Annotated in this window: 48 protein-coding genes and 1 tRNA gene (2 of these 49 running past the window's edge); 16 read left to right on the top strand and 33 right to left on the bottom strand. The window is 73.1% G+C overall.

Annotated elements, in window-relative coordinates; genetic code table 11:
- Window positions 1-590, top strand: the 3' portion of a protein-coding gene (locus ACWDYF_RS09280) for an SLATT domain-containing protein (RefSeq protein WP_381740935.1). 190 nt of this gene lie to the left of the window's left edge; the window shows 590 of its 780 coding nt (coding positions 191-780); its start codon lies off the left edge, out of view; the stop codon is at window positions 588-590.
- 161 nt (window positions 591-751) lie between these two features.
- On the opposite strand, the gene ACWDYF_RS09275 is transcribed toward ACWDYF_RS09280, so the two are convergent.
- Window positions 752-2,749, bottom strand: a complete 1,998-nt coding sequence (locus tag ACWDYF_RS09275) for a serine/threonine-protein kinase (RefSeq protein ID WP_389462639.1) — start codon at window positions 2,747-2,749, stop codon at window positions 752-754.
- A 273-nt stretch (window positions 2,750-3,022) separates the two neighbouring features.
- Between ACWDYF_RS09275 and ACWDYF_RS09270 the strand changes: the two genes are divergently transcribed.
- From ACWDYF_RS09270 to ACWDYF_RS09260, 3 genes are all read left to right on the top strand, one after another.
- The gene (locus ACWDYF_RS09270) at window positions 3,023-4,405 is read left to right on the top strand and encodes an aspartate aminotransferase family protein (protein WP_389462640.1); all 1,383 of its coding nucleotides are present in this window, start codon (window positions 3,023-3,025) and stop codon (window positions 4,403-4,405) included.
- 160 nt (window positions 4,406-4,565) lie between these two features.
- Complete coding sequence (locus ACWDYF_RS09265; RefSeq protein ID WP_389462641.1) at window positions 4,566-5,324, top strand: GntR family transcriptional regulator; 759 nt, start codon at window positions 4,566-4,568, stop codon at window positions 5,322-5,324.
- Between the two features lie 110 nt (window positions 5,325-5,434).
- On the top strand, window positions 5,435-6,085 hold the full coding sequence (locus tag ACWDYF_RS09260) for a phospholipase D-like domain-containing protein (protein ID WP_381740940.1): 651 nt from the start codon (window positions 5,435-5,437) through the stop codon (window positions 6,083-6,085).
- Window positions 6,086-6,217: 132 nt separating this feature from the next.
- Here ACWDYF_RS09260 and ACWDYF_RS09255 read toward each other — a convergent pair whose 3' ends face one another.
- Window positions 6,218-7,501: an adenylosuccinate synthase gene (locus tag ACWDYF_RS09255; RefSeq protein ID WP_026252719.1), complete on the bottom strand. Its 1,284-nt coding sequence runs from the start codon at window positions 7,499-7,501 to the stop codon at window positions 6,218-6,220.
- Between the two features lie 195 nt (window positions 7,502-7,696).
- Here ACWDYF_RS09255 and ACWDYF_RS09250 point away from each other — a divergent pair, with 195 nt between their 5' ends.
- Window positions 7,697-8,557 (top strand): diacylglycerol kinase family protein, encoded by an 861-nt coding sequence (locus ACWDYF_RS09250; RefSeq protein ID WP_389462642.1) that lies wholly within the window; start codon window positions 7,697-7,699, stop codon window positions 8,555-8,557.
- A 76-nt stretch (window positions 8,558-8,633) separates the two neighbouring features.
- Here ACWDYF_RS09250 and ACWDYF_RS09245 read toward each other — a convergent pair whose 3' ends face one another.
- The 10 genes from ACWDYF_RS09245 to ACWDYF_RS09200 all read right to left on the bottom strand — a co-directional run bounded on the left by ACWDYF_RS09245 (window position 8,634) and on the right by ACWDYF_RS09200 (window position 20,580).
- Window positions 8,634-9,872 (bottom strand): cytochrome P450, encoded by a 1,239-nt coding sequence (locus tag ACWDYF_RS09245; RefSeq protein WP_389462643.1) that lies wholly within the window; start codon window positions 9,870-9,872, stop codon window positions 8,634-8,636.
- A 79-nt stretch (window positions 9,873-9,951) separates the two neighbouring features.
- On the bottom strand, window positions 9,952-10,662 hold the full coding sequence (locus tag ACWDYF_RS09240; protein ID WP_389462644.1) for a response regulator: 711 nt from the start codon (window positions 10,660-10,662) through the stop codon (window positions 9,952-9,954).
- The gene (locus ACWDYF_RS09235) at window positions 10,659-12,035 is read right to left on the bottom strand and encodes a sensor histidine kinase (protein ID WP_389462645.1); all 1,377 of its coding nucleotides are present in this window, start codon (window positions 12,033-12,035) and stop codon (window positions 10,659-10,661) included. The genes ACWDYF_RS09240 and ACWDYF_RS09235 overlap by 4 nt, the downstream gene beginning before the upstream one ends.
- A 152-nt stretch (window positions 12,036-12,187) precedes the next feature.
- Complete coding sequence (locus tag ACWDYF_RS09230) at window positions 12,188-12,862, bottom strand: response regulator (RefSeq protein WP_381740947.1); 675 nt, start codon at window positions 12,860-12,862, stop codon at window positions 12,188-12,190.
- Window positions 12,859-14,346 carry a sensor histidine kinase gene (locus ACWDYF_RS09225; protein ID WP_389462646.1) on the bottom strand — a complete coding sequence of 496 codons (1,488 nt, stop codon included), beginning with the start codon at window positions 14,344-14,346 and terminating at the stop codon, window positions 12,859-12,861. The genes ACWDYF_RS09230 and ACWDYF_RS09225 overlap by 4 nt, the downstream gene beginning before the upstream one ends.
- 91 nt (window positions 14,347-14,437) lie before the next feature.
- Window positions 14,438-15,649, bottom strand: coding sequence for an acyltransferase family protein (locus ACWDYF_RS09220; protein ID WP_389462875.1), 1,212 nt, complete (start codon window positions 15,647-15,649; stop codon window positions 14,438-14,440).
- Window positions 15,650-15,696: 47 nt separating this feature from the next.
- Window positions 15,697-16,617: an alpha/beta hydrolase gene (locus ACWDYF_RS09215; protein WP_389462876.1), complete on the bottom strand. Its 921-nt coding sequence runs from the start codon at window positions 16,615-16,617 to the stop codon at window positions 15,697-15,699.
- A 550-nt stretch (window positions 16,618-17,167) separates the two neighbouring features.
- On the bottom strand, window positions 17,168-18,154 hold the full coding sequence (locus ACWDYF_RS09210) for an alpha/beta hydrolase (protein WP_389462647.1): 987 nt from the start codon (window positions 18,152-18,154) through the stop codon (window positions 17,168-17,170).
- A 232-nt stretch (window positions 18,155-18,386) separates the two neighbouring features.
- Window positions 18,387-19,730 carry a kynureninase gene (locus ACWDYF_RS09205; protein ID WP_389462648.1) on the bottom strand — a complete coding sequence of 448 codons (1,344 nt, stop codon included), beginning with the start codon at window positions 19,728-19,730 and terminating at the stop codon, window positions 18,387-18,389.
- Window positions 19,723-20,580: a tryptophan 2,3-dioxygenase family protein gene (locus ACWDYF_RS09200; protein WP_381741045.1), complete on the bottom strand. Its 858-nt coding sequence runs from the start codon at window positions 20,578-20,580 to the stop codon at window positions 19,723-19,725. Before ACWDYF_RS09200 ends, ACWDYF_RS09205 begins: the two co-directional genes overlap by 8 nt.
- A 360-nt stretch (window positions 20,581-20,940) precedes the next feature.
- On the opposite strand from ACWDYF_RS09200, the gene ACWDYF_RS09195 reads away from it, so the two are divergent.
- Complete coding sequence (locus ACWDYF_RS09195) at window positions 20,941-21,360, top strand: DUF3151 domain-containing protein (protein WP_018569005.1); 420 nt, start codon at window positions 20,941-20,943, stop codon at window positions 21,358-21,360.
- Between the two features lie 103 nt (window positions 21,361-21,463).
- Here ACWDYF_RS09195 and fbaA read toward each other — a convergent pair whose 3' ends face one another.
- From fbaA to ACWDYF_RS09155, 8 genes are all read right to left on the bottom strand, one after another.
- Window positions 21,464-22,495 (bottom strand): class II fructose-bisphosphate aldolase, encoded by a 1,032-nt coding sequence (gene fbaA / locus ACWDYF_RS09190; protein WP_018569006.1) that lies wholly within the window; start codon window positions 22,493-22,495, stop codon window positions 21,464-21,466.
- Between the two features lie 193 nt (window positions 22,496-22,688).
- A complete protein-coding gene (gene pyrE / locus ACWDYF_RS09185; protein ID WP_018569007.1) occupies window positions 22,689-23,237 on the bottom strand; it encodes an orotate phosphoribosyltransferase in 549 nt (182 codons plus the stop codon).
- Between the two features lie 10 nt (window positions 23,238-23,247).
- On the bottom strand, window positions 23,248-24,036 hold the full coding sequence (locus tag ACWDYF_RS09180; RefSeq protein ID WP_037894301.1) for an aldose epimerase family protein: 789 nt from the start codon (window positions 24,034-24,036) through the stop codon (window positions 23,248-23,250).
- A 102-nt stretch (window positions 24,037-24,138) separates the two neighbouring features.
- Window positions 24,139-25,245: an SRPBCC domain-containing protein gene (locus ACWDYF_RS09175; RefSeq protein WP_389462649.1), complete on the bottom strand. Its 1,107-nt coding sequence runs from the start codon at window positions 25,243-25,245 to the stop codon at window positions 24,139-24,141.
- Between the two features lie 45 nt (window positions 25,246-25,290).
- Window positions 25,291-25,968, bottom strand: a complete 678-nt coding sequence (locus ACWDYF_RS09170; protein WP_389462650.1) for a response regulator — start codon at window positions 25,966-25,968, stop codon at window positions 25,291-25,293.
- The gene (locus ACWDYF_RS09165; protein ID WP_389462651.1) at window positions 25,965-27,206 is read right to left on the bottom strand and encodes a sensor histidine kinase; all 1,242 of its coding nucleotides are present in this window, start codon (window positions 27,204-27,206) and stop codon (window positions 25,965-25,967) included. Before ACWDYF_RS09165 ends, ACWDYF_RS09170 begins: the two co-directional genes overlap by 4 nt.
- A gap of 445 nt (window positions 27,207-27,651) precedes the next feature.
- On the bottom strand, window positions 27,652-29,460 hold the full coding sequence (locus ACWDYF_RS09160; protein ID WP_451584271.1) for a polyamine aminopropyltransferase: 1,809 nt from the start codon (window positions 29,458-29,460) through the stop codon (window positions 27,652-27,654).
- Between the two features lie 93 nt (window positions 29,461-29,553).
- Window positions 29,554-30,081 (bottom strand): DUF2617 family protein, encoded by a 528-nt coding sequence (locus ACWDYF_RS09155; protein ID WP_018569013.1) that lies wholly within the window; start codon window positions 30,079-30,081, stop codon window positions 29,554-29,556.
- An 827-nt stretch (window positions 30,082-30,908) separates the two neighbouring features.
- On the opposite strand from ACWDYF_RS09155, the gene ACWDYF_RS09150 reads away from it, so the two are divergent.
- The gene (locus ACWDYF_RS09150) at window positions 30,909-32,099 is read left to right on the top strand and encodes a pyridoxal phosphate-dependent aminotransferase (protein WP_389462652.1); all 1,191 of its coding nucleotides are present in this window, start codon (window positions 30,909-30,911) and stop codon (window positions 32,097-32,099) included.
- A 169-nt stretch (window positions 32,100-32,268) separates the two neighbouring features.
- Here the strand turns inward: ACWDYF_RS09150 and ACWDYF_RS09145 are convergent, their stop codons facing one another.
- Window positions 32,269-32,805, bottom strand: coding sequence for a YbjN domain-containing protein (locus tag ACWDYF_RS09145; RefSeq protein ID WP_064534306.1), 537 nt, complete (start codon window positions 32,803-32,805; stop codon window positions 32,269-32,271).
- Window positions 32,806-32,943: 138 nt separating this feature from the next.
- Between ACWDYF_RS09145 and ACWDYF_RS09140 the strand changes: the two genes are divergently transcribed.
- Window positions 32,944-33,534 (top strand): hypothetical protein, encoded by a 591-nt coding sequence (locus ACWDYF_RS09140; protein WP_389462653.1) that lies wholly within the window; start codon window positions 32,944-32,946, stop codon window positions 33,532-33,534.
- Window positions 33,535-33,564: 30 nt separating this feature from the next.
- On the opposite strand, the gene clpB is transcribed toward ACWDYF_RS09140, so the two are convergent.
- Entirely contained in the window at window positions 33,565-36,177 is a 2,613-nt protein-coding gene (gene clpB / locus ACWDYF_RS09135) for an ATP-dependent chaperone ClpB (protein ID WP_389462654.1), read from the bottom strand.
- Window positions 36,178-36,292: 115 nt separating this feature from the next.
- On the opposite strand from clpB, the gene ACWDYF_RS09130 reads away from it, so the two are divergent.
- Window positions 36,293-36,712 carry a pyridoxamine 5'-phosphate oxidase family protein gene (locus ACWDYF_RS09130; RefSeq protein WP_381740966.1) on the top strand — a complete coding sequence of 140 codons (420 nt, stop codon included), beginning with the start codon at window positions 36,293-36,295 and terminating at the stop codon, window positions 36,710-36,712.
- Window positions 36,713-36,870: 158 nt separating this feature from the next.
- On the opposite strand, the gene ACWDYF_RS09125 is transcribed toward ACWDYF_RS09130, so the two are convergent.
- On the bottom strand, window positions 36,871-37,206 hold the full coding sequence (locus tag ACWDYF_RS09125) for a Rieske (2Fe-2S) protein (protein WP_026252727.1): 336 nt from the start codon (window positions 37,204-37,206) through the stop codon (window positions 36,871-36,873).
- 357 nt (window positions 37,207-37,563) lie between these two features.
- Between ACWDYF_RS09125 and ACWDYF_RS09120 the strand changes: the two genes are divergently transcribed.
- The gene (locus tag ACWDYF_RS09120; RefSeq protein WP_018569024.1) at window positions 37,564-38,508 is read left to right on the top strand and encodes a helix-turn-helix domain-containing protein; all 945 of its coding nucleotides are present in this window, start codon (window positions 37,564-37,566) and stop codon (window positions 38,506-38,508) included.
- 20 nt (window positions 38,509-38,528) lie between these two features.
- On the top strand, window positions 38,529-39,530 hold the full coding sequence (locus ACWDYF_RS09115; protein WP_389462655.1) for a helix-turn-helix transcriptional regulator: 1,002 nt from the start codon (window positions 38,529-38,531) through the stop codon (window positions 39,528-39,530).
- On the opposite strand, the gene ACWDYF_RS09110 is transcribed toward ACWDYF_RS09115, so the two are convergent.
- On the bottom strand, window positions 39,484-40,536 hold the full coding sequence (locus ACWDYF_RS09110; RefSeq protein WP_381740970.1) for a helix-turn-helix transcriptional regulator: 1,053 nt from the start codon (window positions 40,534-40,536) through the stop codon (window positions 39,484-39,486). The genes ACWDYF_RS09115 and ACWDYF_RS09110 overlap by 47 nt on opposite strands.
- Before the next feature lie 263 nt (window positions 40,537-40,799).
- Window positions 40,800-41,903 carry a sugar ABC transporter substrate-binding protein gene (locus tag ACWDYF_RS09105; protein ID WP_381741047.1) on the bottom strand — a complete coding sequence of 368 codons (1,104 nt, stop codon included), beginning with the start codon at window positions 41,901-41,903 and terminating at the stop codon, window positions 40,800-40,802.
- A gap of 588 nt (window positions 41,904-42,491) precedes the next feature.
- Between ACWDYF_RS09105 and ACWDYF_RS09100 the strand changes: the two genes are divergently transcribed.
- Complete coding sequence (locus tag ACWDYF_RS09100) at window positions 42,492-43,799, top strand: LPXTG cell wall anchor domain-containing protein (RefSeq protein ID WP_389462656.1); 1,308 nt, start codon at window positions 42,492-42,494, stop codon at window positions 43,797-43,799.
- 97 nt (window positions 43,800-43,896) lie between these two features.
- On the opposite strand, the gene ACWDYF_RS09095 is transcribed toward ACWDYF_RS09100, so the two are convergent.
- The 5 genes from ACWDYF_RS09095 to ACWDYF_RS09075 form a co-directional block, all read right to left on the bottom strand.
- A complete protein-coding gene (locus ACWDYF_RS09095; RefSeq protein ID WP_018569029.1) occupies window positions 43,897-44,349 on the bottom strand; it encodes a heat shock protein transcriptional repressor HspR in 453 nt (150 codons plus the stop codon).
- 5 nt (window positions 44,350-44,354) lie between these two features.
- A complete protein-coding gene (dnaJ, locus tag ACWDYF_RS09090; protein ID WP_064534301.1) occupies window positions 44,355-45,536 on the bottom strand; it encodes a molecular chaperone DnaJ in 1,182 nt (393 codons plus the stop codon).
- Window positions 45,537-45,578: 42 nt separating this feature from the next.
- Window positions 45,579-46,256, bottom strand: coding sequence for a nucleotide exchange factor GrpE (grpE, locus tag ACWDYF_RS09085; RefSeq protein ID WP_381740974.1), 678 nt, complete (start codon window positions 46,254-46,256; stop codon window positions 45,579-45,581).
- Window positions 46,253-48,103 (bottom strand): molecular chaperone DnaK, encoded by a 1,851-nt coding sequence (gene dnaK / locus ACWDYF_RS09080; protein WP_037894325.1) that lies wholly within the window; start codon window positions 48,101-48,103, stop codon window positions 46,253-46,255. Before dnaK ends, grpE begins: the two co-directional genes overlap by 4 nt.
- Before the next feature lie 94 nt (window positions 48,104-48,197).
- Entirely contained in the window at window positions 48,198-49,739 is a 1,542-nt protein-coding gene (locus ACWDYF_RS09075) for an MraY family glycosyltransferase (protein ID WP_389462658.1), read from the bottom strand.
- Window positions 49,740-50,120: 381 nt separating this feature from the next.
- On the opposite strand from ACWDYF_RS09075, the gene ACWDYF_RS09070 reads away from it, so the two are divergent.
- On the top strand, window positions 50,121-52,427 hold the full coding sequence (locus ACWDYF_RS09070) for a (Fe-S)-binding protein (RefSeq protein ID WP_389462659.1): 2,307 nt from the start codon (window positions 50,121-50,123) through the stop codon (window positions 52,425-52,427).
- A 152-nt stretch (window positions 52,428-52,579) separates the two neighbouring features.
- On the opposite strand, the gene ACWDYF_RS09065 is transcribed toward ACWDYF_RS09070, so the two are convergent.
- The gene (locus ACWDYF_RS09065) at window positions 52,580-52,918 is read right to left on the bottom strand and encodes an antibiotic biosynthesis monooxygenase family protein (protein ID WP_381740977.1); all 339 of its coding nucleotides are present in this window, start codon (window positions 52,916-52,918) and stop codon (window positions 52,580-52,582) included.
- Between the two features lie 163 nt (window positions 52,919-53,081).
- Here ACWDYF_RS09065 and ACWDYF_RS09060 point away from each other — a divergent pair, with 163 nt between their 5' ends.
- Window positions 53,082-54,188 carry a Yip1 family protein gene (locus ACWDYF_RS09060; protein WP_389462660.1) on the top strand — a complete coding sequence of 369 codons (1,107 nt, stop codon included), beginning with the start codon at window positions 53,082-53,084 and terminating at the stop codon, window positions 54,186-54,188.
- Between the two features lie 93 nt (window positions 54,189-54,281).
- Here the strand turns inward: ACWDYF_RS09060 and ACWDYF_RS09055 are convergent, their stop codons facing one another.
- Together ACWDYF_RS09055 and dcd are read right to left on the bottom strand one after the other, a co-directional pair.
- On the bottom strand, window positions 54,282-54,779 hold the full coding sequence (locus tag ACWDYF_RS09055; protein WP_018569037.1) for a phosphoribosyltransferase: 498 nt from the start codon (window positions 54,777-54,779) through the stop codon (window positions 54,282-54,284).
- 18 nt (window positions 54,780-54,797) lie between these two features.
- A complete protein-coding gene (gene dcd / locus ACWDYF_RS09050; RefSeq protein WP_018569038.1) occupies window positions 54,798-55,373 on the bottom strand; it encodes a dCTP deaminase in 576 nt (191 codons plus the stop codon).
- A 553-nt stretch (window positions 55,374-55,926) separates the two neighbouring features.
- Between dcd and ACWDYF_RS09045 the strand changes: the two genes are divergently transcribed.
- Window positions 55,927-56,000 (top strand) — tRNA-Gly (locus tag ACWDYF_RS09045).
- A gap of 157 nt (window positions 56,001-56,157) precedes the next feature.
- Window positions 56,158-57,201: the 5' portion of an SPFH domain-containing protein gene (locus ACWDYF_RS09040; RefSeq protein ID WP_381741008.1), read on the top strand. 111 nt of this gene lie beyond the right edge of the window; only the first 1,044 of its 1,155 coding nucleotides appear in the window; the start codon lies at window positions 56,158-56,160; its stop codon lies beyond the right edge, outside the window.

Below are 57,201 nucleotides of genomic sequence, written 5' to 3'. Positions count from 1 at the left end.
GCGGCGCGCTCCAGACCGCCGCCTGGTACCTCGCGGAGCGGGTGTGGAAGCGGCGCGGGGCGCGGGCGCTGCGGTGCGGGGCGGCGGCGGGGGCGCTGGCCGGGACGGGGCTGCCGCTGCTTGATCTGACCGGGCCGGCCCGCGGGGCGGCGCCCTGGGGATATCTGGCGCTGCTGCTGTCGGTGGCGTGTGTCGCGGCCGACCGGTACTTCGGCGTGACCTCGGGCTGGATGCGGGACGTGGCGACCGCGCAGGCCGTGCAGCGGCGGCTGCAACTGCTCCAGTTCGACTGGGCCACCGAGAGCGTGCGGGAGGTGCTCGGCCCGGCCGAGGGCACGGCGGGCGAGGCCGCCGAGCGGTGCCTGGCGGTGCTGCGGCGCTTCACGGAGGACGTGACCGAGCTGGTGCGGGCCGAGACGGCCGGCTGGATGGTGGAGTTCCGCGTCGGGGCGGCGCCGGCGGGGCTCCATTCAGCGGTGCAGGGCGGCGCGCGCCCGGAGCCCGGCGGCACCGGTCCGGGCCGCTTCCCGCTGCCGCCGGGCGGCACCCGGCCGAACATGCCCCGCCAGCGGCCCCCCGAGCCCCGGTAGAGCCTCCGGCCGGGACACCGGTCACCGGTGCGGGACCTGACACCGCTCCCCCGAGCTCTTCGGAGCTGGGGTGCCCCCGGCGGCGCAGCACCCGGCGCTCGTACCGGAGCGTCCCGGACGCGGCGACGCCGGACACCGCGGCGGCTTCTCCCGTCCCGCGCTCACTCCTTGATGTAGGTCAGCCGCTCGCCGCTGTCCTTGTTGACGCGCTGGAGGCCGCCCTGCGGGAGCAGCAGCACCTGGGTGGCCGCGCCCGGATTGCAGGCGCCGCCCGTGCCGTCCCTGACCGTCGAGGGCCCGAGCTCCAGCGGTCCGCCGGTGTCCGGCCGCCGGACCAGCCGGGCCTCGAACACGCAGTGGTAGGTGCCGCCGGTCGCGGTGGGGCCGTCCGCGACCAGGGTGAGCACCCGGTCCCCGACACCGCCCTGGACGATGGTGAGCCGCCGGGGATTCGAGCCCAGCTCGCTGTCGATCGCCGACCGCCAGGTGCCGAGGTAGCCGGTGGGGACCACACCGTCCGAGGGGCCGGGCGGTGCGCCCGTGCCGGTGGGGGACGGGTCCGGCCCGCCCGTGCCGGACGCGGTGGCGGTCGGCGAGGGGCCGGGGCCGCCGCGGTTGTCCTCGTGCCCGCCGCCCTGCATCAGCGCGTAGACCGAACCGCCCGCGCCGAGCGCGACGACCAGCGCCACCGCGAGGAGCGCCACCGTGGAGGGACCGCCGCGCCGCGGTCCGTCCGGCGCCGGGTCCGGGGCCGGGGCGTAGTACGGGGGGTCGGCGGATCGGTACGGGTGAGGCTGCGGGTGCTGGTGGGGGTGGGGGTGCTGGGGATGGCCGTACGCCTGCTGTGTGGGCACGGACGCGGGTGCGGGCGCCGGGCCGTCGGCCTGGGTGGGCGGGTGGTCCGGCGGTGCGTGGCCCTGTCCGGCGGGGTCGCCGGGGGCCGGGGGCCGGACGGCGGTGGCGTGCTCCGGGGAGGGCCATGGCGTGGTTTCCGGGGCGGGGCCGGGGGCGTGGCCCGGGGGGTCCGCGGGGGTGTGCCCAGGCGGCTGCTCCCGGGAGGAGGGAGGGGAGAACCGGGAGGACTGAGAGTAGGGGGAGAAGGGGGAGAAGGGGGAGGACTGGGAGAAGGGGGAGGCGGCGGAGTCGTGCTGCGGGAGTCCCTCGGGAGGGGCGGGCACGGTGGGACCCGTGAGCGCGGCGGGGCCGGTGGCTTCGCCGAGGGTGGCGGGTGGCGGCGCCTCGGGGTTCTCCGCGTCCAGCAGCCGTACCGCGTGCCGTCCGAGCTGGGCCACCAGGGCGCTCGGCAGCCACGGATCGCGGAGCCGGCCGTCGCACACCGTGTCCTCGGCGCCGGTGCGCTCCAGGATCTCCTCCAGCGCGGGCCGGGCCGCCGGGTCCTTGCGCAGACAGGCGCGGACCAGGTCGGCGATGCCCTCGGGCAGCGCGTCCAGGTCCGGTTCCTCCTGGGCGATCCGGTACATCAGCGCGTGCACGCCGCTGTCGGCGGTGCCGAAGGGCAGGGTGCCGGTCGCGGCGTAGGCGAGCACGGACCCCAGGCAGAAGATGTCGCAGGCGGGGGTGATCCGGTCGCCGCGCACCTGCTCGGGGGCCATGAAACCGGGCGAGCCGAGCAGCGCCCCGGTGCGGGTGAGGCCGCTGTCCGCGACGGTCTCCAGGGCGCGGGCGATGCCGAAGTCGATGACCCGGGGGCCGTCGATGGTGACGAGCACGTTCGACGGTTTGAGGTCGCGGTGGACGAGCCCGGCCGCGTGGATGTCCCGCAGCGCCTCGGCGAGACCGGCGGCGAGGACGCGCACCGACCGCTCGGGCAGCGGCCCGTGGTCGTGGCCGACGACCCGCTGGAGGCCGGGCCCGGCGACATAGCCGGTGGCGACCCACGGGACGGCGGCCTCGGTGTCCGCGTCCAGCACGGGCGCGGTCCAGTTCCCGCCGACCCGGCGCGCGGCCCGCACCTCCTGGCGGAACCGGGCCCGGAACTCCTCCTGCTGCGCCAGCTCCCGCCGCACCACCTTCACGGCGGCCGTACGGCCCCGGCCGGAGCGGGCCAGGTACACCTGCCCCATGCCGCCCGCGCCGAGCCGCGCCAGCAGCCGGTACGCCCCGATCTCCCGCGGATCGCCGGGCGCCAGCTTCTCCATGGCAGAACCGCCTCCCCCGATGTGCCCGGTACGCCCCTGCGCGTCAGCCCGAGGATAGTGCGGGGACCACGGGCGGACAGCGGCCCGCCGTCGACGGTTCCGTAACAGCGGGCCGCCCGGCCGTACGCGCTCTCCCGCGCCCCCGTGCTCCCCGTCGCGCCCTTGTGCTCCCCGTGCGTCCCGTGCTTCCCGCGACAAGGTGTCGTCAAATCGCCGTCACCGCAGACAGGGCGCCGATACCGGCTCCGCCGGGGCGGCCTCTACGCTCGCGGTATGACCCCTCAGCCCTCTTCCGCCCACCGGGCCCCGCAGCCGGACCCCGAGGCCGGCGCGGCCGTGAAGGCCGCCGACCGCGCGCACGTCTTCCACTCCTGGTCCGCGCAGGACCTGATCGACCCGCCGGCGGTGGCCGGTGCCGAAGGGTCGTACTTCTGGGACTACGACGGCAGGCGCTACCTGGACTTCTCCAGCGGCCTCGTCTTCACCAACATCGGCTACCAGCACCCCAAGGTCGTCGCCGCGATCCAGGAGCAGGCCGCGACGCTGGCCACCTTCGCTCCCGCGTTCGCCGTCGAGGCCCGCTCGGAGGCGGCCCGGCTGATCGCCGAGCGGACCCCCGGCGACCTGGACAAGATCTTCTTCACCAACGGCGGCGCCGACGCGGTCGAGCACGCGATCCGCATGGCCCGGCTGCACACCGGGCGGCCGAAGGTGCTGTCGGCGTACCGGTCGTACCACGGCGGCACCCAGCAGGCCGTGAACATCACCGGCGACCCGCGCCGCTGGGCCTCCGACGACGGCGCGGCGGGTGTCGTGCACTTCTGGGCGCCCTACCTCTACCGCTCCCGCTTCTACGCGCAGACCGAGGAGGAGGAGTGCGCGCGGGCGCTGGAGCACCTGGAGACGACGATCGCCTTCGAGGGGCCCGCGACGATCGCGGCGCTCATCCTGGAGACGGTCCCGGGCACGGCGGGCATCATGGTGCCGCCGCCGGGCTATCTTGCCGGGGTGCGCGCGCTGTGCGACAAGTACGGGATCGTGTTCGTGCTGGACGAGGTCATGGCCGGGTTCGGGCGGACCGGTGAGTGGTTCGCCGCGGACCTGTCCGGGGTCGTCCCCGACCTGATGACCTTCGCCAAGGGCGTGAACTCGGGGTATGTGCCGCTGGGCGGTGTGGCCATCTCCGGGGAGATCGCCGAGACGTTCGGCAAGCGGCCCTACCCGGGCGGACTGACGTACTCGGGGCACCCGCTGGCCTGCGCCGCGGCCGTCGCGACGATCAACGTGATGGCCGAGGAGAGGGTCGTCGAGAACGCGCGGCGGCTGGGTGCCGAGGTGGTCGGCCCCGGGCTGCGCGAGCTGGCCGAGCGGCACCCGAGCGTCGGCGAGGTGCGCGGCACCGGCATGTTCTGGGCGCTGGAGCTGGTGAAGAACCGCGAGACCCGCGAGCCGCTGGTGCCCTACAACGCGGCCGGTGCGGCGAACGGCCCGATGGCGGCCTTCGGCGCCGCCGCCAAGGCGCACGGCCTGTGGCCCTTCATCAACATGAACCGCACGCACGTCGTCCCGCCGTGCACGGTGACCGAGGCCGAGCTGAAGGAGGGGTTCGCGGCGCTGGACGCGGCCCTGTCCGTGGCCGACGAGCACACGGAGTAGGCCGGAAAGCACCGGTGAGCACCGGGGAGTCCCTCGAAACGCCCCGGAGTGCGTAAGGTGGCGTGCTCGTACACATACACCCGTACGAGTACATGATCAGACAGACGTACGAGCAGATGTACGCGTACGCCACCGCACGCGTGAGGGAGACGCCCCGACCATGCCCGGCTTCAGCGGAACCGGTGCCGTGACGCGCAGCACCCTGCGCCAGCAGATCGCGGACGCGCTGCGGGACGAGGTGCTGTCCGGGCGGCTCCAGCCGGGGCGCGAGTTCACGGTGAAGGAGATAGCCGAGCAGTACGGGGTGTCCGCGACGCCGGTGCGCGAGGCGCTGGTGGACCTGTCCGCGCAGGGGCTGCTGGACGCCGACCAGCACCGCGGCTTCCGGGTGCGCGTGTACTCGGCGGCCGCCTTCCGCGAGATGATCGAGGCCCGCGCCCTGGTCACCGAGGGCATGTTCCGCGTCCTGGCCGCCGCGGGCGAGGCACCGGGCGGCGCCGCGGAGACCGGGGGCGCCCGGGGGAGGTCCCGGACGCGGGCGATGCTGCGCGAGCCCCTGGATCCGCGCACGGCCGCCGTGCTCGCCGGGGTGCGCCGGCGCGGCGAGGAGGCCCAGCGGGCGGCGAGCGCCGGCGACCTGACCGTGCTGATCGGCTACGACCTGCGGTTCTGGCGCGAGCTGAGCGCCCTGTACGGCAACGCGCACCTCGCCGACTTCCTGCACCGGCTGCGCGTGCAGTCCTGGGTGTGCGCGGTGCAGCAGCTCCGCAGGCTCGGTGATCTGCGCGGTGTCCTGTGGTGCGGCCACACCGAACTCGTGGACGCCCTGGCGTCCCGCGATATCACCACCGCGCAGAGCCTCGTCTCCGCCTACAACGCGCACTCCCTGGCCCTCGTCGAGCGGCTCTGCGCCGCATGAGCGGGGCGGGCGGGGGAACTGCACGGGTGGGGCCGGTCCGCTCCGCACCGACTACCCTTCGTTGACCACTGTGCTTCGCGCGTGCCGAACGCTGAGTGAGGAGCCCTCCTTTGGCCTGTGACCTGTGGCTGGTACCGCTCGTCGACGTGTTGTGCCACACCCCCGACAACCCGTTCGCCGAGGAACTCGCGCAGTACAACAAGGCGCTCGCGGAGAACGGACTGCCGCCGGTGCCGGTGTACCAGTACATGCCGGGCCTGTCCGGCGACGTCGCGCCGGTGGCCGGCTTCGACTACGACGCCCTGCACTTCCTGCGCCGCGCCCACCTGCTCCAGCTCTGCGGCCTTCCGCTCACCCCGGTCGACGAACTGGGCGGCGACTACGAGCAGTTGCTGGAGATGTTCGAGACGACGGCACAGCAGTCCCACCTGGTCTGGCACTACGACCACGCGGGCGCCTACGTCCCCGTGGACTTCCCGCACCCGCTGTCCAACGACGAACTCCTCGCCGGCGGCGGCCCGCTCGGCTCCTCCCAGGCCCTGCTGCGCGAACTCCAGCAGGTCGCCCCGGCCCTGGGCATCGACCCGGCCGCCCCTCCGGCTCCGCCGGCCCCGCCGACGGGCCCCACCGAACTCGAACAGCCCGCCGCGCCCGCCCCCTACGACCCCAGCCCCTTCGCCCGCGAACGCCACGTCTGGCTCGGCCTGCACGCGGCGGCCACCCGCAGCCTGGCCCAGGGCTCGATGATCGTCTTCAGCTGACCGGGCACCGGCCCGCCCGGCGCGCGCCGAACGCCGCACCGGGAACCCGCCGGACCGGTGTGCGGCGGGCGGGAACGCCGACGGCGGCCGACGCGCTGGGCGACGGCCGCCGTCCGGGGGCGGGGGTGCGGGTCAGATGAACGAGTTGATCTCGATCGTCTCGTCGCGGCCGGGGCCGACGCCGATCGCGGAGATCGGGGCGCCGGACATCTCCTCCAGGGCCTTGACGTAGTCCTGGGCGTTCTTGGGCAGGTCGGCGAAGGTCTTGGCCTTCGTGATGTCCTCCTGCCAGCCCGGGAGGTACTCGTAGACCGGCTTGGCGTGGTGGAAGTCGGTCTGGGAGTAGGGCAGCTCCTCGACGCGGCGCCCGTCGATCTCGTAGGCGACGCAGACCGGGATCCGCTCCCAGCCGGTGAGGACGTCGAGCTTGGTGAGGAAGAAGTCGGTGAGGCCGTTGACGCGGGTGGCGTAGCGGGCGATCACCGCGTCGAACCAGCCGCAGCGGCGGTCGCGGCCGGTGGTCACACCGCGCTCGCCGCCGATGCGGCGCAGCGCCTCGCCGTCCTCGTCGAGCAGCTCGGTCGGGAACGGCCCCGAGCCCACGCGGGTGGTGTACGCCTTGAGGATGCCGATGACCCGGCTGATCTTCGTCGGGCCGACACCGGCGCCGGTGCAGGCACCGCCCGCGGTCGGGTTGGACGAGGTCACGAAGGGGTACGTGCCGTGGTCGATGTCGAGGAGGGTGCCCTGACCGCCCTCGAACAGCACGACCTTGTCCTCCTCCAGGGCCTGGTTGAGCACCAGGACCGTGTCGGCGACGTACGGCGCGAGCTGCTCCGCGTAGCCCAGCAGCTCCTCGACCACCTGGTCCACGGCGATGGCGCGCCGGTTGTAGAGCTTGGTGAGGATCTGGTTCTTGGCGTCGAGGGCCGCTTCGACCTTCTGGGTGAGGATCGACTCGTCGTACAGGTCCTGGACCCGGATGCCGACGCGGTTGATCTTGTCCGCGTAGGTCGGGCCGATGCCGCGGCCGGTGGTGCCGATCTTGCGCTTGCCGAGGAAGCGTTCCGTCACCTTGTCGACGGTCACGTTGTACGGCGTGATGATGTGCGCGTTTCCGCTGATCAGGAGCTTCGACGTGTCGACGCCGCGCTCGTTCAGACCGCTCAGCTCGGAGAGCAGGACCGACGGGTCGACGACGACGCCGTTTCCGATGACGGGCGTACAGCCGGGCGAGAGGATGCCGGAGGGGAGCAGATGCAGTGCGTACTTCTGGTCGCCCACGACGACCGTGTGGCCGGCATTGTTGCCGCCCTGGTAACGCACCACATAGTCCACGGAGCCACCGAGCAGGTCGGTGGCCTTCCCCTTGCCCTCGTCACCCCACTGAGCACCGAGCAGCACAAGTGCGGGCACGCGCGTACACCCCTTCCGGGCGGGGCATGTCCAAGGTCAGGGGCGTACGCGGGTTCACCGCCGCGTGCACCGCGCGACCCTCGTCGGTCGCGCAACCGTCGGACCGGATGCCCCGGAATAGACGAAGCCCCTGGCGCAATAGCGCAAGGGGCTCTTGCACAAAGATGCTACCCGAGGAAGCGAGGCAGGACCGAGGTGGCGACCTATCCGACGTCCGATCCGCTGCTCGTGATCATCGATCCGGCCGCCCGGCGGACCGACGGGGAGTCCGTACGGATCGCAAAAGACGTGCTCAGCGCGGGTGCCGCCACGAAGGTGTGCCTCCCGGAGGGGCCGGAGGAGTTCGCCCGCGCACTGGCGCGGCGCGGCTCTCGGCGGCCGGTGGTGGTCGGGGACGACCGGGCCCTGCTGCGGGCGGTGACCCTGCTGCACCGGCGGCGGGAACTGGCCGGATGCGTGCTGTCGGTCGTCCCGGTCGGCGGTGCCCTGGCCCTGGCCCGCTCGCTGGGCGTGCCGACCGGTCCGGTCGCCTCCGCGCGGGCGGTGCTCGACGGCTCCGTGCGCCGGCTCGACCTGCTCGTCGACGACAGCGACGGGGTGGTGCTGGGCGCGCTGCGGATCCCGCCGCTGGTCCCGCCCCCGGCGGATCCGGCGGTGCTCGGCGCGGGGGCGCACCGGGACTGGCTGCGCACCTGCCAGTCGCTCGTCCGCACCCTGGTGGCCCGCCCGCCCCGCACGGCGGCCGAGGCCCAGGCGGGGACCGGACCCGCGCGGCTGCGGGTGGAGGTCGACGGGGTGACGCTGGTGGACCTGGACCAGCCGGTGGAGGCGGTGTCCGTGGTGCCCGGTGCCCGGGGCGTGGCCGCGGTGGAGGTGCGGCCGCTGTCGGGGCCGGGCGCGGAGCTCTCCCCCCTGCTCGCCGAGGGCCGCGCGGTGACCGTCTCCGGCGCGCACTACCGCTACCGCGCGGACGCGGTGGTCTCGGGCCCGGTCCGCACCCGCACCTGGACGGTGCGCGAGGGGGCGTGGGGGCTGGTGGTGCCTGCCGCGGGCTGACGCTCCCGGGCCACGGCAGCCCCCTGCCCGGCTGCCCCCTGCGCGGCTGCCCCTGCCCGGCCGTCCGGCCGCCCCGTCATCCTTCCGCTTCCGTCCGCACCTCCAGCGCCTCCAGGCCGCGGATCACGAAGTTCGGCTTCTGCCGTGGCCGTGTCGCCGGGGCGAGGGCCGGGGCCCGGGTGAGGAGGGAGGCCATGGAGGCGGCCAGCTCGATACGGGCGAGGGGGGCGCCGATGCAGTAGTGGATACCGGCGCTGAAGGAGATGTGGGGGTTGTCGCGGCGTGCCAGGTCCAGGCGCCCGGGGGCGGTGAAGACGGCCGGGTCGTGGTTGGCCGAGCCGAAGAGCAGGGCGACCTCGGCGCCGCGCGGGATCGTCGTGCCGTCGATCTCGATGTCGTCCAGTACCCAGCGCTCGAAGAGCTGCAACGGGGTGTCGTAGCGCATCAGCTCCTCGACGGCGGACGGGATCAGCGAGTGGTCCGCGCGCAGCGCCGCCAGCTGGTCCGGGTTGCGGAACAGGGCCCACCAGCCGTTGACCGTCGCGTTCACCGTGGCCTCGTGACCGGCGTTCAGGAGCAGCACGGCCGTGGAGATCATCTCCTGCTCGGTCAGCCGGTCTCCCTCGTCGTGCGCGGCGATCAGCCCGGAGATCAGGTCGTCCCCCGGCTCCGCGCGGCGGGCCGCGATCAGCTCCCGCAGATACGCCGTGAACTCCTCCGAGGCGCGCACCGCGCTCGCCGCCGTCTCCTCGGACGGGTTCAGCTCGTACATCCCGCAGATGGCGGCCGACCAGGGGCGCAGCAGGGCCCGGTCCTGCTCCGGGATGCCCAGCATCTCCGCGATCACCGCCACCGGCAGCGGCTCGGCGACGTCCGCGAGCAGATCACCGCCGCCGGCCTCCACGAGCGCGGCGACCAGGTCGTCCGCCAGCGCGTGGACGTACGGCTTCAGCCGCTCCACGGTGCGCGGGGTGAACGCCTTCGACACCAGCCGCCGGATCCGGGTGTGGTCGGGCGGTTCCAGGTCGAGCATCCCGTGGTCGTTGAGGACGTGGAACGGCTCGTGCTCCGGCGGGGGCGGGGTGCGGCCGAAGTCCTCGTGCGTGAACCGGTGCCGGTAGGTCCGGCCGAGTCTCCGGTCCCGCAGCAGCGCCGACACGTCCGCGTGGTGCGGGACCAGCCACTGGTCGGTGCGCTCGTAGTGGAGCACGCGGCCCCGGGCGCGCAGTTCGGCGTAGACGGGGTACGGATCGGCGACGAACGCCGGGTCCCAGGGATCGAACCCGAGGTCGGACGGTACGTGAGGAACGGCCATGCACGGACGCTAGCCCCGCCTTCCCGCTCTGAACAGGGCCTGAGCTGGGTCTGAGCAGGGCGGGAGCAGGGCTCGCCGCTCAGCCCGGTGTGACCAGCCGGGCCTCGTAGGCGAACACCGCCGCCTGGGTGCGGTCCCTGAGGCCCAGCTTCACCAGGACCCGGCTCACATGGGTCTTGATCGTGGACTCGGCGACCACCAGCCGCTCGGCCATCTCCGCGTTCGACAGGCCCTGCGCGATCAGCACCAGCACCTCCGTCTCCCGCTCGGTCAGGTCCCCGTAGGCCGCCCGGACGCCGCCCGCCGGGCGTGGCGGTGGTCCGGACATCCGGGAGAACTCCGTGATCAGCCGCCGGGTGACCGAGGGGGCGAGCAGCGCCTCGCCGGCCGCCACCACCCGCACCCCGTCGGCGAGCTGCCGCGCCGAGGCGTCCTTGAGCAGGAAGCCGGAGGCCCCGGCCCGGAGCGCCTGGTACACGTACTCGTCGAGGTCGAAGGTGGTCAGCACCAGCACCTTCGCGGTGCCGTCGGCGGCGACTATCTCCCGGGTCGCCTCGATGCCGTTCAGCTCCGGCATGCGGATGTCCATGAGCACCACGTCCGGCGACAGCTCGCGCACCCGCCGCACCGCCTCGCGTCCGTCGACGGCCTCGCCGACGACCTCGATGTCCGCCATGGCGTTGAGCAGGACCGAGAAACCCTCCCGCACCATCATCTGGTCGTCCGCGATCAGCACCCGGATCGGGCCCGCCGCCGCTCCGCCCGGCGCGCTCCCCGTGCCCGCCGTCATGCCGCGGCCCCGCCGCCGGTCCCGTCACCGGACGCGCGGTCGGACTCCCGGGGCACCGGCAGGAAGACCGCCACCTCATAACCCCCGTCGTCCGCCGGGGCCGCCGTCATCTCGCCGTTCAGCATGGAGACGCGCTCCCGCATGCCGGTGATGCCGTGTCCGCTGCCGGGCGAGGACTCGGCCAGGGGCCCGCCGGGCGCGGGGCCGTTGACGATCCGCAGACCGAGGCCGCCGAGGACATAGCCGACCTCGACCCGGGCGCTCGCGCCCGGCGCGTGCCGCAGGGTGTTGCTCAGGGCCTCCTGCACGATCCGGTACGCCGACAGCTCGACGCCCGGCGGGAGTTCGCGCACCGCGCCGGTCAGGGCCTTCTCCACGCACAGACCGGCCTCCCGCACGTTCTCCAGGAGGAGGTCCAGGTCCGCGAGGGTGGGCTGCGGGGCCTCCGGGGCCTCGTAGTCCTCGGCGCGGACGACACCGAGGACCCGGCGCAGCTCGGTGAGGGCCGCCACCGCGTTCTCCCGGATGGTGGCGAACGCCTTCGCCAGCTCCGGTGGCGGGTCCTGGACCCGGTAGGGGGCGGCCTCGGCCTGGATGGCGACCACGGACATGTGGTGCGCCACGACGTCGTGCAGCTCGCGGGCGATGGTGGTGCGCTCCTCCAGCAGGGTGCGGCGCGAGCGCTCGTGCGCGGTCACCGTCTGCTGGGCGCTCACCGTCTGCTCGGCGTCCCTGCGTATGTGCCAGACGGTGACGGCCAGCAGCAGGAGGGCGGACACCAGCAGCATGGGCGCCGAGTTGTTGCTGAAGTGGTAGCCGAGCACGGACTCGGCGGCGACCGTGTAGAACACAGTGATCAGCCACATCCAGGCCGCCGTGCGCGGCCGGGTGCGCAGGGCCACGACCGTGAGCACCGTCAGGTAGGAGATGAAGTCGGGCGGCTGCCAGGGCCACAGGCCGTAGCCACCGGCGAGCACCGACGAGAGCGCGGTCACGGCCAGCGCCAGCCAGAAGGCCAGGGCCGGACGGACCAGGGTCACCAGCGGCGGGACCAGGACCGCCAGCGCGTAGAACGGAGCCGCCACGCCGCCCTGCGCACCGAGCCAGGCGGCGATCATGGTCAGCACGCCGATGCCCGCCACCAGGATGTGCGGTGTGTGCGCCGCGTACTCGCGCAGGCGGCCCGGCAGCCGGCCGGTCAGCGGGCCGTCGACCCTCATGCGGGGCAGCGGCCGGTACACGGAGGCGTCGTGGAACAGGTCCTGGCGCAGCCCCCGCAGCGCGTTGGCCGCGAGGCGGTACTCCGGGCTGCGGGGTTTGTACGGGCTGAACGCGCCGTCCGGCGCCGTCTGCGTCTGAGTCGTCTCGGTCACGATGAAAACGGTAGGCGGCGGCGAGGGCCGCGGTCGTCCCCTTGGAGAGGGGTCCTGCCGCATCCCTCTCAGGTACTACGGGTACGGTCCGCGGCCGCGCGCACGGTCCGCGGCGGCGGGTTCCCCCGGCCGGTGGCCGCCGCCGCCCGCGCTCAGTACCCCGAGGGACGGACCAGCCCCGACTCGTACGCGAACACGGCCGCCTGCGTGCGGTCCCGCAGGCCCAGCTTCACCAGGATGCGGCCGACGTGCGTCTTCACCGTCTGCTCGGCGACGACGAGGTGCTCGGCGATCTCCGCGTTGGACAGGCCCTGGGCGATCAGGCTGAGCACCTCCGTCTCCCGCTCGGTGAGGTCGCCGACACGGGCCTTCAGGGGGGCGCGGGGCTTGCCGTTCATCCGGGAGAACTCGGCGATCAGCTTGCGCGTGATGCCCGGTGCCAGCAGCGCGTCACCGGCCGCGACCACGCGGACCGCCTCGGCCAGCTGGTCGGCGGAGGCGTCCTTGAGGAGGAACCCGGACGCGCCCGCGCACAGCGCCTCGTACACGTACTCGTCGAGGTCGAAGGTGGTGAGCACCAGGACCTTCGTGCCGGGGGTGGCCGCGGTGACGCGGCGGGTGGCCTCGATGCCGTTCAGCTCGGGCATGCGGATGTCCATGAGGACGACGTCCGGGGCGGACGCGGCGACCTTGGCGACGGCGTCCAGCCCGTCCACGGCCTGGCCGACCACCTCGATGTCCGGCTGGGTGTCGAGCAGCACGGTGAAGCCCTGCCGGACCATCTGCTGGTCGTCGGCGATGAGGACGCGGATGGTGCCGCTGCTCATGGGTTCTCTTCTCCTGTCCGGGGCGGTGGGCCGGGATCGGGCGCGGCCTCTGGGGCGGCGGGCCCGGTCGGCAGTTCGAGGTACATGACGGGAACGCTGTCCGGGTCCGGGTGGACCACGGAGAGGACGTTGCCCGGGAGCGGGGTCGGCTCGGTGTCCGGGACCGTGCCGTCACGGGGCAGGAAGGCGGTGACCGCGAACCCTCCGTGCAGGGTTCTGGTCGCGGTGACGTTCCCGCCCAGCATGCCCGCCCGCTCGCGCATGCCGAGCAGACCGTGCCCGGCGCCCGGGGACGGCGCGACGGGATACCGCGGACGCGAGTTGATCACACTCATGTGCAGACCGGCGCGGTCGTGGGCGACCTCGACGCGGACCGTCGACCCCGGCGCGTGCCGCAGCGCGTTGCTCAGCGCCTCCTGGACGATCCGGTACGCCGAAAGCTCCACGCCCGGCGGATAGGGCTCCGCGGCGTCCCGGGCGTCCGTGACCTCCATGGAGACGGTCAGCCCCGCGGTGCGGGTGTTCTCCACGAGCGCGCCGAGGCGGTCGAGGGTGGGCTGCGGGGCCCGGGGAGCGGCGCTCGTCCCGGACTCCCCCAGGCCGTAGGGGTCGTCCGGGTCGGCCGAACGCAGCACGCCGAGGACCCGGCGCAGCTCGGCGAGCGCCTCCAGGGCGTTCTGCCGGATGCCGGCGAGGTTCTCCCTCAGCTCGTCCGAGGGGTGCGGGGTGAGATGGGGAGCGACCTGCGCCTGGATGGAGATGACCGACATGTGGTGGGCGACCACGTCGTGCAGTTCCCGGGCGATACGGCTGCGCTCCTCCAGGAGGGTGCGCCGGGACCGCTCCTCGGCCGTGATCGTGGTCTGCTCCACGAGCTGGGAGCGGGCCTCGCGCAGGCCGCGCAGGGCGCCGCCGACCAGGACGGCCACGGCGAACACGACGAACGCCGCGATCCCGGTGCCGGTGACCCTCTGGGCACCCAGGACACCCTCAAGGCCGTAGGTCGCCAGCCCGGTGACCAGCAGCGCGGCGACCGCGTGCCGGGCCGGCAGCCGCAGCGCGAACAGGATCAGCACGGCGGTGTGCGCGGCCAGCTCCGGTACGGTCCACGGCCAGCTCGGACCGCCGCCCGGTGCCAGGCCGGTCGGGGCGGGGGCCGGTATGTCCAGGTGGAAGGCGAGCAGCAGGGACTCGCGTCCCCAGACGGCGGTGGCCACCGCCGCGCCCAGGGACAGCGCCCAGGCCAAGGCCGGCCGCCACAGGGCCAGGACGACGGCGGTGGCCTGGGCGGCCCCCGCGGCGAAGCCGAACTGCGCGGTGAACCGGTAGTTGTGGGCCATCTCCCGGCCGCCCTCCAGCGGCAGGAACAGCGCGAGCCAGAGGACCACCAGATAGACCAGCCCCCGCAGCCAGCGGTACCGGGACAGGGGCGGGGACAGCGGTGAAGGGCGGTCGCCCAGCGTCGTACGGAGGCGTCGCAGCACGCCGCCCAGCCTAGGGTCTTCCGTTCGGGCCGGAGCGGCTGAGGGAGCGCTGCCAGGGTCCGCGAGCCCGGCATGATCCGACCGAGAGGACCTAGGCACGGCGCGGCCCCCGCTGGGACGCCGGAGGTCTGCCGCGGTGCACGCGGATCACCCGGGACGGCCGGTTCCGGGGGCGGCGCGGGCCCTGCTCGCAGCCGCGGAAGGCGGTCCGGCAGACGCCGAGCGCCAGGGCGAAGACCGGGAGCCAGACCAGCCGGGACGCGATCCAGCCCGGACCGTCGGGGACGGTGTGCAGACCGGGGAGGCGGCCCGCGAACAGGCCCGTGGCCGTGACCGCCATCAGGGCCGTCTGGTGCCACAGGAAGATCGTCATGGCGGACAGGTTGACCGCGGCCACGGCCGTCCAGGCCAGCGGGCGGCGCATCGCCCGGCCGAGCCGCTCGCGCAGCAGCAGGGCCAGGCCGCACTGGGCCAGGCCGAAGGTGACGGCGGCCAGGGTCGGCGGGTCGAGGTTGGAGACCGCCGCGCCCGGGACGCCGACCATCGACGCCGGGTATCCGGCACCCGCGACGAGGAGCACGGTGGCCGCCGCGCCGCCGGTCAGCAGCAGCCAGGCCGCGCGGCGGCCGCGCAGCTCGCCGCGGGTCCACGCCGCGCCCAGGGTGTACGGCACCAGCCAGCCGGCGGGCAGGTTCAGCCAGCCGAGCCAGCCGGGCGCGCCGAGTCCGAAACGCAGGAGGTCCACATGGAGGACGACGGCCAGCGGCCACAGCGGGTTGAGCCGGACCAGCAGCGGGGTCGCGGCCGTCAGCGCGGCGAAGACCAGGAGGAACCACATGGGGGACAGCGCCAGCTTGACGAGGGTGCGGACCGTGCCCGGGTCCGCACCGGTCAGCAGCAGGGCGCCCGCGGCGAGCGCCCACACCGTCAGGACCGCGGCGGCCGGCCGGAACAGCCGGGACAGCCGCTGGCTCAGCCACCGCGGGTAGGTGACCCCCCGGGCCCGCGCCGAGACATATCCTCGGGTCGCCACATGGCCGCCGACCAGGAAGAACACGGCGAGGGTCTGGAAGACCCAGGAGACGGGCGCCAGCCAGGGCATGTGCTGGAGGGGGCTCGCGGTGTGCAGCGCCGGGTGCGATCCGGTGCCGCCGCCCGCGACCAGGGCCGTGACCAGCCAGTGGCCGAGGACCACACCGAGGATCGCGAACGCGCGCAGCGCGTCCACCGCCCGGTCCCGCCGGGGCGGGGTGGCCTCGTCGGTCCGCCGGGCCGCGGCCCGTATCCGGTCGGGCAGGGTCATGCGGGCGCGCACGGCGGGCGCGGGCCCGGACGCACGGGTCGTGTCGGTCACCGCTCCTCCTCGGGGGTGCCCCGGTCGACGGGGGTGCCCAGCACGATCCGGGCCAGGTTGGTCAGCGACGGGGAGCCGGGGGTGAAGTAGGCGCTGTGGCCTCCCGCCCCGGCCGGGAAGACCCGGGCGCCGAAGGCCGGGTCCATGGGGTCGGCGCCCAGGCCGACGGTCGTGCCGAACAGGTCGGCCCGCACATGGGGCACATGCGCCACCCAGTCGTCGGCGCCGCGGGCCGCCCACACCCGGGCCGGGGTGTGCAGCGCGGCCACGGAGGCGGCTCCCGTGCCGGGGCTGCCGACGAGGGCGATGTCGGAGACGTCGAGGCCGGTGGCGGCCGCGCCGCAGACCACCGAACCGTAGGAGTGGCACACCAGGGTGAGGCGGGCCGGGCGGCCCGGCGCATCCGTGACCGTCCGCAGGTCCCGCACCAGCCGCCTCAGGTGCGGGGCCGCCTGCTCGGCGCGGCCGGGGGTGAGGACGGTGGTGCTGACGGTGGCGGGGGTGCGGTAGCCGAGCCAGGCGACGACCGCCGGGTGCGTCCCGGCCGGGGCCCGGCGGGTCAGCTCGCGGTACAGGGACAGCGCACCGGACCGGAATCTGCCCCAGGTGTCGAGCGAGGTGTCGGAGCCGGGGACGAGGACGGCCACCCGGTCGGCGTGCGCCAGGTCGCCCAGTACCTCGCTGGCCAGGCCCGGTCCGCGTCCGTCGAAGGCCAGCAGCCGACGGGCGGGCGAGGCCAGCTCCCGGTCCACGGCGGCGCGGTGCGTGTCGCCGTGGGCGGCGGCCATGCGGGACGCCTGCGCGGCGTTGGCGCGGTTGGCCGCGTAGTCCGCCTCCAGCGTGGCCCGGGTCGGGGCGGCGAGGGCCGCGGGAGCCGGGGCGGGGATCTCCGGACGGGCCGCCCCCGACAGGGGCACGACCACCGCCGCGATGACGAGAACGGCGAGCAGGGCGCGCCGCCGTCCCCGTGCGCGATGCCCCCGGCGGGCCGGGGACGCCGCCTCCGACTCCGCCTCCGCCTCTGGCGCCGCGCAAGTGCCGCCCGCCGTGCGGGACTCGTCACCCGCACGCGGCCCGGCCGCCTTCGTACAGGCCGTCTCCGTACAGGCCGCCTTCGTACAGGCTGCCCCCGCACAGGCCGTCTCCGTCCCCGGCGCCGCCCGCGACCGCTCCCGCGCCGCGCCCGGCCTCAGGACCGGCCCTAGTCCCCGTCCCCGCCCCGGCTCAAGCCCCATGGCCCGTCTCCCCCTCAGCCCGGCCCGCTCACCGGGCTCGCCTGGAAGGGAAATTACGGATCCGGGGACGTCGCTCGCGTCCCGCCACGGAGCTGTCCTCCGCCGTAGCTCTCAGGTACTACAGGTACTAGGGGTATGACCGGACCGGCCCCGACCCCGGGCCCAGCCCCGGCCCCAGGCACAGGACCGCAGCAACCAACCCCGACCCGAACCGGCCCCGCACCCGACCGCCTCACCAGGCCAGTTGGGCGATCTCCTCCGCCACCACCGCGCAGGCGTCCGCCGCCGGGTCGATCAGCGGGAAGTGGCCGACCTCCCCCAGCAGGGTCAGGCCCACCACCTCGCCCGCCTTGGCCGCCGCCTCCGTGTACGACTCCGCGACCGCCTGCGGCACCTCCACGTCGGACCGTCCCTGCACCACCGTCGTCGCGATGCCGGTCGGCAGCAGCAGGGCCGGATCGGCGTACGCCCTGCGGGCGGCGAACCCGTCGGCACCGCCGAGGAGTTGGAGCGCCGCCCCGCCGCACACCCCGAGTTTCCCGGCGACCTCGAAGTCGGCGATCGGTGCGAGGGCGACCACGCCGCGCAGCGGGACGGGGCGGTCCGTGCGCCAGGGCGCGTCGGCGGGCAGGACGTGCCGGGCCGCCGCCCACAGGGCGAGCTGGCCGCCCGCCGAGTGCCCGGTCAGCACCGTGCGCCGCGGGTCCGCCCGGGGCACGGCCTCGCGCACCAGGGCGGGCAGCGCGTCGAGCGCCGCGGCCACGTCGTCGAAGGTGTCCGGCCAGCGGCCCGCCACCGGGCCCGCGTCCGCCCCGCCCGCGGTCTGCGCGGCGGACGTGCCGCCGCGCCGGTACTCGACGTTGGCCACGGCGAAGCCCCGGCGCGCGAGGAAGTCCGCGAACGGGGTGATGTGGCGGCGGTCGTACGGCGCCCGCCAGGCGCCGCCGTGCAGCACCACCACCAGCGGAGCCGACCCGGGCGCCTCCCCGCGCACCGCACCGGCCCCCGGGCGCGGGGCGTAGAAGTCGATCACCTGGTCCGGGTGGTCGCCGTACGCGGCGGTGGCGTCCGGGTCCACGGCCGGGAGGGACAGGAGGGCCGCCTCCTCCGCCGCGGCACGCGTCTGCGCCGTACGAGCGGCGTCGGCACGGTCTGCGGCGGCACCGCCCGCGGTGTTCTGCGACTGCGCGGCATCGCGGGGTGCGGCGGCGTCCGGCATGCTCCAACCTCTCAGCGGCGTAACGTACTTGGGACGGACGAGGAATGGTGTTCGGCCGTTGGCCGGGACGGTATCAGGCCGGTGACGTGGGCCTACACGCGGATGTCACGCTCGGTGAGGTGCGCGCGGAGGGCAGCGGCGGGGCCGCGGGCGGCTCCCCGCGCGCACCGGCCCGAAGACCGCCGGGGAACCGCCCCACCGCCCGCACCTCACCAGGCGTCGGCGCCCGCGCCTACTCCTCGCCGGGTGCCTCCGCCAGCACCTCCGCCAGCACCCGTGCCGCGCGCTCCGCGTCGCCGAACCCGACGTAGAGCGGCGTGAAGCCGAAGCGGAGGACGTCCGGGCGGCGGAAGTCGCCGACCACGCCCCGTTCGATCAGCCGCTTCATCACGGGCCCCGCGTCGGGGCAGCGCAGGGCGATCTGGCTGCCGCGCAGGCCGTGCTCCGCCGGGGTCACGCACTCCACACGCCCGGCGGGCACGTACGCCGCGACGCACTCCAGGAAGAAGTCCGTGAGCGCGAGGGACTTGGCCCGCACCGCCTCGATCGGCACCCCGTCCCAGACCTCCAGCGAGGCTTCGAGGGCGAGCAGGGAGAGGATGTCGGGCGTGCCGACCCGGCCGCGCAGCGCGCCGTGCGCCGGTTCGTACTCCGGGCGCATGCCGAAGGGCTCGGCGTGCGAGTTCCAGCCGGGCAGCGGCGAGTCGAACCGCTCCTGGAGGTCCTGGCGGACGTACAGGAAGGCCGGTGACCCCGGGCCGCCGTTCAGGTACTTGTAGGTGCAGCCCACCGCCAGGGCGACGCCGTGCTCGTCCAGGCCGATGGGCAGGGCGCCCGCGCTGTGGCACAGGTCCCAGACGGCGTACGCGCCCGCCGCGTGCACGGCGGCCGTGAGCGACGGCAGGTCGTGCAGGCGGCCGGTGCGGTAGTCGACGTGGTTGAGCAGGACCGCCGCGGTCCGCCCGGACAGGGCGCCCGGCACCTCGGCGGGCGCCACGGGACGCACCTCGCAGCCGGTCATCCGGGCCGCGGAGCGCGCGATGTACCCGTCCGTGGGGAAGGTGGTCGCGTCGACCAGGATCTCGTCCCGCGCGGACCCCTCGCCGCCCCCGCCGCCCTCGCCACCCTGGCCGCCCTGGCCGCCCTGGCCGCTCCCGCCCGTCTCGCGGGCCATCCGCACGGCCGCGACCAGCGCCTTGAAGACGTTGACGCTCGTCGAGTCGCCCACCACGATCCGGCCCGGCGCCGCTCCGACCAACGGGGCGATCCGGTCGCCGATCCGTTCGGGCGCGGTCCACCAGCCGCTCTCGTCCCAGGAGCGGATGCGCAGCTCGCCCCACTGGCGGCGGACGACGTCGGCGACCCGGTCCGGTACGTGCGCCGGGAGCGCGCCCAGCGAGTTCCCGTCGAGGTAGACGACGTCGTCCAGGACGAACCGCTCGCGCACGGCGGCCAGCGCGTCGGCCGCGTCGAGCTTCTCCGCCCTGCCCGCGAGGGCATCGCCCGGCACCGGCTTCTCGGACACCTCGGACACCTCAGACGCCTCTGACGTCTCGGACACCTGGATCTCAGACATGGGACCTCGCCGTCCACAGCTCGGGAAAGACGTTCTTCTGCGCGCGCTTCTCCAGCCAGGCCACCCCGGCGGAGCCGCCCGTGCCGGACTTGGCACCCATCGCGCGCCGGGTGGCGACCAGGTGGTCGTTGCGCCATCGCCACACCAGCTCGGCCACGTCCGTCAGCGCCTCGCCGAGACGGGCGAGCTGATCGGCCTCGTCACCGGCGTAGAGCGCCGTCCAGACGGCCTCCACCTCGGGCGACGGCTCGTAGCGCAGGGTGAGGTCGCGGTGCAGGACGGCGTCCGGGACCGGATGCCCGCGCCGCGCGAGCAGCCGCAGGACCTCGTCGTACAGGCTCGGCTCGTGCAGCGCCTTCTCCAGCTCGGCGTGGACGCGGGGGGCGCCGCGGTGCGGGACGAGCATCGACGCGGACTTCTCGCCGAGCAGGAACTCCATGCGCCGGTACATCGCCGACTGGAACCCGGAGCCCTCCCCGAGAGCGCTCCGGTAGCTGTTGAACTGGGTGGGGGTGAGCTGGCCGAGCGGTTTCCAGGAGGCGTTCAGCGCGTCCAGCTCGCGTACGGACCGCTTCAGCGCGGCGGTCGCCGTGGGGACGTCGTCGGCGCGCAGCGCGCGGGCCGCGGTCTCCCACTCGTGGACGATGACGGTGAACCACAGCTCCATGACCTGGGAGGTGACCAGGAAGACCATCTCGCCGGGGTCGTCGGAGAGGGTGTGCTGGAGGTGGGTGAGGACGTCCGCCCTGACGTAGTCCTCGTAGGGCGTGGTGCCTTCGAAGTCGAGATGCGGGGTCTCGGGCTCAGCTGCCTCGGCGGGCCGGGGGGTCGGTCGAGCCTGGTGGGACATCGCTGTCTCCTGCATGTACTCCGGGTAGCGGTCCGCCCCTGCCGATGCCGGCACGGGGGCCCCGGTCCCCACCCGCATCCTGCGCAGCCTCGGCACAGATCGCAAGGCCGGACCGGTGCCCCGCACCTCCGTCCGGCACCCGGCCCGCCCCCCTCCGGCACCGTCCGCCCCCCTCCGGCACCGTCCGGCACCGGCGCAGTCCCCACCGTGCACGCGCCCCACTCGCACGCGTGCGTGCACGCGTGCGCGCACGCGAACCGACCAGCCCGCAGCATCCCGTCACCGACCGGCCCGCAGCGCCGCGTCACCGACCGGGCAACGGCGTCCCGGCTGCCGGGCGCCGGGTGGCAGACTGCTTTCATGACCACGCACAAGAACCTGCTGGGCGGCCCGGAGCCGACCTACCTCCCGGAGAACGAGGACGCCTACCGCCTGCTGGGCGAGGAGTCCCGCTCGCCGGCCGAGGTCGCGGCGAAGCATCCGACGTTCTCGCTGGCCTGGGCGATGCTCGCCGACGACGCGTTCGAGGAGGGGCGGGTCGTCGCGTCGTACGCGTACGCGCGCACCGGGTACCACCGCGGTCTCGACCAGCTCCGCCGGGCCGGCTGGAAGGGGCACGGCCCCATCCCCTGGGACCACCGCGCCAACCGCGGATTCCTGCGCTGCCTGGCCGCCCTCGCGCGTGCCGCCGGGGAGATCGAGGAGACCGACGAGGCGGAGCGGTGCCGGCAGTTCCTCCAGGACAGCAGCGCGGAGGCGTACGCCGAGCTGAAGCGCTGACCCGCCCCGCGCCCGCCCCCGGACACACAGCGAGCCCGCGCCGGACGGCGCGGGCTCGCTGGTGCGTCGGGGGCGGGCGCGCGGAACGAACCGCCCCGGTCGGCTACTTGATGCGGGTGCCGGTCGAGCGCAGGTTGCCGCAGGCCTCCACCACGCGCGCGGCCATGCCGGCCTCGGCCAGCTTGCCCCAGGTGCGCGGGTCGTAGGTCTTCTTGGAGCCGACCTCGCCGTCGACCTTGAGGACGCCGTCGTAGTTCTTGAACATGTGGTCGACGACCGGACGGGTGAAGGCGTACTGGGTGTCCGTGTCGATGTTCATCTTGACCACGCCGTTCTCCAGCGCGGTGCGGATCTCCTCCTCCGTGGAGCCGGAGCCGCCGTGGAAGACGAAGTCGAACGGCTTGCTGCCCGCGGGGCGGCCGTACTTGGCGGCGATGCCCTCGTTCAGCTCCTTGAGGAGGTCGGGGCGCAGGACGACGTTGCCCGGCTTGTACACACCGTGCACGTTGCCGAAGGAGGCGGCCAGCAGGTAGCGGCCCTTGTCGCCCAGGCCCAGCGCCTCGGCGGTGCGGACCGCGTCGTCGACCGTGGTGTACAGCGAGTCGTTGATCTCGTGGGAGACGCCGTCCTCCTCACCGCCGGTCGGGGTGATTTCCACCTCCAGGATGATCTTGGCGGCGCGAGCCTGCTCCAGCAGCTCCTGCGCGATCCGGAGGTTGTCGGCGAGGGTCTCCGCGGAGCCGTCCCACATGTGGGACTGGAACAGCGGGTCGAGACCGGCCTCGACGCGCTTCTTGGAGAGCGCGAGCAGCGGACGCACGTACCCGTCGAGCTTGTCCTTCGGACAGTGGTCGGTGTGCAGCGCGATGTTGACCGGGTACTTCTCGGCGATGATGTGCGCGTACTCGGCCAGGGCCACGGCACCGGTGACCATGTCCTTGCTGTACTGGCCGCCCAGGAACTCGGCACCACCCGTGGAGATCTGGACGATGCCGTCGCTCTCCGCCTCGGCGAAACCGCGCAGGGCCGCGTTCAGGGTCTGCGAGGACGTCACGTTGATGGCCGGGTAGGCGAACTTGCCTGCCTTCGCCCGGTCGAGCATCTCGTTGTAGACGTCGGGGGTTGCGATGGGCATCTGTCCGCTCCTTGTATGTGCGGGGTGCGTTCTGCGTACTTACGGCCCTGACCTAGGGAGTGACGTCATCGTCGGCCCCATCTTCGCAGACGGAGCCGGATGGTTCGGACACCCTGTCCAGCCTGTGGATGACCGGGTCGCCCCGCCTGTGGACAACCGTCTCGCGGGGCCGCGGCGGGCGCCCCGGCCCCCGTCAGTCCAGGCCCAGGTCGTCCTTGGAGTACGCGAACACGTACGGCACGCCCGCCTGCTCGGCGACCGCCTCGGCGGCGCCGGTGGCCCGGTCCACGATCGTGGCGACGGCGACGACCTCGGCGCCCGCCTCGCGCAGCGCCTCCACGGCGGTCAGCACCGAACCGCCGGTGGTGGAGGTGTCCTCCACGGCGAGCACCCGGCGGCCCGCCACCTCGGTGCCCTCGATCCGGCGCTGGAGGCCGTGCGCCTTGCCCGCCTTGCGCACGACGAACGCGTCGAGCGTCCTGCCGCGCGCGGCGGCGGCGTGCAGCATCGCCGTGGCCACCGGGTCGGCGCCCAGGGTCAGGCCGCCGACCGCCTCGAAGTCCAGGTCGGCGGTCAGGTCGAGCATGACCTGACCGACCAGCGGGGCCGCCACGCCGTCCAGGGTGATGCGGCGGAGGTCGACGTAGTAGTCGGCCTCCTTCCCCGACGACAGGGTCACCTTGCCGTGCACCACGGCCTTGTCCTTGATCTGTTGCAGCAGCTCGCCGCGAACGTCGCTCATGGCAGTCAGCTTAGAGGCGGCGCCAGGACCAGGTCGTCGTCGCCTCCAGCGGCTCCAGGGGCGTGACCAGGCGCGGACAGGTGTTGAGCCCGTCCGGCGGCCCGGTCTGCGGCTCCACGCACACCGCGGCCTCCTGCTCGTCGTAGACCACGACCCACTCCTCGGGGCTGGTCACCTCCAGCTCCAGCCGCTCGGGCCAGGTGAGGGTGACGCCGACACCGCCGGGCATGCCGAAGCAGTCGTCCCAGGGGCCGGGCAGCGGGTCGATGCGACGGCCGGTGGGCAGGTGGTCGCCGCCGCGCTCCTCCTGCCAGGCGGGCGTGAAGTCGAGGCGCACGTCCTGCCCGTCCAGGGTGCGGTTGAACCACGGGTGCCAGCCGATCTGCGCCGGGAACGACGAGTCGTACGTCTCCACGGCCATCGACAGCGTCAGCGCGTCCTCGGACAGCGCGACCACCTGGGTGATCCGGCCGGGGTAGGGCCACGGCTCGCCGAGGTCGTACGTCAGCACCGCCTCGTTCTCCGACACGCGGGCCGTCTTCCAGACGCCGTCGCGCGCCGTGCCGTGGATGGCGTGCGGCGGGGAGTTGAGCGGCATCTGGTGGACGGTGGCGCCGTCCCGGAACCTGCCCTCCCGGATCCGGCCGCACCAGGGGACCATCGGGAAACAGCCGAACCGGTCGCCCTGGCGGAGCAGTTCGAGGCCGCCCACCCGGAGTCCGCCGATGCGGGCGCCGTGCCCCGGCCGTACGGTCGCTTCCGCGTCGCCCGCGGTCAGCGTGATGTCGTCGTCGCTCACGCGACGAGGCTACTGGGCCGGTCGGGAGAACACGGGCGGTACCGGCCGCCGCTCCGACGCGCGCCGGGGCCGCGCCGGACCCGCACCGGACCCGCGCCGGGGTCAGCGGCGCCGCCTGAGTGCCCGGCCCACGACGATCGCGCCGGCCACCATCAGGGCGGCGGCGGGGGCGGCCCAGCGCAGGGTGGAGTGGGCGGAGACGGTGAGGGGGGCGGGCACGGGGGCGTAGCGACCGCGCGGCGGGGCGTGGTCCACCTCCTCCGCGCTGCGTCCGATCATCGTGCGCCGGGCGTGCGCCGCCTCGGCGGGCGGGGTGCCGGCCGAGCCGAAGTCGTCGTCGGCGGGCAGACCGCCGGGACCGGCGGGACCTACGGGACCGGGGGGAAGGCCCTGGTCCGTGCCACCGCCCGCCGCCGCGCCTTCGCTCGCCTCCGGGCCCTCGCCCGGATCCCGGCCCAGGTCCTCGCCCGCGCCCTCGTCGCTGTCGTCGCTGTCATTGATGCCGTCGCTGTCGTCGCTGTCGTCGTCGGTGGCATCGGACGCGTCCTCGTCGTCGGCCAGCGGGTCCAGCGACGACGGCGGGACCTCGGTGTCGAAGACGGAGCGGTGCCCGGACGGTTCGGCGGGTTCCGTACCGTCGATACGGTCGGCGGCGCTCGTGTCCGTGTCCTCACCAGCATCCGGGCCGGGCGGCGGCACCGGGGCGTCGTCCGCGTCCGGACCGGCCTCGAAGTCGCCGGTCGCCGCCGGGGCGAAGTCCTCCGTGGCCGACGACCGGACGGACTCGGCGGCGCCCGCCGCCAGGTTGTGCGCGAAGCGGTGCAGCAGCCGGGTCGCGGCGGACCGTACGGCGTCCGGGGCCAGCCCGGCGGCCCGGCCCCCGGCGGAGGCGGTGCCGCCGAAGACGAGGGCGGTGCCCTCGTCGGTGTCGCGGAGGCCGAGGGTGAGCCCGATCCTCACCGCACCGCTGCCGCGCGACTCGGTCGCCTCGCCCTCGACGGCGTACCCGCCGTCGTCGCGGGGGCGGACCCGCAGCGTGCCCCGGTAGGTGATGGAGTGGCCGCCGATACGCACCTTCAGCCGGCCGGCGACGGGCTCGGCCCCCGCCTCCTGCTGAAGCCCGGGTACCGCGCGGGCCACCCGCGCGGGATCGGCGAGCACCGCCCGCAGCCGCCGGGCCGGAACCGGAACGAACACCTCGTGCTCCATGTCAGCCGAGATTACCCAGTGGCGCGCCGGATTACCCTCCGACGGTCAGGTCTCGCTCCCCGGGCGCACCAGGCCCGTCTCGTAGGCGAGCACCACCGCCTGGGCGCGGCTGGCGAGGCCGAGCTTGGTCATGGTCCGGTTGAGGTGCGTCTTGACCGTGGCCTCGCTGATGAAGAGGCGGTCGGCGGCCTCGGCGTTGGTCAGGCCGCGGGCGACCAGGCGTAGCACCTCGACCTCCCGGGAGGTCAGCGCGCCCAGCCGGGACGGCGGGCCCGCGGGCTCGGCCGGGGTGTCCGGGCGCTGGGTGAACGCCTCCACCAGGCGCCGGGTGACGCCGGGCGCGAAGAGCGAGTCGCCGCCGTGCACGGCGGTCACCGCGGCCAGCAGCCGTTCGGGCCCTGCGTCCTTCAGCAGGAAGCCCGACGCACCGGCCCGCAGGGCGTCGTACACGTACTCGTCGAGGTCGAAGGTGGTGAGGATCAGGATGCGCGGTGCCGGGCCCCGCGCCTCGGCGAGGATCCGGCGGGTCGCCTCGATGCCCGTCGTCCCGGGCATCCGGATGTCCATGAGGATCACGTCCGGGCGGATCCGCGCGGCCAGCGCCACGGCCTCGGCGCCGTCCGCCGCCTCCCCGGCGACCTCCATCCCGGGGGCGGCGCGCAGCAGCGCGGCCAGTCCGCTGCGGACGAGGAACTGGTCGTCCACCACCAGCACTTGGATCATTCCGTGTCGGCGCCTCCCCGGCGTGCGGCCTGTTCCGGCGGTGGTGTCGGAAGGGTCAGGCGCACACCGAATCCCCCCTCGCGCCGCGGTCCGACGGCGATCGTCCCGTCGTAGAGCTTGGCGCGCTCGCGCATACCGATCAAGCCATGGCCGCCGGTCCCGGCCGTTCTGGCTCGATTCCCTCCGTCATCGGTCACCGAAACCGTCAACTCGTGCGGCAGATAGACGAGTTCTACGTCCGCGCGGGCGCCCGGGGCGTGCTTCAGCACGTTCGTCAGGGCCTCCTGGACCACCCGGTAGACGCACAGCTGCACTCCCGGGGGCAGCGGCCGGGGGGTGCCGCGGATCCGTACGCCGACGCGGACGCCCCCGGCCCGGACCCGTTCCACCAGCTCCCCCAGCCGGTCGAGGCCGGGGGCCGGCTCGGTGGCGGCGCCGCCCTCCCGGAGGCCGTAGATCTCGCCGGTCCCGGGGGTCCTGCCGGTCCCGCCGGTCCCGGCGGCTCCTTCGGCTCCTTCGGCTCCTTCGGCTCCTTCAGCGCGCAGCAGCCCCAGCATCCGCCGCAGCTCGGCCAGGGCCTCGCCGCCCGCCGCGCCGATGGTGGTGAGTGCCTGGCGGGCGGTGCGGGTGTCGGTGTCGAGGACGAACCGGGCGAGGCCCGCCTGAATGGTGATCACGGCCATGTGGTGGGCGATCACGTCGTGCAGTTCGCGCGCGATCCGCACCCGCTCCCCGGCGACCTCGCGCCGGGCCCGCTCGGCCTGTTCGGCCCGCAGCCGCACGGTCAGCTCGGCGGACCGGCGGGCGACCTGGCCGAACCGCCACAGGACGAGCGGGTAGCCGACGGCCTGGCCGACGACGGACGCCATGGTGTCGGAGTGGCTGACCACTCCGGCGTAGACCCAGGTCCCGCCCAGCAGCACGGCGCAGACGGCGGCGGTCCGGGCGGGGCGGGCGGCGGCCACCGTGTAGAGGGCGACCATGGCGGCGGGCGTGTCCACCACCGGCCAGTGGCCGAGCGCCACATACGCGATCCAGCACAGATGAACGAAGAGGAAGACGCCGAGCGGGGCCCGGCCGCGCAGGGCGAGCGACAGATTGGCCAGGGCGACGAGGGCCCAGGCGGCGGGGTCGAACGGCGGCCACCCCTGGGCGGCGGCCTCGGCACCGAGCAGGCCCGCCACGGCCGTCGCCACCAGGGCCGTCAGGCCGTCGACCGCGCGGGGGTGAATCCGCATCGCCGGAGCGTAGACCCCGTGCACGGGCCGCCGCGTCACCCCTGCGCCGTACCGCGGAAGGTGGAGGCGGACGGCGGAAGTACCGCACAGGTTGACGGCGCCTCCACCCCTGGCGGGATGCGCGGGTCCCCGGCGGCCCGTAGGTTCGTGCGGCGACGGCGTCACGCGGGACGTACGGGGGACGTACGGGAGATACCGGGGATACCGGGGATACCGGGGACACCGGCGACGTACGCGGAACCGCGGGGTGCCGTCCGACGGGGGAGGCGCTTGGGGGTACGGCGGCCCGTCCCGCTCCCGGGGGGAGAGGGGGACGGCCCGCCACTCCCCCGGCCCACTCCCCTCTCACTCCCTCCGGGTCTCTCCCGGGCCCCACGGCCTCCACAGCCCCCGCGCGCCCTCGCGCTCCCCCGCGCGCCGCCGCCCGTTCCGCAGGAACGTTGCCTCAACCGGCGTACCGCGGGTGGACGAGTGTCGAGGGAGGCAGGTCCGGGACCCGGGCACGGGCCGCGGCGCGGGCGTCGGCGGCCAGAGCGCCGGGGGTGAGGGTGCTCGGGCGCGGCGCCCCGCGGTCCAGGGTGAGGACGGGTGCGGTGCGCGAGGCCAGCAGGAAGCCCCAGTCGCGGGGCGCGCGGGCCGCGCCGGTGGTCCGGTCGGGACCCGCGGCGAAGCCGGAGTCGCGGCCGGTCACCCGGTAGGGCGCGGTCCGCAGCCCGGCGGCGCGCACCGTGGCGTCCACCGTCCAGAAGACGTGCGGACGGGAGGAGAAGGGCCCGGCGTGCACCGCGAGCCGCCCGCCGGGCGCCAGGGTGCGCCGCGCCAGACCGTAGAACTCCTGTGCGTACAGCTTGGTGCTCGCCGTGATGCCCGGATCGGGCAGATCCTCGATCACGACGTCGTACGCCGCCGCCGGTGCCCCGCGCAGCCAGCCGAAGGCGTCGGCCGTGGTCACATGGAGGCGCCGGTCGCGGTAGACATGGCCGTTCAGCCGGGCCAGCGCCGGGTCCGTGCGGGCGAGGCGGACGACGGCCGGGTCCAGTTCCACGAGGTCCACCCGCTCGACGCCCGGGTGGCGCAGCACCTCGCGGGCGGCGAGGCCGTCGCCGCCGCCGAGGATCAGCACGCGCGCGTGCGGACCGCTCATCGCGGGGCGGACCAGCGCCTCGTGGTAGCGGCGCTGGTCCTGGCCGCCCACCCGCAGCCGCCCGTCGAGGAACAGATCGAGCGGGCGGCCCCGGGTGCCGCCGGTGAGGACGATCTCCTGGACGCCGCTCTGTGCCGCCACGCGCACATCGTCGCCGTACACCGCGTGCCGCGCCGCCTGTTCGAAGTCGTCGACCAGGACGGCTGCCGAGGCCAGCAGGCCGAGCACGGTGAGGTTGACGGCGAGCAGCAGCCAGCGGGCGCGGCGGCTCAGGTCGCGCCGGAACAGGCCGAGCACGAGGGCGCCCCCGGCCACGATGTTGACCGCGCCGGTGAGCAGCGCACCGGTCAACTGGCCCAGCAGCGGCAGCAGCAGGAAGGGGAAGGCGAGGCCGCCGACGAGGGCGCCGACGTAGTCGGCGGCGAACAGGTCGGCGACCGCGCCGCCCGCGTCCTGGCGGCGGATCCGCTGGATCAGCTCCATCAGCAGCGGTACCTCGGCGCCGATCAGCAGCCCGATCGCCAGCGAGAAGGCGACCAGCAAGCAGCGCGGGCCGTTCGTCCACAGGCCGCCCCAGGCGCCGGTCCAGGCGAACACGGCGTAGAGCGCCATGGCGCTCAGGCCGCCGACGAGGGCGAGCGTCGCCTCGATCGCGCCGAAGGCGACGGCGGCGTGCCGGCGCAGCCGCTTGGCGGCGAGCGAGCCGATCCCCATGGCGAACACCATGAGGGACAGCACGACGGACGCCTGGGTGACCGAGTCGCCGATCAAGTACGAGGCGAGGGCGACCAGTTCGAGTTCGTACACCAGGCCGCAGGCGGCGCAGACGAAGACGCCCGCGAGGACGAGGAACCGCCCGGTGCCCGGCCGCACGGGCAGCCACACGGGATCGGCGCAGCTCCGGGACGCCTTCGGGCCGGACGCCGTGGCGCCTGGCGGCTTCGGGCGGGGCGGGCCGGAACGGGGCGGATCAGGACGGCGGCCCGGAGCCGCACGGGTCGGAGCCGAGGAGGCCGAGGAGGGCCGAGCCGAAGAGGGCAGAGCCGAGGGAGGCAGGGCCGAGGGGGGCGGGGCCGGACCGGGCGGGGCCGGGGCATGCGGTTCGATCACAACTGTGACGTTACGTCACAGATCTATCACGTATCGTCACCCACACGTGTGGAAACCGGAGTTGCGGCTGCCCCCCGCGTTTGACGGACCCCCTCACCTGACCGGAACCGGCGCCCGGCGGCGGGCGCCGACCCGGGTGCGGGTCGCCACCAACTGGCCGTCCTGCGGATAGGCGTGCCAGGTGCGCCAGTGGACCTGGCCGCCCTGCCGCTGCGCCAGCATCGCGGTGAACGCGTGCGGGCTGCCCGGGAAGACGCCGGCCAGTCCGTGCGGGTGGTCGGAGACGAGGGCCAGCAACTCCTGGGCGCGGCCCGCGAACGAGCCGGGCGTGAGTTCCTCGACGCGCGCCGCGAACTCGTACTCCCAGTCGCCCACGCGCTTGGCCACGCCGAGCGGCAGGGGCGTGCTGGAGCCCGCGATGCACGCGACCGTCTCCGAACACGCGCCCCGCTCCTCCTCCAGGAGGACCTGATGGGAGGCGCCGAGAAGTCTCAACTGGAGTTTCGCCTCGGCCATTTCGAGGTCGAGCACGGCCAGGGCGGGCAGTGGTTCGCGCCCCAGGGCCCAGGCGAGGTCGGCGGCGCTCGTGTCGGTGTAGGAGGTGTTCAGGGTCGTGAGCATGGATCGGCTCCGCTAGCACGCAGAAGAAAGAAGACTTGGGGCCCGGCGCACCCCGGTCGACACGAGGAGGACGGCCCGGCCACCCCGGTTCGGAACCAGTTCGGAATCCGGTCCAGAAACCAGTTCGGAAGAGGTGTGAGCAGGATGTCCTGGGGGCTGCGTCGGCGAGTAGAGCGAACCATGAACGGCGGTGCCGCCACAGCCTTTTTACCCAACTTCGGAGGGTTTCCATCCCTCAGAGGGCCTACCTGCTCAACTGTTCAACCACGGCGTACGCCTCGGCGCGCACGGGGCGCGCGCCGAGGCGCGGTCCTTCTCCCGTTCCGGCGCCGCGCGTCAGCCGCCCCCGCACCCGCCCCCGCAGGACGAACCCCCGCCGCACGAGGAGTGGCCCCCGCAGGAGGAGTGGCCCCCGCAGGAGTGATGGCCGCCCGAGTGACCGCCCGAGTGATGGCCGCCGGAGTGGTGCCCGGAGGACGAGTCCCCGCCGGAGCCGCCGTCCGAGGACGCCCACCACCCCGCTCCCCCGGCGCCGCCCCCGCTCACCCCGCGCCGCACGCGCCGCCCCTTGGACAGCGCGACCTTCCGCCCGCGCCCGCGGCCCCGGCGCACGGCCCCGACCAGGACCGCGCCGAACACCGCCGCGACCAGTACCAGAACCACCGCACCCCCCATGAGCTCCACGCTCCCTTCCGATCCCGCGGGCGGCGCCCGCGGGTCCCCCGAAACGGCCCCCCGTGGGCGTTCCGCTCCCTGCGTGCCCGGGAGATGCCCGGCCGCCGCCCGGCCCAAAGCACACTTGAGGAAGTCCAGAGCTTGGGCGCAGGATGACCGGCATGACCTCCAGCGCACGCCCCCTGCTCAACCGCCGGCTCGCCGAGTTCGGGACGACCGTCTTCGCCGAGATGTCCGCCCTGGCCGCCGCGACCGGCTCCATCAACCTGGGGCAGGGGTTCCCCGACACCGACGGCCCCGAGGAGATCCGCGAGGCCGCCGTGCGGGCGCTGCGCGACGGCCGCGGCAACCAGTACCCGCCCGGCCCCGGCGTCCCGGAGCTGCGTACCGCCGTCGCCGCCCACCAGCAGCGCCGCTACGGCCTCTCCTACGACCCGGACACCGAGGTGCTGGTCACGGCGGGCGCCACCGAGGCCATCGCGGCGGCGCTGCTGGGGCTGCTGGAGCCCGGCGACGAGGTGGTCGCCCTGGAGCCGTACTACGACTCCTACGCGGCCTGCATCGCCATGGCGGGCGGCCGCCGGGTGCCGGTGACGCTGCGCCCGCACGACGGCGCGTTCCGGCTGGACCTCGACGAACTGCGCGCCGCGGTCACCGACCGCACCCGGCTGCTGCTGATCAACACCCCGCACAACCCCACCGGCACGGTCCTCACCCGCGAGGAGCTGACGGCCGTCGCCGAGCTCGCCGTGGAACGCGATCTGCTCGTGATCACCGACGAGGTGTACGAACACCTGGTCTACGACGACGCCGTGCACATCCCCCTCGCCACTCTCCCCGGCATGCGCGAGCGCACGGTCACGATCGGCTCCGCCGGAAAGACGTTCTCCTTCACCGGCTGGAAGGTCGGCTGGATCACCGCGGCACCCGGCCTGGTCACGGCGGTGCGCTCGGCCAAGCAGTTCCTGACGTACGTGGCCTCGGGCCCCTTCCAGTACGCGGTCGCCGAGGCACTGGCGCTGCCCGAGTCATTCTTCACCGGCTTCCGCGCCGAGATGCTGGCCCGCCGGGACGTCCTGACGGCCGGGCTCGCGCAGGCGGGCTTCACGGTGTTCAGGCCCGCGGGCACCTACTTCGTCACCACCGACATCCGTCCGCTCGGCGAGAGCGACGGCTTCGCCTTCTGCCGCGCGCTGCCGGAGCGGGCCGGTGTGGTCGCCATCCCGAACGCGGTCTTCTACGACCACCGCGACGAGGGCGCGCCCTTCGTCCGCTTCGCCTTCTGCAAGCAGGTCCCGGTCCTCCAGGAGGCGGCGGAGCGGCTCGGGAAGCTCGCGGGCTGAAGTCCCTCCCCGGCCCGCGCGGGCCGGGGTTCTCCACAGCCTGTGGACGGGCGGTGCACGCATACGGGCCCGGCCCCCGCCGCGCACGGCGAGAGCCCGGCCCCGGCGCGCCCGTCGAAGACGGTGCGCGCCCCGGCCGGGCTCTCGTTCGCCGAGGGAGAGGCGGCGGTTACGCCTCTCCGTCGCCCTCCTCGGGCTGGGCGGCCTCGCCGGACTCGCCCTCCAGGCCGAGCTGCTCGATGAGCCAGCGGTCGAACTCCAGGGCGGCCCGCACCCAGCTGACCGTCGAGGAGACGAAGTGCTCGATGCTGACGCCCATGCCGATCAGCATCTGCGCCTCGCCGATGAGGCGGACGGTGCCGTCGTCGTGGGTGTGGGTGTAGACCTTGGGCCACAGGGTGCGCCGGTTCCAGTCGTCGATGGACTCCAGGAGCTGCGGCTTCTCGTCGATCTTGTGCGGCCGGTCGTAGAACGTCCGCACCGAGAAGACCTGCTGGTCGTCCTCGCCGCGGAACATGAAGTACGTGCGGAACTGCTCCCACGGCGCGACGAGGTCACCCTCTTCGTCGACGAGGTGCTTCAGTTCCATCTGGTCCAGGAGCTGCTTCACGAGGTCCTGATCCGGGACGACGGGGCCCGCCGGTCCTTGGGGCTGCGGCTCGGGCTGGCCCCCGAAGTTCGGAATCGAGGACGGGTCGATGCTCACCGTGTTTTTCCCTTCGTACGGATCCTGTCATCCTCCCCCATGCGGGGAGGGGGGTGGCAAGCCCCGGCGGGGCCTGTCAGCCGTGGGCTGACATGATCCGGCCCACGAGGTGACACCGTACGGGGAACGGGGGACGACATGGTGCGCGGACCCGGCGCGGCGGCGGGCCGGGGCGGAGCGCGCGGACGCCTGTGGTGGCCGCTCGCGGCGGTCCTCGCGGCGCCGGTGGCGGCGGCCCTGGCCGCCCTGGGCGTGCTCGCCGCGGCAGCGGCGGGCGAGGCGCGGGACGAACCCGGCGGACCGCGGCAGGCGGACTGCGCCGAGGCACTCGCCTTCGGCGGCGCGCGGCTCCCGGCGGGCGCCCACGACGCCCGGTGCACCGTACGGACCTGGCTGGACACCGAGTACGAGGCCGTCTTCCGGATGCCGCGCCGGGACGTGCGGGGCTGGCTGCGCGCCACCTACCCGGACGCGCCGGAGTCCGGGACGGCGTCCTGCGTCCCGGACTCTGCGGGTTCTCCGGGCTCTGCGGGTCCTTCGCGCTCTGCGGGCTCCGCGGACCCCGCCGGCCTCTGCCTCGACCTGGGTCTCACCGAGGGCGACGGGAACCGCGCCGGGCGGGTCCCCGGCAGCGCCGACCCCGGTTTCGGCGCCGCCGCCGTCCAGGTGGCGGTGGTGTACGAGGGCCCGGACCAGGCCCTCGTCACCTTCACCGCGTTCACCGTCTGAGCGGCAGACCAGGGATCCGCGCGCCGGTGCCTACAGCGTCTTGCCCGTCGCCGTCCTGCCCGTCGCCGGTCCCACCAGCAGCCCCTCGCCGAACCGGTCCACCCGGACCGTGTCGCCGTCCTTGATCTCGCCGGACAGGATCTCCCGGGCCAGCCGGTCGCCGATGGCGGTCTGCACCAGGCGGCGCAGCGGCCGGGCGCCGTAGGCCGGGTCCATGCCCTCGTCGGCGAGCCAGGTCAGCGCCTCGGGCGTGACGTCCAGCGTCAGGCGCCGCTCGGCCAGGCGCTTGGCCAGCCGGTCGATGGCCAGCTTCGCGATCCGGCTCAGCTCCTCCTTGGTCAGCGCGGAGAAGACCACGAGGTCGTCCAGGCGGTTGAGGAACTCCGGCTTGAAGGAGGCCCGGACCACCTCAAGGACCTGCTCCTTCTTCTCCGCCTCGCTGGTGACCGGGTCGACCAGGAACTGGCTGCCCAGGTTGGAGGTCAGTACCAGGATGACGTTGCGGAAGTCGACCGTGCGGCCCTGGCCGTCGGTGAGCCGCCCGTCGTCGAGCACCTGGAGCAGGATGTCGAAGACCTCCGGGTGCGCCTTCTCCACCTCGTCCAGCAGGACCACGCTGTACGGGCGGCGCCGGACCGCCTCGGTGAGCTGGCCGCCCTCCTCGTACCCCACGTAGCCGGGCGGGGCGCCGACCAGCCGGGCCACGCTGTGCTTCTCGCTGTACTCCGACATGTCGATGCGGACCATGGCCCGCTCGTCGTCGAAGAGGAAGTCCGCCAGCGCCTTGGCCAGCTCGGTCTTGCCGACACCGGTGGGGCCGAGGAAGAGGAACGAGCCGGTGGGCCGGTCCGGGTCCGCGATGCCCGCGCGGCTGCGCCGCACCGCGTCGGAGACGGCGCGCACGGCCTCGCCCTGCCCGATCAGCCGCCTGCCGATCTCGTCCTCCATGCGCAGCAGCTTCTGCGTCTCGCCCTCCAGCAGGCGGCCGGCCGGGATCCCGGTCCAGGAGGCGACCACGTCGGCGATGTCGTCGGGGCCGACCTCCTCCTTGACCATGGTGTCCTTGGCGGCCTCCTCCTCGGCGCGCGAGGCGGCCTCCAGTTCCTTCTCCAGCTCCGGGATCTCGGCGTACAGCAGCTTGGAGGCGGTGTCGAAGTCGCCGTCGCGCTGGGCGCGCTCGGCCTGCCCGCGCAGGTCGTCCAGCTTCTCCTTCAGCTCGCCGACCCGGTTGAGGGACTGCTTCTCCTTCTCCCAGCGGGCGGTCAGGCCGCGCAGCTCCTCCTCCTTGTCGGCGAGGTCGCGGCGCAGCTTCTCCAGCCGCTCGCGGGAGGCCGCGTCGGTCTCCTTGTCGAGCGCCAGCTCCTCCATGCGCAGCCGGTCGACGGCGCGCTGGAGCTCGTCGATCTCGACCGGCGAGGAGTCGATCTCCATACGGAGCCGGGAGGCGGCCTCGTCGACCAGGTCGATGGCCTTGTCGGGCAGGAAGCGGGAGGTGATGTACCGGTCGGACAGGGTCGCGGCGGCCACCAGCGCGGAGTCGTTGATCTGCACCTTGTGGTGGGCCTCGTAGCGGCCCTTGAGCCCGCGCAGGATGGCGATGGAGTCCTCGACGCTGGGCTCGGCGACCAGCACCTGCTGGAAGCGGCGCTCCAGCGCCGGGTCCTTCTCGATCCGCTCGCGGTACTCGTCGAGCGTGGTCGCGCCGACCATGCGCAGCTCGCCGCGGGCCAGCATCGGCTTGAGCATGTTGCCCGCGTCCATCGCGGAGTCGCCACCGGCACCCGCGCCGACGACGGTGTGCAGCTCGTCGATGAAGGTGATGATCTGGCCGTCGGAGTCCTTGATCTCGGCCAGGACGGTCTTCAGCCGCTCCTCGAACTCGCCGCGGTACTTCGCGCCCGCGACCATCGCCCCGAGGTCCAGGGAGACCAGCCGCTTGTTCTTCAGGGACTCGGGCACGTCACCCTTGACGATCCGCTGGGCGAGCCCCTCCACGACGGCGGTCTTGCCGACGCCGGGCTCCCCGATGAGGACCGGGTTGTTCTTCGTACGCCGTGACAGCACCTGGACGACCCGGCGGATCTCCTGGTCCCGGCCGATGACCGGGTCCAGCTTGCCCTCGCGGGCCGCCGCCGTGAAGTCGGTGCCGAACTTCTCCAGGGCCTTGTACTGGCCCTCGGGGTCGGGTGTGGTCACCCGGCGCCCTCCCCTCGCCTTCTGGAACGCCTCTTGCAGTTTCTTCGCACTCGCACCCTGCCCGGTGAGCACCTCGCCGGCCGCGCCGCCCTTCGCGGCGATGCCGAGCAGCAGGTGCTCGGTGGACAGGTAGTCGTCGCCCAGGTCCCGCGCCCGGTTCTGCGCGTCCGCGATCACGGCCAGCAGCTCGCGGTTCGGCTGCGGCGGCGCGACGGTGGACCCGGTCACACTGGGCAGCGACGCGAGCACCCGCTCGGCGCCCGCGCGGACCGACGCCTGGTCGGCGTCGACGGCCGACAACAGGTCGATGATGTTCTCGTTCTCCTGGCCCTCCAGCAGCGCGAGCAGCAGGTGGGCAGGGGTCAGATCCGGGTTCCCCCCGGTCACGGCCCGGTTCCCGGCCGCCTGAATGGCGTCCCGGCTCCTGTTGGTCAGCTCGGCGTCCACGGTCGCTTCTCTCCTCCTCGGCGTCAGCGGTCTGCCACGTCTCCCAGTACTGACTCAATCAACGTGCACAAAGTTGAGTCTATTCCACTCAAGGCCGGGCGCCTACATTTTTGCCATGGCCACCACGAAGTACACCCTCGACCCGGGGGTTCCCGACGCGCCGTACCTCAGCTTCTGGCGCGAGCGGCATGTGTGCACCCTGACCACCCTGCGCCCGGACGGGACCCCGCACGTCGTGCCGGTCGGCGTGACGTACGACCCCGAGGCGCGGCTGGCACGGGTGATCACCAGCAGCACCAGCACCAAGGCGCGCAATGTGCTGGCGGCCGGCGAGGAGGGGGCGGTGGCGGCGGTGTGCCAGGTGGACGGCAGGCGATGGGCCACGCTGGAGGGGCGGGCCCGCGTCCGGACGGAGCCGGAGCGGGTCGCGGAGGCGGAGCGCCGCTACACGGAGCGCTACCTGCGGGCGCCGCGGCCGAATCCGCAGCGCGTGGTGATCGAGATCGAACTGACCCGGGCGCTGGGCCGCGGCTGAGCCCGCAGACCCGGAGCGGCTGTTTCCGGCCAGAGCATCAAGGCGGCGATATCCGGAGGAATCGTCCTGAAACTGCAGCGGCGTCACCGTGTTCAGGTCACGGTGACGCCGCTGCGGGGGGAAGCGCCTGAGCGATCTGTTACGACGGGGGAATCGCGTCAGGCACTGCGGGGGGTGGCTGAGATGGTCCTGATGTCGGCGGGCTCCGGCGCCACCTGCCGGTGATCCCGCTGGTCCAGGTTCACGAAGATCATTCCGTAGCGGATGGCACACCGTACGGGCTGCGGCGCCCCCCGAGGACGCCGCAGGCACCGGTAGGCCCGTACGTCCCCGTCCTCGTCCCGCGTGACGACGACCGGCTCTCCGAAGACGGTCACCATCAGCGAGTCACCGCTGTGGGGGATGGCGGTGACCAGGTCGATGAAGTGCCAGCCGGAGCGGTAGGCGGTGGCCATTTCACGGCGGAAGGAACGGTCGTCGGGTGGTGTGGTCACATCAACTCCCGGCTCCATCTGCAGCAGCGGCGCGCTCACCGGTGGTGGCGGAGTTCACCGCCACCGACGGCCAGGTGCTGTTCGCCTGAACATCACTCTTCGCACTGTGGATGCCACTCAGCGCGCCGAGGGCCACAACGGCGGAGAAGGCGGCGACAAGCACCGAGCGAAGCAGTCTGTTACCCATAATCGGCTTCGTCCTCACTTGAAGGTCCCCTTTTCCCCCGTCACGTACGACGATGGCTCATTCGGGCACGTCATGGCCACACAATCGGTGCATCATGTTCCTGCATGTTCAGGACCCTGGGGGGTGGAGATTTGACAACGAATCACATAAATCCGACACATCCCCATGCGATGAACGAGCTGTGCGGGGACGGCAGCCGCCTCTACGCGGCCGCTCTGCGCGCGGGACGTATCACCCGAACGGACGCGGAACCGGCTCCCTGTCTGATGGAGTTCGCCCTGCTCCATCCCGATCCGGACGACCCCGACTGGCTGCGTCCGGTACCCCCGGCGCTCGCCCTCGCCCAGCGGCTCAACCCCATCGAACGCGAGATCACCGAACGCCGCCGCGCGGCGAGCGACCTCGCAGACGCCTTTGAGCCGTTCATGGCGCTGAGCGCGCAGACCACCTCCGGCGGTGACTCGATCACGGTGCTGGAGGGCGGCGAGCGGATCAACACGGCGCTCAACCTGGCCACCGCCCAGTGCCGCACCGAGATGCTCACCGTCCAGCCCAGCGACCGCGTCTCGGAGCGCAGCGTGCTGCGCGGTCTGGAACGCGACCGCCCGCTGATCGAGCGCGGCGTCCGCATCCGCACCCTGTACCAGCACACCGCACGTTACAGCCAGGAGAAGCTGGCCTACGCCGCCCAGCTCGCCGACGGCAAGGTCGAGTACCGCTCGATCGACGAACTGGTGGAGCGGCTGATCGTCTGCGACGAGTCGGTCGCGTTCATCCCCACCCGCGACGACCAGCAGGTCGCCCTGGAACTGCGCCACCCCGGCCTGGTCCGCTATCTGATCAAGGTCTTCGAGTTCATGTGGAGCCGCGCCGTCCCGCTCAGCGCCGGCACCCCCTACGAGACCGCCCCCGACGGCATCACCGAGATCCAGCACTCCATCGCCAAGCTCCTCGTCGAGGGCCATGTCGACGAGGCCATCGCCCGCAGGCTCGGCATGAACGTGCGCACCTGCCGGGCCCACATCGCCAAACTGGCCACCGCCCTGGGCAGCGGCAGCCGGGCCCAGCTCGGCTATCTGATCGCGCAGTCCGGGATCCTGGAGCAGGGACACTGAAAGAGACGGGAGGAAACCCAGTGAGCCCGGCACCGCACCCGGAGCACGGCGCCGCCGAGCTGTGCTCCGCGGGCACGACGCTGTACGAACGCGCCCTGCGGGACGGGCGGCTGCCCGCCGAGGCCGCGGACGAGGCCCCCTGCCTGGTCGACTTCGGCCTGCTGCACCCCGCGGTCGACGACCCCGGCCGGCTGGAGCCGGTCGCCCCGGCCACCGCGCTGCACCGGCTGCTGCGCGCCACCGCCGAACGCATCGCCGACGAACGCCGCCGGGAGGAGCGCCTCGCCGAGAGCTTCGCGCCCCTGATGCGCATCGACGACCGCCCCGCGCGCCCCGCCGACAGCGCCTCCATACGGCTGCTCAGCGGCACCGAGCGGATCAACCGGGCCATCACCGAGACGATGGCCGCCGCCTCCCGCGAGAGCCTGTGCGTCCAGCCGCCGGTGCGCCGCGTCAGCCACGAGCGCGCCGAGGCGGCCGAGGCCATCGCCATGGTCCGCGACCAGGAACTGCTCGACCGCGGCGGCCGCATCCGCACCCTCTACCAGCACACCCACCGCCACCTCCCGCTCGCCCACGCCCGCTACGAGCAGCTGAACGGCGACGTCGAGGCCCGCTCCCTGGACGAGGTCACCGACCGGCTCGTCGTCATCGACCGCACCGTCGCCTACGTCCCCGCCAACCCGGACGGCACCCTCGCCCTGGAGGTCCGCCACCCCGCGCTGGTCTCGTACTTCGTCACCACGTTCGAGCGGTTCTGGCGGCTGGCCACCCCGATGTACCCCACAGCCGTCCAGCAGCCCTCCCCGGGCGGCATCACCGCCCGCCAGCGGGCCATCGCGGGCCTGCTCGTCGAGGGCCACACCGACTCGGTGATCGCCGACCGGCTCGGCATGAACGTCCGCACCGCGCGCGTCCACATAGCCAAGCTCGCCGCCACCCTGGGCAGCGAGAGCCGGGCGCAGCTCGGCTATCTCATCGGGCGGTCGGGGATCCTGGACCCCGAGCCCCGGGAACCCTGACCACGGCCGCCCCCACCGCGCGGGGCGGCCCGTCCAGGCCCGCCTGGGCGATGCGCACGCCCAACTGCGTACGGCTGGCCGCGCCCAGCGTCTCCGACAGCCGGGCGATGTGCGCCCGGCAGGTGCGCACGCTGATGCCCAGGCGCTCGGCGATGACCGCGTCCTGGTGCCCGTCGGCCAGCAGCGCCGCGATCGACTGCTCCCGGTGCGAGATGCCCTCGATCCCGGTGTCGGGCAGCGCGGCGGAGAGCGGGATCGCCAGCCGCCACTGCCGCTCGAAGACCGTCACCAGGTACTCCACCAGTGCCGGGTGGCGCAGCTCCAGGGCCATGGTGTGATCGGCGTTGGCCGGGATGAAGGCCACCGTGCGGTCGAACAGGATCAGCCGGTCGATCACCTCGTCCAGGGTGCGCGCCTCGACCGCCTCGCCCATCAGCTCCATGTAGTTGAGCAGGCCCTGCCCGTGCCGGGCCACATGCGTGTACAGGTCGCGCATGCGCACCCCGCGGGCGCGCAGCGCCAGCGCCCGCGGCAGCCCCTCCGACAGCTCGTGCTCCCGGCGGATCCCGCCCGGCTGCACGGTCAGCACCTCGGTGGTGCACACCTGGGTGGCCTCGTCCATCGCCGCCTGGATCCGCGCCAGTCCGTCCAGGACCCGGATCGCGGCGCCCTCGGCGCCCGCGGCGGGGACCCGCACCGGGCCGCCGAGGCCCGCGTACCGCTCGAAGGCCGCGACCGCCGAACCGACCCGCCGGTGGCTCTCGCTGACCTCGTCGTACATCCCGCGCAGCAGCCGGGTCATGACCTCCTGCGGCGCGGTCGGCACCAGGAAGTCCATGTCGTCCGGGTCCGGGTGCAGCAGGGCCAGTTCAAGCAGGCAGGGCACCGGGTCGGCGTCGCCGCGCGGCACCCGGCCGCGCCGTACGGCCCGGGAATACACCCGATCCCCGGCCTCGCACAGTCGGTCGGCGCCGTGAGGATGCTGCTGCGCCCCGTGCCCGGCCATGGCTCATCACACCCCCGGTTTCCGCGTGGTTCCGCAGCGCAACTATGCGCGGCCCGGACCGCCTGTGCAACACGGGTCCGCTCCGGCCGGGCGGCGGAAAACACCGTTCCCACCCGGTATGTACGGGCCTCCGGGGCACCCCTTGCAACAAGCTGGGGGCAGGTACGGCACCCCGGTACGACCCGTACGGGGGACCCCGCTCCGACGCGGGCGCCGTCCGGTCGCTTCCGGCGCGTCATTTCCGGCGCGTCACTTCCGGTCCGTCACTTCAGCCCGGCCGCCGTGCAGTCCGCCCGGTAGTCGGCCGTGCAGATGTCGGAGACCTTGTAGACGCCGTCGGCGATGACCGTCTCCTTGATGTTGGTCCTGGTCAGCGCGACCACGGAGACGAGCTGCGAGGGAATGCCCTTGGTGGTCGGGCTGTCGACCCGGTCCCGGGTCAGCGAGTCGAACTGGATGTCCTTGCCCTGCACCTTGGCGAGGGCCATCTCGGCGGCGTTCTCGGCCTCCGTCGGATAGGACTTGTACACGGTCATGTACTGTTCGTCGCTCACGATCCGCTGGACCGCGGGGAGTTCGGCGTCCTGGCCGACGACCGGGGGCAGCTTCGTCACGCCCGCGGCCTTGAGCGCCTCGATGGCGCCGCCCGCCATGCCGTCGTTGGCGGCGTACACGGCGTCGATCCCGTGCTTGCCGAGCGCCTCGATCGCCTCGGCCGTCTCCGAGCGGGCGATCTCCGCCTTCCAGTCCTTGGTGTCGTAGGACCTGGCGATCGTCACCTTGCCGTTCAGCTGGGCCAGGGCGCCCGCCTTGAACTGCTTGGCGTTCGGGTCGGTGGGCGAGCCGTTGATCATGACGACCTTGGCGGAACTGGTGGCGTCCGAGCCCAGCGCCTGGAGCAGCGCCCGGCCCTGCACCTCGCCGACCAGTTCGTTGTCGAAGGAGATGTACGCGTCGATGGGGCCCTCGGCGAGCCGGTCGTAGGCGATGACCGGGATACCGGCGGCCTTGGCCTTCTTCACCTGCCCGGCGATGCCGTGCGAGTCGACGGCGTCCAGCACGATGACGTCGGCCTTGTCGTCGATCATCTGCTGCATCTGGCTCGCCTGCTTGCTCGCGCTCGCCCCGGCGTTGGCGTAGGTGACCCGGCCCTTGCCGTGGGTCAGTTCGGCGACCTTCTTCTTGAGGGCGGGCGCGTCGAACCGGTCGTAGCGCGTGTTCGCGGTCTCCGGCAGCAGCAGACCCACCGTCACGTCGTCGCCCTTGGCCGGGCTCGCCTTGCTGGTGCCCGTCCCTCCGAACGCCCCGCAGGCGGTCAGCGGCAACGTCAGCGTGGCGGCGGCCACGGCCAGGGCGGTACGGCGCATCGAGGTACTCACTTCTGGTGCCTTCCGGACGAGGGCGCAGCATTGCGTCCCAGGTGCCAGAAAAGCCAACGCGGCGGCCCCCACCGGCGTCAAGCGGAACCGGCTAACGAGATGACAACACCACGTTCCGCTTTCTGTACGGAAACTTTGCGGTAACGGCCGCAATCCGCACCGAACTTGCCTTTTACGGGCACTTGGTCCGGACCATTCGGCAAAGCGAAGGGCCCGGACCGATCCGGCCCCTTCGCGGTACGGGACGAGACCCCCGGCAGGAGGCGTGCACGGCCGCCTCCTCCGGACCCGGTGCCGCGGAACCGGCGCTTCCCCCGTCGTAGCGAAGTGGTGACGAAGCACGGATCGATCACGAACGAACGGTGAGTGAAGATGAATGCACCGCGAACCGCCGGGGGGAATGCAGGACCGGCCGGAAAAGCGGTCTCTCTCATCACTCGTTCTCACCGCTCGTTCGGCGCTCTCGGCTCACGCTGTCCAGGGCGCCCTGCGTTCTTCTGTTCCACGCAGCCTCATCGGGCTCACGGCCGCCGTTCGTGCCGTGCGCCCTGTCGACTCCCGGGGGGGAAGTCCACCATGTCCGCTCGTTCCATCACCGCCCGCCGCCTCCGCACCCTGGCGGCCACCACCGTCGTCGCCGCCGTGGCCGGCGCCGTGTTCGTCCCGGCCACCGCCGGCGCCGCCGAGCAGGCGGGCACCGCACCGCTGAAGATGACCCTCGGCGCGCCCAGCCCGGCCGGTCCGCTGGAGCGCGGCGGCGCCACCGAGTCGATGACCCTCACGGTCACCAACTCCTCCGACCACGCTGAGGACTTCGCGGCCTGGCTGAAGGGCAGCGCCAAGGGCCCGAGCCCGCTGCTCGCCGACTCCGTCGTCCTCGGTGTCACCGCGCTGGACGCCCCGGCCACCAAGTCCATGGTCGGTCAGCAGGACGGTCAGTGGCAGGGCCTGTTCTACCCGGCGTCCGGCGACGCGTCGTCCTCCTTCTCGGTCCCGGCCAAGGCCACCTTCACCTGGAAGGTCACCGTCGGTCTGGGCGCCCACTACCCCACCAACGACGGCGACTTCACACTGACCGCCGCCGGGCTGCGCAACAACGTCGCGACCGACCCCGCCGCCGGCACGGCCGTCTTCAGGACCAGGCCCGAGATCGAGCCGGGCAAGCTGAACACCTCGTTGACGTGGGACGGCGTCGTCGCCCGGCCCGGACAGCGCGCGGGGCTCGTGCTGACCACGACGGCCACGGGGCCGGGCGAGTTCCCGGCACAGGTGAACCGCACGGTCTACGTCGACGGCTCCACTCCGTCGGGCACCCTGCGCAACCGCCTGATCCTGGAGGCGGAGGTCGGCGGCAAGATCGTCACGATGAACCAGACCGACGGGGGTGTCTGGGAGCTTCCCCCGCTGCCGAAGGGCTTCGGCGCCGCATCGGGCCCCCAGAACCTCAAGCTGTACTTCTCGCTGAGCCTCAACACCTCCATCGACAAGGAGATCTCGTTCCCGCTGAGGGCCGCCTACTCCATGGGTGACTCCTACGAGTTCAACGGCGCCGCGGTCCGGATGAAGGCAGGCCCCGGGAACCGCGGGACGAGCACCCCCGCCCCCTCCGGCACCTCGACCAAGGCTCCCTCTGGCTCCGGCTCCGCCGAGCCCACCGCGTCCGCCTCCGCCTCCGCCTCCACCACGGCACCGACCGCTGCCACCGGTGGCAGCACGGGCGGTGGCACCGGCACCACCCTCACGACCGCCGTCGGCGGCGGCTCGCTGGCCCACACCGGCGCGTCCTCCACCGGCCTCTACTCCGCCCTGGCCGGTGTCCTCGTCGCCCTCGGCGGCGCCGCCGCCTGGATCGGCGCCCGCCGTCGCCGCGCGGCCCGCGTCTGACCCGTACGACCGCCCGCGGCAACGCGGAAAGGGGGGCCCGGATCACTCCGGGCCCCCCCTTTCCGCGGCCTACGGGAGACGGCGCGCGCCGCGGGCGTCAGTCCGGGGACTGCTGCCGCTTGGGCCGCCAGACGACCAGCGCGCTGGTCTGCTGCACCTCCTGGTACGGGACGAGGTCCCGCCGGTAGGAGGCGTGCACGGCGGCCTCGCGCTGGCGCATGGTGGCCGCCGCTCCCTCCAGGGCCGACTGCAACTCCACGACCCGGGACTGCAACGCGGCGACCTGGTTCTCCAGTTCGATGATGCGCTTGATGCCGGCCAGGTTGATGCCCTCGTCCTGCGACAACTGCTGCACCTGGCGGAGCAGTTCGATGTCACGGGCGGAGTACCGGCGGCCCCGGCCTGCGGTGCGGTCCGGGGACACCAGGCCCAGCCGGTCGTACTGACGGAGGGTCTGCGGGTGCAGTCCGGACAGCTGCGCCGCCACGGAGATGACGTACACCGGTGTGTCTTCCGTCAGTTCGTACGGGTTGCGACGGCGGCCGTCCATCTCCCTCATGCTCCCTTCGCGGCCTCGAACAGCTCGGCCCGCGGGTCCTGGCCCGCGGTCGCCTCGCGATACGCCTCCAGCGCGTCACGAGCCTTCCCCGACACGTCCTTGGGAACACTCACCTCGACGGTGACCAGCAGGTCCCCGCGTGTGCCGTCCTTGCGGACCGCGCCCTTGCCGCGGGCGCGCATCGTCCGGCCGTTGGGCGTGCCCTCGGGCAGCTTCAGCGTCACCGGCGGGCCGCCCAGCGTGGGCACCCGCACCTCGCCGCCGAGCGCGGCCTCGTCGAACGTGACCGGCACGGTGACGGTGAGGTTGTCGCCCTTGCGCCCGAAGACCGCGTGCTCCCCGACGTGCACCACCACGTACAGGTCGCCCGCCGGACCGCCGCGCTCGCCCGGCGCGCCCTTGCCGCGCAGCCGGATGCGCTGGCCGTCGCTGACCCCGGCCGGGATCCGCACCTGCATCGTCCGGGACGACTTGGCGCGCCCGGAGCCGGAGCAGACCTCGCACGGGTTCTCCGCGATCAGCCCCCGGCCCTTGCAGTCCGGGCACGGGTCGGTCAGCGAGAAGCCGCCGCCGGAGCCGCGCGCCACCTGCCCGGTGCCGACACAGGTCGGGCACACCCGCGGCGTGCCGTTCTTGTCGCCGGTGCCCGAACAGGCCTTGCACGGCTGCTGCGAGGACATCCGCAGCGGGACCGTGGCCCCCTCGATGGCCTCCGTGAAGCTCAGCGTGACCTCGGACTCGATGTCCTGGCCGCGCCGCGGCTGGGTGCGCGGACCGGTGCCCGCGCCGCCCCGGTTGAACAGGCCCCCGAAGACGTCACCGATGCCGCCGCCGAAACCGCCCGACGTCCCGCCGGCCTGGCCGCCGCCTCCGAAGAGGTCGCCCAGGTCGAAGTTGAAGGAGCCGCCGCCCGCCCCGGGACCGGGACGGAACCCGCCGCCGCCGAACAGCGCGCGGGCCTCGTCGTACTCCTTGCGCTTCTTGGGGTCGCCGAGGATGTCGTTCGCCTCGGAGATCTCCTTGAAGCGCTCCTCGGCCTTGGCGTTGCCCTTGTTGGCGTCCGGGTGGTACTCGCGGGCGAGCTTCCGGTACGCCTTCTTGATCTCGGCCTCGGTGGCGTCCTTGGGGACGCCGAGGACCTTGTAGAAGTCCTTCTCGATGAAGTCCTTGGTACTCAACCCCGACGTCCCTCCTCTCCTGCGTCGATGCCTGCCGCAGCGTCAGCCCTCGTCCGGGCCACCGCTGTCCTTCTCGTCGGCCTTGCCGTCGGACGCGTCCGTGCCGGACTCGTCCGCCGCCTTGACCGTCTGCGCGCCCGGCTGGGGCTCGGCCACCGCCACCCGCGCGGGGCGGATGGTGCGCTCGCCGAACCGGTACCCGGGCTGGAGGATCGCCACGCAGGTCGTCTCGGTGACGTCCGGCGCGTAGCTGTGCATCAGGGCCTCGTGGATCGTCGGGTCGAAGGGCTCGCCCTCCTTGCCGAACTGCTGGAGTCCCATCTTGGCCGCCACGGTCTCCAGCGACTCGGCGACGGACTTGAACCCGCCCACCAGCTCGCCGTGCTCGCGCGCCCGCCCGATGTCGTCGAGCACGGGCAGCAGTTCGGACAGGAGGTTCGCCACGGCGACCTCCTTGACCGCGACCCGGTCGCGCTCGACCCTGCGGCGGTAGTTCTGGTACTCGGCCTGGAGCCGCTGGAGATCCGCGGTGCGCTCGCCGAGCGCCGTACGGACCTGGTCCAGCTGGGCCGTCAGACCGGCCGTCTGAGCGGCGTCCCCGGCCGGGGCCGCCCCCTCCTCCTTGGCGGAGGGGGCGGCCTTCGGCTCGGCGTCGTCGGAGGTGGCGCCGGAGGGGACGTCGGGCTGCTGCTCGTCGAAGCCCGGGGTCTCCTCCGTCACGCGGCACCGTCCTTGCGCTCGTCGTCGACGATCTCGGCGTCGACCACGTCGTCGTCGGCCTTCGCCTGGGAGGCGCCACCGGCCTCACCGGCACCGCCGGCGGCCTGCGCGCCCTGGGCGTCGGCGTACATCGCCTGGCCGAGCTTCTGGGAGACGGCGGCGACCTTCTCCGTGGCGGTGCGGATCTCGGCGCTGTCCTCGCCCTTGAGCTTCTCCTTCAGCTCGGCGACGGACTCCTCGACCTCGGTCTTGATCTCGCCCGGGACCTTGTCCTCGTTGTCCTTGAGGAACTTCTCCGTCTGGTAGACGAGCTGCTCGCCCTGGTTGCGCGTCTCAGCGGCCTCGCGGCGGGCGTGGTCCTCCTCCGCGTACTTCTCGGCCTCCTGGCGCATCCGGTCGACCTCGTCCTTCGGCAGCGAGGAGCCGCCGGTGACGGTCATCTTCTGCTCCTTGCCCGTGCCCAGGTCCTTCGCGGTCACGTGCATGATGCCGTTGGCGTCGATGTCGAAGGCGACCTCGATCTGCGGGACGCCGCGCGGCGCCGGGGGCAGACCGGTCAGCTCGAACATGCCGAGCTTCTTGTTGTAGGCCGCGATCTCGCGCTCGCCCTGGTAGACCTGGATCTGCACCGACGGCTGGTTGTCCTCGGCCGTGGTGAAGATCTCCGAGCGCTTGGTCGGGATCGTGGTGTTGCGCTCGATCAGCTTGGTCATGATGCCGCCCTTGGTCTCGATGCCGAGGGACAGCGGGGTGACGTCGAGCAGCAGGACGTCCTTGACCTCGCCCTTGAGGACACCGGCCTGGAGGGCGGCGCCGATGGCGACGACCTCGTCCGGGTTCACGCCCTTGTTCGCCTCGTTGCCGCCGGTCAGCTCCTTGACCAGCTCGGCGACGGCGGGCATACGGGTGGAGCCGCCGACCAGGACGACGTGGTCGATCTCGTTGATCGAGATGCCGGCGTCCTTGATGACGTTGTGGAACGGCGTCTTGCAGCGCTCCAGCAGGTCGGCGGTCAGCTGCTGGAACTGGGCGCGGGTGAGCTTCTCGTCCAGGTGCAGCGGGCCCTCGGCGGAGGCCGTGATGTAGGGCAGGTTGATCGAGGTCTCGGTGGACGAGGACAGCTCGATCTTGGCCTTCTCGGCGGCCTCGCGCAGGCGCTGGAGGGCCATCTTGTCCTTGGACAGGTCCACGCCGTGGCCGGACTGGAACTGCTTGACCAGGTAGTCGACGACGCGCTGGTCCCAGTCGTCACCACCGAGGTGGTTGTCGCCGTTGGTGGCCTTCACCTCGACGACGCCGTCGCCGATCTCCAGCAGGGACACGTCGAAGGTGCCGCCGCCGAGGTCGAAGACGAGGATCGTCTGGTCGTCCTTGTCGAGGCCGTACGCCAGGGCGGCGGCGGTCGGCTCGTTGACGATGCGCAGGACGTTGAGGCCCGCGATCTCACCGGCCTCCTTGGTGGCCTGGCGCTCGGCGTCGTTGAAGTACGCCGGGACGGTGATGACCGCGTCGGTCACCTTCTCGCCCAGGTACGCCTCGGCGTCCCGCTTCAGCTTCTGCAGCACGAAGGCGCTGATCTGCTGCGGGTTGAAGTCCTTGCCGTCCAGGTTGATCTTCCAGTCGGTGCCCATGTGGCGCTTGACCGACCGGATGGTCCTGTCGACGTTGGTGACGGCCTGGCGCTTGGCCACCTCGCCGACGAGCACCTCGCCGTTCTTCGCGAAGGCGACGACGGACGGCGTGGTCCTGGCGCCCTCTGCGTTGGTGATGACGGTGGGCTCGCCGCCCTCCAGAACGCTGACGACGGAGTTAGTCGTGCCCAGGTCGATGCCGACCGCACGTGCCATGGTGAGTTCCTCCAGCTGACTTGAGTGCAACGGACTCAAGTGTGCACGACGACGGCGCCGGGGTCAACAGACCTGAGTCCAGCAGACTCAAGTCTTATCCATCCCTTACACGCAATGCCTCTCTGACCTGCGGAGACGCCGTCTGCTGGGGCGGAGGAACCGGATATCCGAAGGCCGGACGGGACCCGCTCCTGGGCGCGTAGCGCCCTCCGGGCGGGGTGGCGCGCGGGGCCGAGGGCGCCCGCGGCGCACGGACCACGGCCGCCGCCGTACGGGCACCGCGCGGACCGGGCGCGGCCGTGCGGGTGCCCCGGGCGCCGGACGCCGAAGCCCCGCCGCCGCCCCGGCTCGCCCGCCCGGAGCCGCCGGAGGCGCCGGTGCCCCCGGAGGCGCGCAGGCCGCGCACGCCCCCGCGCACACCGCCACCCAGCGCCCGCAGGAACCCCAGCGCGGCACCCGCTCCCGCGCCCGCCTTCCCCGCGCGCCCGCGCGCACCCGCGTCCGGGGCCGCCGGTGCCCCCGTCCTGGCACGCGCACCGGTGGCCGTCCCGGCGCGGGTACCCGCCCCGGCCGCGTACGCACCGGTCGCGTACGCACCCGTCCTGTACGTGCCGGTGTGCGTGCCGGTGTGCGTGCCGGTGACGCCGGTGTGCGGCCCGGTGCCCCGGCGCGGCCCGTACACCCGTACGCGCAGCAGCCCGAGGACGACCGGCAGCAGGGCGCCCGCCGTCCACAGGGCGCTCGTCGGGGTGAGCCAGCCCGCGTGCACCAGGACGCCTACCAGCACCGTCGCGAAGGTGAGGGTGCCGAGCGCGACCGTGGCGCCCGGCGGGGTGAGCCCGAGCCTGCGCAGCCGGTGGGCGAGGTGGTCGGGGCCGCGGCGCGCCACCGCGCGCCCGGCCAGCCGCCGGGAGAGCACGACGAGCACCGCGTCGGCGGTCACCGTGGCGGTGAGCGCGAACAGCACGGCGGCGGTGGACCCGGCCTCGTACCCCGTACGGACGAGCACCGCGGAGGCGGCCAGCACGAAGCCGGTGAACAGCGAGCCGCAGGCGCCGAACGCGATCCGCGCGGGGTGCCAGTTGTGCATGAGGAAGCCGGTGAGGGCGGCGGCGAGCACGCTCAGCAGCACCGCCAGGTCGTCCATCACCTCGGCCGCCGCGCACGCGCCCGCCCCGAAGGCCATCAGCACCCCCACGGTGCCGGCCAGCCCGTCGGCGTGGTCCAGCCCGCGGAAGGCGACGGCCACACAGGCGATCCAGGCCACCGCGGCGATCCCGCCCGGCACCCCGGTCTCGTCGTACGGCACCACGCACGCCGCCGCCAGGGCCGCCCCCACCAGCAGCAGTACGGTCTTCAGCCGCCACACGTCGGCGACCAGGCCGAGCACGGCGACCCCGGCGCCCGCCGCCAGCAGCCGCCCCACGCCGTCGCTCAGCGGCGCGGCGCCCGTCCAGCCGCCCGCCGCCGCGACCAGGCAGGTGCTGCCCACCACGGCCACCCCGCCGAGCAGCGGCACCGGCCGGAGCCTGCGGCGGTCGACCAGCCCGAGCCGCAGCGCGGGCACCCGCAGCAGGGCGGAGAGCACGGCGGCGAGGAACAGGGCGGCGGTGGCAGTGGCGATCCCGTAGAGCACGGTTCTTAAATTAGGTGCATATCGGGTGTTTGGGTGTGAATAACACGATCAGATGCGAACCTGACCGAATCAAAACCCCCGGGAACCCCCCGAGAACCCGCCGGGAGCCCGCCGGGAGCCCCTCGGAAATCCCCCGGAACCCCCCTCGGCGTACGCCCCGCGCGCACCTCGCACACCCCCCGCTCGGTACCCTCCGAGCAGGCCCCGGCCGCACCGGACCGCCCCCGAGCAGCCCGCGCGACCCCGCGCGGCTCTCAGGTGACCCTCAGCGACCCAGATCACCCCGCGCCCGGCTACATTGCGACGGAGGATGGGGGTAGTCTCAGACGGACTGCATAAGTTACCGCTTAGTAATGTCGAGGCCGCCTCACAGGAGCCCCAATGCAACTCGCCGCGATCATCGTGTCGCTGGTCCTGATCGTGGTCGGCGTGGCACTGTTCGGCCGCGCCGTCCTCCAGATCTTCCGTTACCTGCGGCTCGGGCAGTCCGTACCCGCCGGGACCCGGACCGACGAGCCCGCGCAGCGCACCGTCACCGTGGTCAAGGAGTTCCTGGGCCACACCCGGATGAACCGCTGGGGCATCGTCGGCGTGGCGCACTGGTTCGTGGCGGTGGGCTTCTTCTCCCTGCTGCTGACGATCGTCAACGCCATCGGGCAGCTGTTCAAGGCCGACTGGATCCTGCCGGTCATCGGCGACTGGGCGCCGTACAACGTCTTCGTCGAGTTCATCGGCACCATGACCGTGCTCGGCATCCTGGTCCTCATCGCGGTCCGCCAGCTGAGCCGCCCGGACAAGCCGGCCCGCAAGTCCCGCTTCGCCGGCTCCAACTTCGGCCAGGCGTACTTCGTCGAGGCCGTCATCCTCATCGTCGGCGTCTGCATCTTCATGCTGCACGCCCTGGAGGGCGCCCAGCACCACGTGAGCGGCTACGAGGCGTCGTTCTTCATCTCCTACCCGGTGGTGTCCTGGCTGCGCGGCATGGACGTCTCCACCCTCCAGAACCTCACCTACTTCTTCGCCGGCCTGAAGATCGCCACGTCGTTCATCTGGATGATCACCGTCGCGCTGAAGACGGACATGGGCGTGGCCTGGCACCGGTTCCTGGCCTTCCCGAACATCTGGTTCAAGCGCGAGGCCGACGGCGGTACGGCCCTGGGCGCGCTCCAGCCGATGACGTCGGGCGGCAAGGAGATCGACTTCACCGACCCCGGCGAGGACGACGTGTTCGGCGTCTCGCAGGTCGAGCACTTCTCCTGGAAGGGCCTGCTGGACTTCTCCACCTGCACCGAGTGCGGGCGCTGCCAGTCGCAGTGCCCGGCCTGGAACACCGGCAAGCCGCTCTCCCCCAAGCTGCTGATCATGTCCCTGCGCGACCACGCGCACGCCAAGGCCCCCTACCTGCTGGCCGGTGGCGGCAAGAACGCGGAGGGCGAGGAGAAGGCGTCCGAGGAGGCCCTGAAGGACGTCCCGGCCGCCGCGCTCGCGGAGGCGGAGCGGCCGCTGATCGGCACCGCCGGGGCTGTGTCCGACAGCGGCTTCGCCACGGGCGGCGTCATCGACCCGGACGTCCTGTGGTCGTGCACCACCTGCGGCGCCTGCGTCGAGCAGTGCCCGGTCGACATCGAGCACGTCGACCACATCGTCGACATGCGCCGCTACCAGGTGATGATCGAGTCCGCGTTCCCGTCCGAGGCGGGCACGATGCTCAAGAACCTGGAGAAGAAGGGCAACCCCTGGGGCCTGGCCAAGAAGCAGCGCCTGGAGTGGCTCAAGGAGGTCGACTTCGAGGTCCCGGTCGTCGGCAAGGACATCGAGGACCTGTCCGAGGTCGAGTACCTGTACTGGGTCGGCTGCGCGGGGGCGCTGGAGGACCGGGCGAAGAAGACCACGAAGGCCTTCGCCGAGCTGCTGCACATCGCGGGCGTCAAGTTCGCGATCATGGGCGGCGACGAGAAGTGCACCGGTGACTCGGCCCGCCGCCTGGGCAACGAACCGCTGTTCCAGGAACTGGGCATGGAGAACGTCATGTCCCTCAACGCCGCCTTCGGCGAGGAGATGGACGACGACGGCAAGGTCACCGACGAGTCCCGCAAGCCCAAGTCGGCCAAGAAGATCGTCGCCACCTGCCCGCACTGCCTCAACACCCTCGGCAACGAGTACCCGCAGCTCGGCGGCGACTACGAGGTCATCCACCACACCCAGCTGCTCCAGCACCTCGTGGACGAGGGCAAGCTGGTCCCGGTGACCCCGGTCGAGGGCATCATCACCTACCACGACCCGTGCTACCTGGGCCGCCACAACAAGATCTACACCCCGCCGCGCGAGATCATCGCCAGCGTCCCGGGCCTGCGCAACGAGGAGATGCACCGCCACAAGGAGCGCGGCTTCTGCTGCGGCGCCGGTGGCGCGCGGATGTGGATGGAGGAGCGCATCGGCAAGCGCATCAACAACGAGCGCGTCGACGAGGCCCTCTCCCTCAACCCGGACATCGTCTCCACCGCCTGCCCGTTCTGCCTGGTCATGCTGACCGACTCGGTCAACGGCAAGAAGAACGACGGCACGGCCAAGGAGTCCGTCCAGGTCGTGGACGTCGCCCAGTTGCTGCTGGACTCCGTCAGGACGCCGGTGGACCCGGCCGGCGAGGCGGAGAGCGAGAACGCGCCGGAGCCCGAACCGGTGAAGTGACGGCTCGCCACCGAGGAGTACGGACACGACGGCGCCCCCTGCCCCGCACAGGCAGGGGGCGCCGTCGTGTGTTTCGTCGCCTGTTTCGTCGCCTGTTTCGTCGCCTGTTTCGCCGTGGGGTTCGTCGAGTGCCCGCCGCCGGTCTTCCGGTCTCAGGCGGTCTTGGGGGCCGCCTGCTGCACCACCTCGAAGGACCACAGGGTCGAACCGGAGGCCGCCGGGCGCGGCCGCTCGCCGCCCGCGCCGCCGCCTTCCCCGCCGCCCTGGTGCGCGGCCTTCATCGGCCCCTCCATCCAGGCCTTGAACGACTCCTCGTCCCGCCACCGGGTGTAGACGAGGTAGGTGTCGGTCCCCTCGACGGGCCGCAGCAGCTCGAACCACTCGAACCCGTCGGAGTTCTCCACGGTGTGCGCCCGCGAGGCGAACCGCTTCTCCAGCGTCTCCCGCTGCTCGGCGGGCACGGTCAGTACGTTGATCTTGACTACGCTCATACCTCCATCCTGCCCCTCCCGCACCCCGGACCGCCCGCGCCCCACGGAAGGCGGCCGGAAGCGGTCCACGGCGCCCCGCGGACCCCCGGTGCGCCAGGAGCGCGGGGTCTCGGCGCGCGCCCCTGAAGGTCCCCTGAGAGGCGCCCGGCGCCTCCCCTAGGGGATGTCACAGCTCGGCCGCAAACCCGGCCCGTACACCCCGGCCCCCGCACGCCGTTCGCCGGGAGCGGGTACGTTCGACGACGTGGCTGGATTCAGGATCGGACGCGGCGGCCGGGACGACCGGGCCCCGCAAGCGCGCCCTCAACAACCCCCGTACGGACAGCAGACGCCGCCCCGGGCGCCGTCGCACGGCTACCCGTCGGCGCCACAGCCGTACCCGCAGCAGCAACCGCAGTACGGCCGTCCCCCGCACGCCGGCTCCGGCACGGGCGGCGGCTGGCCCGCGGCGAACGGCGGCGGCTACGGCGCACCGGGAGGCCCCGCCGGTCACGGCGGGCAGGGCAGACAGGGCGGCCCCGGCGGTCATGGAGGGTACGGCGGCCACGGGGGTCACGGGGGTCACGGCGAGCCGGAGTACTTCGGTGACGGATCGGCTCCCGCGGGCTCGGGACCCGATCCGTACGCGGCCGACAACCCGGGCAGCACCCAGGCGTTCGCGATCGGCGAGGACCCGTACTCGCAGGGCGAGATGTACCGCGCGGGCTCGGCCCCGGCCGGCCCGATCGGACCCCGCCTGCACTGGAAGGACCTGCTGCGCGGGATCGTCGTCGCGCCGAACCAGACGTTCCTCCGGATGCGCGACTACACGATGTGGGGCCCCGCCCTCGTCGTGACGTTCCTCTACGGCCTGCTGGCCGTCTTCGGCTTCGACGGCGCCCGCTCGGACGCCATCAACGCCACCCTGTCCAACGCGGTCCCGATCGTCCTGATCACGGCCGTGGCCATGATGGTCAGCGCGTTCGTCCTGGGCGTGGTCACCCACACCCTGGCCCGCCAGCTCGGCGGCGACGGCGCCTGGCAGCCCACGGTCGGCCTGTCCATGCTGATCATGTCCCTCACGGACGCGCCGCGCCTGGTCGTCGCCATGTTCCTCGGCGGCGACGCCGGTTTCGTCCAGCTCCTGGGCTGGGCCACCTGGATCGCGGGCGGCGCCCTGCTGACCCTGATGGTCAGCCGCTCCCACGACCTGCCCTGGCCGAAGGCCCTGGGCGCGTCGGCGATCCAGCTGATCGCGCTGCTGTCGATCGTGAAGCTGGGGACGTTCTAGAGCCGCGGACGCGGACGTGAGAAGGGGTGAGGGGGGTCCCGGCGATCGCGCCGGGACCCCCCTCCTCTGTTCTCCCCCGCTCCCCCAGTTCCCTCAGGCGTCGAGGACCTGTCCGGCCCGCCGCACGACGGGCGGCTCGACGCTCCACGGGAAGTTGATCCAGTCGTCGGTGCGCTTCCAGACGTACTCGCACTTCACGAGCGAGTGGGACTTCTCGTAGACGACGGCGCTGCGCACCTCGGCGACGGTGTCGAGGCAGAAGTCGCGGACCAGCTTGAGCGTCTTGCCGGTGTCGGCGACGTCGTCGGTGATCAGGACCTTCTTGTCGGAGAAGTCGATCACGTTGGGCACGGGCGCGAGCATCACGGGCATCTCCAGCGTGGTGCCGACCCCGGTGTAGAACTCCACGTTCACCAGGTGGATGTTCTTGCAGTCCAGGGCGTAGGCGAGGCCACCGGCGACGAAGACCCCGCCGCGCGCGATGCTCAGCACTATGTCCGGCCGGAACCCGTCGTCGGCGATGGTCTGCGCGAGTTCGCGGACAGCGGTGCCGAACCGCTCGTAGGTGAGGTTCTCTCGTACGTCGCTCATGTGGTGGTGCCCCTCGGATCAGACCTGGGTCCGGTGGAAATTGAGATAGGAGCGCGAGGCGGTCGGACCGCGCTGCCCCTGGTAGCGGGACCCGTAGCGCTCGCTGCCGTACGGGGCCTCGGCGGGCGAGGTCAGCCGGAACATGCACAGCTGCCCGATCTTCATGCCCGGCCACAGCTTGATCGGCAGGGTGGCGAGGTTCGACAGCTCCAGCGTCACGTGCCCGGAGAAGCCGGGGTCGATGAACCCGGCGGTGGAGTGCGTCACCAGCCCGAGCCGCCCGAGCGAGCTCTTCCCCTCCAGCCGGGAGGCGAGGTCGTCGGGCAGGCCGATGACCTCGTACGTGCTGGCGAGGACGAACTCACCGGGGTGCAGGATGAACGGCTCGTCGCCGTCCGGCTCCACGAGCCGGGTGAGGTCCGGCTGCTCGACCGAGGGGTCGATGTGGGGGTAGCGGTGATTCTCGAACACCCGGAAGTAGCGGTCGAGCCGCACGTCGATGCTCGACGGCTGCACCATGGATTCGTCGTAGGGATCGATCCGCACCCGGCCCGCGTCGATCTCGGCCCGGATGTCCTTGTCTGAGAGAAGCACTCCCCGAGGATACGCAAGGGGCGCGGACCCCCCGCAATCGGACGGACCCACGCCCCGGCTCAGCCGCGCGCTCCTGCTCCGCGCCCTACTGCTTCACTGCTTCAGTGCTTCAGTGCTTCACTGCTTCCCGATCAGCACCGGCACCGGCACCGCACTGCGGAGCCGGGCACACCGGGGGCACCGGACGAGCCGCCCGGGACCGAGCCGCTCGGCCTGCTGCATCGGGAACGAAGCGGTGCTGAACACGTGCCCCTCGGCACAACGGACGACGGTGCGCTCCATCAAGCCCTCAAGTCCCTTCCCCAGAACCCCGTCTGGCCTTCTGCCACCTGACGACAAAAGCCACATTACGGGATCAAAGAGACGACCCACCAGGCGGCGCTCCGGCCCCGCCGGCACCTTCCCCCACACCCCCACCGTACGCCCAACTCCGCCCCACCGGCGCCCTCCTGCCCCCACCCGAAACACCACCGACCCCCGGCACGACGGCACCGGGGGTCAGCGATGGGGTAGAGTGAGCGAGCACCGGACACCGACTCCGTCGGCGTCTTACGCGGGTGTAGTTTAATGGTAGAACATCAGCTTCCCAAGCTGAGAGCGCGAGTTCGATTCTCGTCACCCGCTCCATCGAGGCCCAGGTCAGAGACCTGGGCCTTTTTGTTGTGTTCGGGGGGCGGGCATACTGTCGGCTGATCTCTGATCGCCGTGCAGTCATCGCCCCGGGACGGGCCGGGGAGGGCGGTGATCGGCACAGGCGCGGGGAGTGGGGGTTGTCGTGGGGCTGATGGATCGTATCCGCGGTGAGTTCATCGACATCATCGAGTGGACCGACGACGGCCGGGACACGATCGTGTGGCGGTTTCCGCGGTACGAGAACGAGATCAAGATGGGCGCGCGGCTCGTGGTGCGCGAGTCGCAGGTGGCCGTGTTCGTGAACGAGGGGCGGCTGGCCGATGTGTACCAGCCGGGCACGTACACCCTCACGACGCAGAACATGCCGGTGCTGTCCACGCTGAAGGGCTGGAAGCACGGTTTCGAGTCGCCGTTCAAGGCCGAGGTCTACTTCGTCACCACCCGGCAGTTCACCGACTTCAAGTGGGGCACCCAGAACCCGGTGATCCTTCGGGACGCCGACTTCGGCATGGTCCGGGTCCGCGCCTTCGGCACCTTCGCGGCCAAGGTGGTGGACGCGGCCGCGCTGCTGCGCGAACTGGTCGGCACCGACCCGCAGTTCCGCACCGAGGAGGTCGGCGAGCACCTGCGGCAGCTGATCGTCTCCAAGCTGGGCTCCGCGCTGGGCTCGTCCGGCGTGCCGCTGCTGGACCTGGCCGCACGGCAGGACGGCATCGGGCGGCAGCTGGCCGAGGCGCTGACCGTGGAGCTGTCCTCCACCGGCATCGCCATCCCCCGGTTCTACATCGAGAACATCAGCGTCCCGCCGGAGATCGAGGCGGCGATCGACACCCGCTCCCGCATGACGATCACCGGCAACCTCGACGACTACGCCAAGCTCCAGGCGGCCGACGCGATCCCGATCGCCGCGGCCAACCCCGGCACCGGTGGCGAGGCGCTCGGACTGGGCGTCGGCATGGCGCTCGGGCAGCGGATCGTGCAGAGCACCGCGGCCGGTACGGCGGCTGCGCAGACCCCCGCCGCGCCGGTGGCCCCGGCTCCCGCTCCGGCGCAGCCCGCCGGGCCCGGCGTCCCGCCGCCGCTGCCCAGCGCGCCGCGCTGGTTCCTCGCGGTCGGCGGGCAGCAGCAGGGCCCGTACGACGAGAGCGCGCTCGCCGGGCAGGTCGCGGCCGGGAACCTGAACCGGACCACGCTG

The sequence above is a fragment of the Streptomyces sp. NPDC003284 genome, from assembly GCF_053589675.1.
Note: the sequence above shows the minus strand (reverse complement) of the source record. Positions and strands in the feature narration are given on the sequence as shown.

Excerpts from the sequence above, each read along its gene's own strand:
- ACWDYF_RS09240 (WP_389462644.1), bottom strand. The coding sequence starts at position 10,662 with ATGACGGCGGGCACGGGGAGCGCGCCGGGCGGAGCGGCGGCGGGCCCG.
- ACWDYF_RS09060 (WP_389462660.1), top strand. The coding sequence starts at position 53,082 with ATGTCACAGCTCGGCCGCAAACCCGGCCCGTACACCCCGGCCCCCGCA.
- ACWDYF_RS09065 (WP_381740977.1), bottom strand. The coding sequence starts at position 52,918 with ATGAGCGTAGTCAAGATCAACGTACTGACCGTGCCCGCCGAGCAGCGG.
- ACWDYF_RS09095 (WP_018569029.1), bottom strand. The coding sequence starts at position 44,349 with ATGGACGGCCGCCGTCGCAACCCGTACGAACTGACGGAAGACACACCG.
- ACWDYF_RS09265 (WP_389462641.1), top strand. The coding sequence starts at position 4,566 with ATGCCCGGCTTCAGCGGAACCGGTGCCGTGACGCGCAGCACCCTGCGC.
- ACWDYF_RS09195 (WP_018569005.1), top strand. The coding sequence starts at position 20,941 with ATGACCACGCACAAGAACCTGCTGGGCGGCCCGGAGCCGACCTACCTC.
- ACWDYF_RS09230 (WP_381740947.1), bottom strand. The coding sequence starts at position 12,862 with ATGAGCAGCGGCACCATCCGCGTCCTCATCGCCGACGACCAGCAGATG.
- ACWDYF_RS09140 (WP_389462653.1), top strand. The coding sequence starts at position 32,944 with ATGGTGCGCGGACCCGGCGCGGCGGCGGGCCGGGGCGGAGCGCGCGGA.
- ACWDYF_RS09165 (WP_389462651.1), bottom strand. The coding sequence starts at position 27,206 with ATGCGGATTCACCCCCGCGCGGTCGACGGCCTGACGGCCCTGGTGGCG.
- pyrE (WP_018569007.1), bottom strand. The coding sequence starts at position 23,237 with ATGAGCGACGTTCGCGGCGAGCTGCTGCAACAGATCAAGGACAAGGCC.
- ACWDYF_RS09105 (WP_381741047.1), bottom strand. The coding sequence starts at position 41,903 with ATGCGCCGTACCGCCCTGGCCGTGGCCGCCGCCACGCTGACGTTGCCG.
- ACWDYF_RS09205 (WP_389462648.1), bottom strand. The coding sequence starts at position 19,730 with ATGTCTGAGATCCAGGTGTCCGAGACGTCAGAGGCGTCTGAGGTGTCC.
- ACWDYF_RS09055 (WP_018569037.1), bottom strand. The coding sequence starts at position 54,779 with ATGAGCGACGTACGAGAGAACCTCACCTACGAGCGGTTCGGCACCGCT.
- ACWDYF_RS09155 (WP_018569013.1), bottom strand. The coding sequence starts at position 30,081 with ATGCTCACGACCCTGAACACCTCCTACACCGACACGAGCGCCGCCGAC.
- ACWDYF_RS09170 (WP_389462650.1), bottom strand. The coding sequence starts at position 25,968 with ATGATCCAAGTGCTGGTGGTGGACGACCAGTTCCTCGTCCGCAGCGGA.
- ACWDYF_RS09070 (WP_389462659.1), top strand. The coding sequence starts at position 50,121 with ATGCAACTCGCCGCGATCATCGTGTCGCTGGTCCTGATCGTGGTCGGC.
- fbaA (WP_018569006.1), bottom strand. The coding sequence starts at position 22,495 with ATGCCCATCGCAACCCCCGACGTCTACAACGAGATGCTCGACCGGGCG.
- ACWDYF_RS09270 (WP_389462640.1), top strand. The coding sequence starts at position 3,023 with ATGACCCCTCAGCCCTCTTCCGCCCACCGGGCCCCGCAGCCGGACCCC.
- ACWDYF_RS09200 (WP_381741045.1), bottom strand. The coding sequence starts at position 20,580 with ATGTCCCACCAGGCTCGACCGACCCCCCGGCCCGCCGAGGCAGCTGAG.
- ACWDYF_RS09100 (WP_389462656.1), top strand. The coding sequence starts at position 42,492 with ATGTCCGCTCGTTCCATCACCGCCCGCCGCCTCCGCACCCTGGCGGCC.
- ACWDYF_RS09175 (WP_389462649.1), bottom strand. The coding sequence starts at position 25,245 with ATGGAGCACGAGGTGTTCGTTCCGGTTCCGGCCCGGCGGCTGCGGGCG.
- ACWDYF_RS09210 (WP_389462647.1), bottom strand. The coding sequence starts at position 18,154 with ATGCCGGACGCCGCCGCACCCCGCGATGCCGCGCAGTCGCAGAACACC.
- ACWDYF_RS09110 (WP_381740970.1), bottom strand. The coding sequence starts at position 40,536 with ATGGCCGGGCACGGGGCGCAGCAGCATCCTCACGGCGCCGACCGACTG.
- ACWDYF_RS09220 (WP_389462875.1), bottom strand. The coding sequence starts at position 15,649 with ATGACCCTGCCCGACCGGATACGGGCCGCGGCCCGGCGGACCGACGAG.
- ACWDYF_RS09130 (WP_381740966.1), top strand. The coding sequence starts at position 36,293 with ATGGCCACCACGAAGTACACCCTCGACCCGGGGGTTCCCGACGCGCCG.
- ACWDYF_RS09245 (WP_389462643.1), bottom strand. The coding sequence starts at position 9,872 with ATGGCCGTTCCTCACGTACCGTCCGACCTCGGGTTCGATCCCTGGGAC.
- ACWDYF_RS09150 (WP_389462652.1), top strand. The coding sequence starts at position 30,909 with ATGACCGGCATGACCTCCAGCGCACGCCCCCTGCTCAACCGCCGGCTC.
- ACWDYF_RS09120 (WP_018569024.1), top strand. The coding sequence starts at position 37,564 with ATGAACGAGCTGTGCGGGGACGGCAGCCGCCTCTACGCGGCCGCTCTG.
- dnaK (WP_037894325.1), bottom strand. The coding sequence starts at position 48,103 with ATGGCACGTGCGGTCGGCATCGACCTGGGCACGACTAACTCCGTCGTC.
- ACWDYF_RS09275 (WP_389462639.1), bottom strand. The coding sequence starts at position 2,749 with ATGGAGAAGCTGGCGCCCGGCGATCCGCGGGAGATCGGGGCGTACCGG.